Raw genomic sequence first — 55,819 nt, forward strand, 5'->3', positions numbered from 1 at the left:
TGCGCGGGCGCGGGCGCGGGCGCGGGCGCGGGCTCGCCGGGCAACCATCGCAGGGCTTCTTCGACGAAGGCCGCCGCGCCGACGGCCGTGCGCGTCAGGCCGGGCGCGCGCCCGATGCGCGCGGGGTCGAGATGCGCGACGCCCGCCGGAATCGTGACGGTGAAGCAGCTGCCAGCGCCTTGGACGCTTTCGACGCTGGCATGGCCGCCGTGCAGGCGCGCGAGCTCCTGCACCAGCGCCAGCCCGATGCCGGAGCCTTCGTGCGTGCGGCTGCGCGCGCCCTCGACGCGGTGGAAGCGTTCGAACATCCGCGGCAATGCGTCCTCCGGGATGCCCACGCCGGTGTCTCGCACGTTCAGCTCGAAGCCCGCATCCACGCGACGCAAGCGGATGGCCACCTCTCCTTCGAAAGTGAACTTGAACGCGTTCGACAGCAGATTCAGGACGATCTTTTCCCACAGGTCGCGGTCGACAAAGGCGGGCTCCTCGCACGCCGGGGAGTCGACGACGAAGCGCAGCCCCGCCTTGTCCATCGCCGAGCGGAACGTGCTTGCCAGTTCGGCCGTGAACGCCCCGAGGTCCGTGGCCACGTAGTTCGCCTGCGCGCGCCCGGCTTCGACGCGCGAAAAATCGAGCAGGCTGTTGACCAGTTTGTGCAGGCGCAAGGCGCTGCGCTGGACCATCTCGAGCCGCTCGCGGTGCACCTCGGGCAGCGGCCGAGTCGAGTCGGCCAGCGCATCGGCAACGGGCCCCATCAGCAGCGTGAGCGGCGTGCGGAACTCGTGGCTCACATTGCTGAAGAACGCGGTCTTGGCCCGGTCGAGCTCGGCGAGTTGTTCCGCTCGGCGGCGTTCGTCCTCCGACCGGCGCGCGTTGTCCACCGCGGCACCGATGCTCGATGCGACCATCTGGATGAAGTCGCGATAGTCGTCGTCGAGGGCGCGTCGCGCGCTGATGCCGCAGACAAGCCAGCTGCCGCGTCCTTCGCCTGCGGTCGCAAGCGGCACGGCCACGACTTCGCGCACAGGGTCGGGCCACGGGGCGGCGGCAGCGACAGCGTTGCCGATCGCGCGGGCCGGCAGCACGGTGAACGCCGTGCACTCGGCCAGATGTTCCTTCAGCGAGGGCGGCATCGGCTCGTCGAGTCCGCAGCATGCCATGGGCCTCGGCACGGAGTCGCCCTCGGCCGCGCACAGCAGCGCGAACGGCAGGTCGAGCGGATTGCCGCCCAGCACCTCGGCCGCCTTGCGAAAGGCCTCGCTCGTGGACTGCGCCTGGCTTGCAACGCGCCCGAGGTCGCGCAGCGTGCGCAGCCGCCGCTCGCCGATGACCCGCCCGGTCTTTTCGCTGACGATGCAGAAGACGCCACCGACGCGCCCGGACTCATCGCGCACCGGGTCGTAGGAGATGTCGAAATACGTTTCCTCCGCGTAGCCGTGGCGCTCCAGGAAGAAGGGAAACGCTTCGGCGCGGAATGCCTCGCCCGTGTTCAAGACGCCGTCGAACAGGTCCTTCAGGCCGACATCCCACAGCTCGCTCCACACATGGCTGATCGGAAGTCCCATCGCCGCGGGGTGCTTCGATCCGAGGACGGGTCGATAGGCGTCGTTGTACAGAAACGTGAGCTCGGGGCCCCAGAACATGCAGATCTGGGCCTTCGAAGGCAACATGATGCTCACCGCGCTGCGCAGGCTCTGAGGCCATTGTTCGATCGCGCCGAGCGGCGTGCCGGCCCAATCGTGCGCGCGCATGCGGGCCCCCATTTCACCGCCGCCTGCCATGAAGTTGTGAATCGAACTCATCGTTGAGCCTGCCGAGGCGTTGCGTGCACGCATTTTTAACACCGTTGCGGCGCGCGATGGGCGTGTGCAGCTCTGCAGTTGGGGGTGGGGCGCCCGAGCGAACCGTCGGCTGCGGCCTACAGCTCGTCAGAGCATGCTGACGCAAACTAGCCCGTCAAACTCATTGGCAAGGCAACTATGACCCAGACCCACATCGCCATCACCGAACAGCGCGACAGCGCGCGCGCCGGCATCGAGCTCGGAGCCGGCATCCGCACCGCCTTCGGCGGCGCGGCCGCGGACGCGATCGTCGTCTTCGCGTCCGCGCAGCACGACTATCCGGCGCTCCTCAAGGCGCTCGCCGAGGCCGCCGGCACGACCGTGATAGCCGGCGCGTCGTCGGCGGGCGAGTTCACGAACCAGTCGCGCGGAGAAGGCCAGGTCTCTGCGCTGGGCATCCGCTCGGCCAACATGAAGTTCGCCGTCGGACTTGGGCAGGGCGTGAGCAGCAACGCCAAGGATGCGGCGGGCCAGCTGCTGGAAGCTTTTCGCGGCATCGCGAAGCCGGCGCTGCCGCATCGCAGCGCGCTGGTCATGACCGACGCACTCGCCGGCCACACCGATACGCTGGTCGAGGAACTGACGCTGGCTACCGGGGGCAACTACCGTTTCTTCGGCGGCGGGGCGGGTGACGACGGGCGGTTCGACACGACGCATGTGTTCGCGGGCACGCAGGCCTACAACAACGCGGTTTCGGCGCTGGAGATTCTTTCGAGCAAGCCGGTGGGAGTCGGCGTCGCGCATGGCTGGGAGCCTGCGGGACCGGCGCTGCGCGTGACGGAATCGGAGGGCACGCGCGTCATCGGCATCAACGGGATGCCGGCGGTCGAGGTGTTGCGCGAGCACGCACAGCGAACCGGCCAGGCGTTCGACGAGCAGGACCCGATGCCGTTTTTCCTGCACAACGTGCTGGGCATCCGCGCCGACGAAGGCTACCGGCTGCGGGTGCCACTGGCGATCGGCGAAAGCGGCTCGGTCCTGTGCGCCGCGGCAGTGCCGGAGGGCGCGGTGATCCATGTGATGAAGACGACGGCCGATTCGGCCGTGCAAGCGGCGCGCACCGCCACGGCCGCGGCGCTGAAGGCGCTCGCCGGAGAAAAGCCGGCTGGAGCCTTCGTCTTCGACTGCGTCGCGACGCGGCTGCGCCTCGGCCGCGCGTTCGAGGACGAATTGCAGGCCTGCGCGCGCCTGCTGGCGCCCGCTGCATTCGTCGGCTGCAATACCTATGGCCAGATCGCGCGCGCCGAAGGCCAGTTCGGGGGCTTCCACAACTGCACCGCCGTGGTCTGTGTGCTTCCGGGGTAAGCATGACGGTGGGCCCCCTCCGGTCCCTGATCGACGCGCTCGGCGACGAGACGCGGCGGTATGAGGCGTCAAGCGAAATCGCCCGGGCCCTCGGCGCCGCCCATTTGCTCCTGTACGTAGTCGACAGGGAGCTCGGCCTGTTGTTGCCGGCAACCGGCATGCCCAAAACGCTGACCGCGGGGCCGCGCTGGCGCGAGTTCCTCGTCCGTTGCCGGGAGCCGGGCGAGTTCACTGCCACAGTGGACATCGACGGGCGCGAGTTCATCGCGCATGCCCGCGCCTCGGGGCACTGCGCTTTTGTGTTGGCGGCAGGAACGAAGATTGCCTTTCCGCACGAATTCGAGGCCGCCCTGCCGCTGCTTTGCGCGGTCTTGCGCGCGCAGCAGGCAAGGGCGATCGGGCTCGCGGAGGCGGCGGATGCGCGTGCCGCGGCCGCCAAGGCGCGCCACCTCGCCCAGGCGCTCGACGCCGCGCGTGGGGCGGCAGCCGAACTGAATCAGCAGCTGCGCTCCGAGCACCAGCGCAAGGACGAATTCCTGGCCATGCTGGCGCACGAACTGCGCAATCCGCTCGCGCCCATGACCAGCGCGATCGAGATCATGCGCAGGTCCCTCGAACGCGATCCCGCGCTCCTGGATCGGCAGTTGGCCGTGATGACGCGGCAGCTTCACCAGCTCACCCACCTTGTGGACGACCTGCTCGACGTATCCCGCGTGAGCCGAGGCTTGATCGAGCTGCGCCGCGAGGTTCTGCGCCTGGACGAATTGCTCGCCGCTTCGCTCGACGCGAGCCGGCCGCTCGTGGAAAGCCGCGGTCATTGCGTGCGCGTCGTCGACGCCCAGGTGCCGCTGCACGTGCACGGCGACCGTGTGCGCCTGACCCAGGTGTTCTCGAACCTGCTGAACAACGCGGCGAAGTACACGCCGCCCGGCGGCCGGATCGAGGTTCAGGTTCTGCAGGACGAGGCGCAGGCATGCGTTCGCATCAGCGACAACGGGGTGGGCATTCCGAAGGAGATGCTCGGCACCATCTTCGAGATGTTCACGCAGGTGCCCGGCTCACTGGACCGGGCCCCCGGCGGCTTGGGTATTGGCCTCACGCTGGTGCGGATGCTGATTGAATCGCACGGAGGTACAGTGCGCGCGGAAAGCGCGGGCCCGGGCCAGGGGAGCACGTTTCACGTCCTGCTGCCGCTGGTCGCGCCGCCTGTGCGCAGCGCCCCTGCGGGTACGCCAGGGACACCGGACCGGCTTCATGCGAGGGTGATGGTCGTCGATGACAACGTCGATGCCGCGCAGTCGCTGGCCGAGATCCTGCGACTCATGGGCGCAGAGGTGTCGGTGGCGCACGACGGTGCCCATGCGCTGGAACTCGCCCAGGCGTTAGGGCAGCCTGACATCGTGCTGCTTGACATCGGGCTGCCTGGCATGGACGGGTATGCCACGGCGCGCGAATGGCGCCGGCGCTTCGGCAACTCGTCGAACCTGCATGCGCTGACAGGCTACGGCAGCGCCGACGACAAGCGCCGCGCCGCGCAGGCGGGTTTCAACGGCCATCTGGTCAAGCCGGTTTCCTTCGAGCAACTGCAGGCGCTGCTGACCAACGCGCGCGTGGCCATGCCGGAGTGAGGGGGCAGTCCTAGGCCGCGAGTGAGTTTCGCTGCAGCCAGCCAGCGTTCGCGGAGAGCAACCCTCAGAAGTAATTTGACATAATATACATCGTATCAAATACGAACCGTCCCCAGGATGCCTCGTTACGCTGAGACCACACGAGACCGTCCCCGATGTACAAACGTGCCGCAAGAGCATGCAAGACAGTTTTGGGAGGCTCCATGCCAACGATCCGCCAACTCATCCTCGTGGGCGCCGCCGTGCTGGCCGGATGCGCAAGCCAGCCACCGTCCACGCCCGGCAAGTATCTCGTGTACCGCGATGCGAACGGCACGCCGATTCGTCAGTTCGACTATCCGAACAACGACTTCTGCGCCAAGGTCCAAAGCGCCGCCGGCCGCAGCGCGCGCTGCCAGCCCGATTCGATCGGCAGCGCAATGCAGGCCAAGGCCACGCTGATGTACAACCCGCCAGGCGTTCCCGTGCAGAGTCACTACGCAGACCTCGCGCGCTGCCAGGCGGACACCCGGACCATGGCGCCGGGCGTCCAGCTGATCAGCGCCTGCGCAGTGAAGTGACCCCGACGCGGCTGTAGGCCGCTACCGCTACCGCTACCACTTGCCCATCGGCTGAGGCTTGGCCTGTCTCGCCGCCGCCAGCATCCGCACGGAGTCGGGGCGCTCGCCCTGCCGCGCGAAGTCGAGCGCCGTGAGACCCTGCTGGTTTCGCATCTGCGTATCGGCGCCGGCATCGAGCAGCAGCCGCACGGCCTGCGGCGAGCCATAGCGGGCCGCCATCATGAGCGGCGTCGTGCCGTTGGGCGACTGCGCATCGATGAACGCATAGGCATCCAGCAGCATCTTCATGATCTTCAGATGCCCGCCCGTGGCGGCATAGTGCAACGGCGCCCAGCCGGGCTTGTTGACGTCCGCATCGCGCGCGATCAGCTTGCGCACGAGCTCGGTATCACCCTTGAGCGCCGCCATCATGAGCGGACTTTCGTCCTGCGGCGTGCGCCACTCGACGTTGGTTTTCGGCCAGTCGATCAGGACATCCGCGACCTGGACCGACTCGACCCTGAGCGCCGTGTAGAGCCCGTGCACGCCCTGAGGATCGAGCGTGTTCGCGTCGAAACCGCGCTTCAGCAGGCTCAGCACCTCGGCGGCATCGTCCCGGTGGATCGCCCGGAACCAGTCCTCATACGATCCGGCCCGCGCGGAACAAAGACAAAATGCCAGAAGGAGATACAGCAATCTCCTCATGCAGATTCTCATGAGGAAGCCACGCGAAAAAGCCGCTCGAAATTGGCGCTCGTGGCCTGCGCGACCGCCTCCACGGACATGCCGCGGACTTCCGCGATCTGCTTCGCCACGTACACAACCTTCGACGGATCGTTGGTCTTGCCGCGAAACGGCACGGGCGCGAGGTAGGGGCTGTCCGTCTCGATCAGCAAACGGTCGAGCGGCACGAAGCCCGCGACTTCGCGCAGGTCCGCCGCGTTCCTGAACGTGATGATTCCCGAAAACGAGATGCTGAAGCCCAGGTCCAGCGCGGCGCGCGCCACCTGCGCCGTCTCGGTGAAGCAGTGGAACACGCCGCCGGCCGATCCGGCAGAACCGTCTTCGCCCTCCTCCTTCAGGATCGCGATCGTATCGTCCGACGCGGCTCGCGTGTGGATCACGAGCGGCTTGCCGACCTGCCGCGCCGCCCGGATGTGCGTGCGAAAGCGCTCCCGTTGCCAGTCGAGGTCGGCGATGCTTCGCCCGCCCTTGCGCTCTTCCATCTGGTAGTAGTCGAGCCCGGTCTCGCCGATGGCCACGACCTTCGGCCGTCCGGACAGTTCAGCGAGCATCTCGAGCGTCGGCTCCAGGATGTCTTCGTTGTCGGGGTGCACGCCGACCGTGGCCCAGAAGTTCTCGTAGGTGGTCGCGAGCGCATGGACCTGCTCGAATTCCTCCAGCGTCGTGCAGATGCACAAAGCGCGGTCGACCCGCGCCTCGGCCATGGCCTGGCGGATTTCGGGGAGGCGGGACGCGAGCTCGGGAAAGCTCAGGTGGCAATGCGAATCGACGAACATGTGTGAAGGCAGACGACAAGAAGGCCGGCAAGACCGGCCTCGTAGGCAAATTCTAGGCTGGCTCTAGATCGTCTGGGTGGGCCGCTCGGATGCCAGATGGCCGCCCAGGATTTCCTCGATCTTGATCTTCAGCAGCTTGGATTTTTCGTCCGTCGGAAACCGGATGCCGACGCCCTGCGTGCGGTTGGCCGCGGCGCGAGGGGGCGTCACCCACGCCACCTTGCCCGCGACCGGGTAGCGCTGCGGGTCGTCCGGCAGGGACAGCAGCACGTACACGTCATCGCCCAGCTTGTAGTCGCGCGTCGAGGGAATGAACACGCCCCCGTCGGAGAACAAGGGGATGTACGCCGCATAAAGCGCCGCCTTCTCCTTGATGGCGAGCTGGATGACGCTCGGGCGTGGCGTGCTGGGGGCGGGTGCGTTCATGGCGGTCCACCCGAGTTTAGGGCGCAGCGGGCCCGGCTCACAAGTGCTTCCAGCATCAGCCCCGCATTGAACGGATGCTCCGCCGTCCGGGCGGCCTGGGCGAGCTCCTTCGACCAGTCCGTCATGGCATGCAACGGCACTTCGCGCGGAAGATCCGCCCGCTCGAAAAATCGCGGTGCCGCGCCGGAGCCGACGGCCAGCACGTCGTGGCACACCTTCTGCATCGCCTCCACGATCCCGGCGGGCGCCCAGTCCGCCAGCGCACCGGGCTCACCGCGTGCCAGCGCCCTGGGCAGCTGCGACCAGGCGAGCGCGTCGACTCCGGCCGCGTGCATCCGAAGCGCCTCGTTGGGGCGCCCGCCCGCCGCGCGCAGCAGCGCCGATGCGGCAGCCTCTCCAACACCTTGGCGCACGAGCCAGGGCCGGGCCTCCTGCGCATCGGGCCAATGCAGCGTGTGGCCCAGGCAGCGGCTGCGGATCGTGGGCAGCAGCTGATGCGCCGACTCGCTCGCGAGCACGAAGCGCACATCGCCGGGCGGCTCCTCCAGCGTCTTCAGAAGCGCGCTGGCCGTGACGTGATTCATGCGCTCGGCCGGATAGACGAGCACCGCCTTGCCGCGCCCGCGCCCGCTCGTGCGCTGCGCGAATTCGACCGTGTCGCGCATCGCCTCCACACGGATGTCCTTGCTGGGCTTGCGCTCCTTTTTGTCGATGGCCTCCTGCGCCTTCTGCGACAGCGGCCATCCCAGTTGCAGCATCACCGTCTCCGGCATCAGGACCGCGAGGTCGGTGTGCGCGTGGACCTCGATCGAATGGCAGCTCTCGCATTCGCCGCAGGCGCCCTCCTCCCGCAGCCGGTCGCACAACCAGGCCCGCACGAGCGCCAGCCCGAGCTCGTACTGGCCGAGCCCGGAAGGTCCCTGCAGCAGCCACGCATGGCCGCGCTGCGCCAGCAGCTCGCGCAGTTGCTTCGCGATCCAGGGCGCCATCAAGCGAGCCATCCTCTCTCGCGCACGGCGCCGACGACCGAGTTCCAGACCGCTTCACGCGGCCGATCCGCATCGATGCGCGCGAACCGGGCGGCATCCTCCTGCGCGCGTCGCGCATAGGCTTGCGCCACGCGGCGGAAGAATTCCACCGGCTCGGCCTCGAACTTGTCGGGTGCGCGCGCGCCGGCCAGCCGAGTGGCCGCCACTTCCGGCGCGAGCTCGAATAGCAGCGTGAGGTGCGGCTCGCGCAGCTCGCACGCGGGCGTGCGCTGTACCCAGCGCTCGAGCTGAGCGAGCACCGTCCAGTCGAAGCCGCGGCCGCCGCCTTGGTACGCGAAGGTCGCATCGGTGAACCGGTCGCACAGCACCACGTCGCCGCGGGCGAGAGCCGGCTCGATCACCTGCAGCAGGTGGTCGCGCCGGGCGGCGAACATCACGAGCGCTTCGGCCAGCGCGTCCATCGGCGCGCCGAGCGCGAGCACGCGCAACTGCTCCGCCACCGGCGTGCCGCCGGGCTCGCGCGTGACGACGAGCGCGCGCCCCGCCTGCCGGAATGCGGCCGCAAGCGCCTCGACGTGGGTGGACTTGCCGGCTCCGTCGATGCCTTCGAACGTGATGAAGAGTCCCGGCTTCATTGGCCGCGCTGGAATCGGTTGACCGCCTTGTTGTGCTCACCGAGTGTCGCACTGAAATGACTGCTGCCGTCGCCGCGCGAGACGAAGTAAAGGACGTTCCCCGCCGCGGGACGCACGGCGGCGAGCAGCGACGCCTTGCCCGGCATGGAAATCGGCGTCGGCGGCAGGCCGGAGCGCGTGTAGGTGTTCCAGGGCGTGTCGCGCAGCAGGTCCGTCTTGCGCAGGTTGCCGTCGAACGCGGGGCCCAGGCCGTAGATGACAGTGGGGTCCGTTTGCAGCGGCATGCCCATTCGCAGGCGGTTGTTGAAGACGGCCGAGATGAGCGCCCGGTCCTCGGCACGGCCGGTCTCCTTCTCGACGATGCTCGCGACGATGAGCGCTTCGTCGGCTGTCTTGGCGGCGCACGCGGCGCTGCGCTGCGCCCAGGCGGCGGCCAGGCGCTTGTCCATCGCGCGAAGGGCGCGCCGGTAGACGGCGAGGTCGCTCGACCCTTTCGAATACGTGTACGTATCGGGGAAGAATCGCCCTTCCGGATGCACGCCGGCGCGGCCGAGCTGCGTCATCAGCGCTTCGTCGGTGAGGTTCGCGGTCGTGGGCTTGAGCGAATCGGCCCTGGCGAGCGCCGCGCGCACCTGCCGGATGTTCCAGCCTTCGACGAGCGTCACCGCGCGCAGGCTTTCGTCGCCGCGCGCGAGCTTCGCGAGCAGCCGGTGCGGCGTGATGCCGGTCGTGAGTTCGTAGCTGCCCGCGCGAATCGCCTTGTCCTGGCCCGAAAGCCGGAACCACGCGTGCAGCAAGTCGGGATTGACGTCGACACCGGCATCGCGCACAGCGACCGCCACGGCGCGGGGCAGAGTCCCCGGCTCGATCGACAGGTCGAGCGAAGGCGCTCGCAGCGTGAGCGGGTGGTACACCCACCAGGCCGCCCAGCCCGCCGCGCCGAGCACGGTCATCCCCGCCAACAGACTGAGCCTCAACAGAAAACGCCGCACTCGCCGCTTAGCCCCCACGTCAGGTATGAGATCGATGCGCCGATGATAATTCAGCATGACCGCACTCCTCGACGGCGCGACCGAACTGCCCCACCTCGGCGTGATCCGGGCGCAGGGGGCCGACGCCGCCTCCTTCCTGCACAGCCAGCTCACGCAGGACTTCGCTGCCCTCGCCGGCGACCACGCGCGGCTCGCCGCGTTTTGCAACGCCAAGGGCCGCATGCTGGCGAGCTTCATCGCATTCCGGCGTTCCGACGACGAGCTCCTGCTCGTGTGCAGCCGCGACTTGCTCGCGCCCACGCTGAAGCGGCTGTCGATGTTCGTGCTGCGCGCGAAGGCGAAGCTCACGGACGCCACGGATGAATTCATGTTGCGCGGGATCGCGGGGCCATCCACCCAGGGCCTCTGCGGCATCGAAAGCACGCCTTGGACGATGCGCCGCTGCGGCGAGGCCGATGTCATCACGCTCTACCCGGCGGACGACCAGGCCCGGGTGCTCTGGGTGGCGCCGGCCGGCGCTGCCGAGCCCGGCTTCCCGGCCCTGCCGCTCGACCTGTGGCGCTGGAGCGAGGTACGCAGCGGCGTCGCAACGCTGCAAGCCGCGGTCGCCGAAGCTTTCGTGCCGCAGATGCTCAACTACGAATCGGTCGGCGGCGTCAACTTCAAGAAGGGGTGCTATCCGGGCCAGGAGGTCGTGGCACGCAGCCAGTTTCGCGGAACGCTGAAGCGCCGCGGCTACCTCGTTCATGCCCAGGCGCCGATGCACGCGGGGCAGGAGATATTCCACGAGTCGGATGCCCAGCAGCCGGCGGGCATCGTGGCGCAGGCCTCGCCCGCGCCCGAAGGCGGCAGCGACGCGATCGTGTCGATGCAGGTCGCCGCCGCGCAGGGTGGACGCCTCACGCTCGGAAGCGCCGACGGCCCGACGCTCGAGATGCTGCAGCTGCCCTATCTCTTGCTCGAAGACGTCTGAGCTGCCGCGGGTGCCGCCGGCCCGGTGAGGCCGAGCTCCGCGCGAAATTCGAGCGGCACGTGCACCTCCCATGCGTTGCGCTCGGCAGCCGTAGCGAGTTCGAAGCCTTTGCGATACGCCCCGAGCGCCTTCGCGTGGTCGTGCGACTCGTTGGCATAGAGCGTCCCGAGCTGGATCCATCCCAGGGCGCGCGTTTCGGGAAAGGCGCGCATCCGCAGCGCGAGCGCGTTCTCGGCGGTCGGCACGTCGTGCGCGCGCGAACCCAGGACGAACGCCGCATTCAGCATGTCGATGTCGTAGATGTCCTGCGCGATCGACTGGCGCGCGAGTTGCAGCGCCTCCGCGTCGTGGCCGGTGCGGCTCAGGAGCACGACTTCGAGCGATCGCACGGCCGGCGCGTTGGGCTGGATCGCCGCGGCGCGCGCGAGGTAGTCGCGCGCCTTCTGCGGCTCGCCGGCCGAAGCATAGCCCCGGGCGACGTTGCACAGGATCGCCACCACGTGCGGTCGCGATTCGAGCACGCTTTCCCAGATCCACGTCGCGTTTTGCCAGTCGCCCCATTTCGCGAGCTCGTCGGCGACCATGGGCGTGATCTTGCGGTAGTGCGGGTTGATGTCGATGCCTTCGCGGATGAGCTGCAGCAACGTGTGCCTGGCCGGCTGCCAGGCAGGATCGTTCGGGCTGCCGGAGGCCGTGACCATGAGCGCGATCTTGATGGCGCGCACGATCTTCTGTTCGCACTCCACGGCCTGCTCGGTGATGTACGCGGCCAGCGCGAGGCACGCGACCGCCGCGCCGATCGCCATGCTGTTGGCTCGCGCGGGCCATCGCATCGCTCTTGCGCCCAGCATCCCGCCCAGGCCGCAACGCGCTTCGCAGGCCGCGAGGATGCCGAGACCGATCGCGAAGAGCGCGCCCGTGGCGGCCATCCGCCAGGGAAACCCGACGTTGCTCACCACGAAGAACGCGAAGAGACTCGCGAGCGCGGCGACTCGCCAGGGTCGATCGGCGCGCTGCGCATCGTTCTCGGGCTTCCAGGTGTGCTCTGCGCAGCGCAGCAGCCACCAGCCCATGAATCCGAGGAATGCCCAGCCGACGAGGCCGTACTCGGCAATGAGCTGCAGGTATTCGTTGTGGGCGTAGTAGTCGGTTTCGAGCTGGCTGCCCTCGGCCTGGTAGAGCGGGATGTCGTTTTCCCAGGCGCCCGCGCCGACGCCGGTGACGGGCCGCGCCGCGATGAGACGCAGCGTCGCGCGCCACATGATCTGGCGGATGCCGAGCGAGACGTCGTCGGGCCGGATCGACTGGGTGCGGATGAAGCCGCGCTGGATCGCCGTCGTGCCGCGGCCTTCGGCGAGCAGCTTCGGGTCGCCGCTCGGGATCGAACCCAGCCCGGCGACGGTGGCGAACAGCACGCCCGCGGCCAGGATGCGCATGCCGCGGCTCCACTCGCGCATCGTGAACTCCTCGCGGCACCGCCACGCCGCGAGCGGCAGCACGACGAGCACCAGCAGCCACATCGCGAAGAGCGCCGCGCGCGTTCCCGTCATCAGGATCGCGACGATGACGAGCCCGGTGGTCGCGGCAAGGATCGCGATCGCGGCACTGCGCCGCGCACGCGCGAGCAGCACCGCCGAGAACGGCAGCGTGCTCACCGCGAATTCGGCGAAGAAGTTGCGGTTCACGAACGTGGAGGCCGGGTGCGGGCCCTGCGGGAAGAAGGTGAAGTCGCCCCAGAACTGCAGCGCCGCCCACAATGCCGCGACCACGGCACCGAGATGGATGCCCCAGAAGAGCACCGGCAACCGCTCGCGCGAGAAGGTGTTCAGGCCGAGCCAAACGATCAGGCTGAAAAGAAACCAGCGGATGGCCTCGACCGAAGCGAGATACGTGTGCGACCAGACCGTGCTGCCCAGCGCATAGGCCAGCAGCGCGAGCGGCAATGCGATCGCGCCGTGCCAGCGCAGCGGCTGCGCCTGACCGCGCAGCCGCCAGAAGAAGTGCAGCGCCGCCAGCAGCACGGCGAACGACACGATGATGGATTTCAGCGTGTCCTGCAGCAGTTCCTCCGTGGGCGCTCCCGCGGCCGGCGCGATGAACATCATGAGCGCGAGAATCCACACGGTCCAGTTGCCGGTCGTCGATTCCGCCGGCAATCGAAGTGCCGCCTGCTCCGCGGCAGCCACGAATGCGGCACCGGCCGGAGCGACCGCGGCCGCGGCCGCCGCGGGAGCGAGTGTTCTTTCCGGATTGCGGCGTTTGCGGGCCATCGGGTGCGCGGTCAATCCGCCAGCGGCAACGCCGCTGTCATTTCCTGGTGCGGAATCCCCGCTTCGACGAACGATTCACCGCGCGGCGCGAAGCCCAGGCGCGCATAGAACGGAATCGCCGTGCGCTGCGCATGCAGCACGAGTTCACGATCGCCGCGCCTGGCAGCCGCGTGCGCGAGCGCGCGCAGCACCTGTTCGCCGAAGCCCCAGCCTCTGAGCACCTTGTTCACCGCCATGCGGCCGACCTTCGCCGATCCATCGACCGCGGGCAGCAGCCGCCCGGTGGCAATCGCCTGCCCGAGCCGGTTGTACGCGACCGCATGCACCGACGCGAGGTCCGCTTCGTCCCATTCGAGTTCCGCGGGAATGCGCTGCTCGTCGATGAACACTTCCGTGCGAATGCGTCGAGCGTCCGAGCCGAGCTCGTCCCAGCCACCCAGGCGAACATCCACGAGCGGCTCGCCCGCCTCGTAGCCTGCGAGCATCTCGCGCAGCTTCGGCGGCACCGGGCGCGACGTCTGCGTCTTCGGATCGGCGAAGACGTAGAGCAGCTCGCACGTGATGAGAAGCTGCTCGCCGCGGAAGATCGCGCCCGTGAAGGCCATCGACGAATTGCCGACGCGGCTGCACTTCAGCGCGACGTCGAGCATCTCGTCCATGCGCGCCGACGCGTGGAATTCCACGCCCGCCTTCTTCAGGAAGATGTCGCCTTCCAGCAGCTCCATCGCCTCGTCGTACGGCATCGCGAGCGCGCGCCAGTAGTCTGCGACCGCCGTGTCGAAGTACATGAGGTAGTGCGCGTTGAACACGATCCTCTGCATGTCCACTTCCGCCCAGCGGACCCGAAGGCGGTGAAAGAACCTGAAATCGTCGCGTGTCATGACATGGTTGCCTTGCGCAGGGCCGCCGCCGCGTCGGCATGCGCCTGCCTCGCCTCGGGCAGCGCGCGGCCCATCTTGATGAATTCGTGCGTGACGCCGCGGTAGATTTCCAGGTCGACGGCCACGCCGGCTGCGCGCAGTTTATCCGCGTACGCGAGCGCATCGTCGAAGATCGGGTCGCACTCCGCCAGCCCGAACCAGGCCGGCGCCACGCCCTCGAGGTCGTCCGCGTTGAGCGGCGCGAAGCGCCAGTCCTCGCGGTCGGCATCGTCGACGTAGTTGGCGAAGAAGTATTCGATGTGCGCCTGCTCCAGCAGCAGACCTTCGTGATAGCGCTGATGCGAAGCCGACAGCGGCCAGCCCGCGCAGCCCGGGTAGAAGAGCAGTTGCAGCCTGGGCTCGAGCTTCGCGTCGCGCGCGAGGATGGCGCACACGGCCGCGATCGTGCCGCCCGCGCTGTCGCCGCCGAACGCGATGCGCTTGGTGTCGATCCGAAGCGTGGGCCCGTTCGCGAGCAGCCACCGCACCGCATCCCAAGCGTCGTTCGTGGCCGTGGGGAAGCGGTGTTCGGGCGCGAGACGATACCCCACCGAAACGACGGCGCAGCCCGAAAGCCGCGCGAGTTCGCGGCAGAGCACGTCGTGCGTCGCGACGCTGCCGATCGTGAAGCCGCCGCCGTGGAAATACACGAGGACCGCGAGTGCCGAAGCATCCGGCGCGTAGAGGCGCGCGGAGATTGCCGCGCCGTCGCGCGTCGGAATCGTCAGATCCTCGACGCGTTCGAGCGCCGCCTTCGGCACTTCGAGCACGCCGGCTCCGGCCTCGTATGCCGCGCGCGCCTGCACAGGCAAAAGCGTGTACAGAGGCGGATGCTTCAACCGGGCCATACGCTCGAGCACGGAGCGCATGGCGGGCGTCAGTTCGGGGTACTGCGCAAGGAACGAGTGCCGCGCAGACTCCTTGGGGATTCTCACGATGTCCCGGCTCGTCTAAAGTGGACTTCCTCCATCGTACAGCGGCGGCAGCATGTCACTCATCTACTACATCACGCAGGTCCAGTTCGATTTCGGCGCCATTCGCCTTCTGAAGCAGGAATGCGGCCGAGCGGGCATCACGAAGCCGCTGGTCGTGACCGACCCCGGCGTGAAGGCGGCCGGCGTGCTGCAACAGGCCCTGGATGCGCTGGGCGACATGCCGCATGCGGTGTTCGACCAGACGCCGTCGAATCCGACCGAGGCCGCCGTGCGCGCGGCGGTCGCGATCTACAAGTCCGAGCGCTGCGACGGACTCGTCGCGGTCGGCGGCGGCTCCGCGATCGACTGCGCGAAGGGCGTGGCGATCATGGCCACGCACGACGGACCGCTCACGCACTACGCAACCATCGAAGGCGGTTCGCCGCGCATCACCGAGCGCGCCGCGCCGCTCATCGCGGTACCGACGACGAGCGGGACGGGCAGCGAAGTCGCGCGCGGGGCGATCATCATCGTCGACGATCATCGCAAGCTCGGCTTTCACTCATGGCACCTCGTGCCGAAGACGGCGATCTGCGACCCCGAGCTCACGCTCGGCCTGCCGCCGAAGCTCACGGCCGCGACCGGCATGGATGCCATTGCGCATTGCATGGAGACTTTCATGTCGGCAGCGTTCAATCCGCCCGCCGACGGCATTGCGCTCGACGGGCTGGAGCGCGGCTGGGCGCACATCGAACGCGCCACGCGCGACGGCAGCGACCGCGAGGCGCGCTTCCACCTGATGAGCGCGTCGATGCAAGGCGCGATGGCGTTCCAGAAGGGACTGGGCTGCGTCCATTCGCTCAGCCACAGCCTGGGCGGCGTGGACCCGCGGCTGCATCACGGCACGCTCAACGCGATGTTCCTGCCGGCGGTGATCCGTTTCAATGCCGAGAACGAATCGGTGCGCAGGAACCGTCGCATCGAGAAGATGGCGCATGCGATGGGGCTCGGTGCGGGTGGCGACGTCGCGCAGGCGATCAAGGAGATGAACGCGCGGCTCGGCCTGCCCTCGGGGCTCGCGGAAATGGGCGTGCAGCGCGACTGGTATCCGCGGATCATCCAGGGGGCGCTGGCCGATCACTGCCACAAGACGAACCCGCGCGAGGCGAGTGTGGCGGACTACGAGGCGATGCTGGAAGCGTCGATGTGACCGGTCAAAGCGCGTGCACGAGTCCGGGATCGGGCTGCGCGAGCCACTGCGCGAATTCGTCGGCGAGCTCGCGGCTCGCGGACACCGCCGCAGTCCAGGCCGCCATGCGCGCGCGCAGGTCCGTGCCGTAGCGCGCGAAGTCCGTTCGATCCGGCAGTTTCCGGTTCGGCAGCCGCGCGACCCACTGCGGATCGGGCGCGAGCACGATCGTGCTGTCGAGAAAGGCGCTGGCCCGATGCCGCCACTTCAGTCCCTTGTCCAGCCAGCCGGGCACGACCGCCTTCTGGAAATGCGGATAGAGCACGATCGGCGCTTCGCTGGGCACGCGGTAGTCCAGATGCAGGTGATAGTCGGTGATGCCGCCGTCCCAGTACGCGCCCGGCGGCGCACCGGGAATGTCGTGCACGGCCTTCAGCACGAAGGGAATCGAGCAGCTCGCCTGCAGCGCGTGCCGGAAGTTTGCATCGGTGAGCGTGACGCGACGTGTGCGGTAGTCGGTCGTGCCGAAGGGAAGCATGTCCGCTGAATTCGAGAACACCACGCGTTCGAGCCACGCGCCCATCGCCTTGCGATGCAGCGTGTTGCTGAGAAATGCGCCGAGGTACCCGAGCGGCGTGCCGACCTTGTGCTCGCGCCCGAGCATGTGGCGCCCGCGCGAGGTGACGATATGCAGCCGATAGCGCGGATGCGCGAGCACCTCGTGCACCCGGCCGCCATAGAAGGATTGCAGGCTCTCGCCGAAGCGCTCCGACACGTGCTCGGCGGTCGGCGTGCGTCGCCCGGGCGGAAGCTCGTAGTCCTGCGAGATGTAGTCGGCTTCGAGCCGCTCGAAGGCGCGCACGCTGTCGTCCAGACATGCCGTCGCCATGCGCCACGCGCCGATGGAGGCGCCGACGAGGTGAACGGGCTGCTGCGATGTCGGCAGCCATTGGCCGAAGACAAACCGGTCGAGCGGCCCGAGGATGAGGCCCTTGGGCCCGCCGGCGGCGGCCGGCACGATACCGACGTCGCGCGCGCGCAGGCCGTGTTGTTCGATGTGCCTGCGCGCGGCGGGCCCGGCGTAGATCCTGAGGGCTTTCACGCAGGAAATTGTAGAGTGGGGTCGCCGGAAGGCACCCCGCCCTGCGGATTCACTTCCGGGGCTGCTGCAGCTTCGCGAACGCACCGGCCATCGCGCCTTGCAGATGTTCCTGCCGCGGTGCGCGCTGCCCCCGCGCCGCGCCTTCGAATCGATTGTCCGCGCCCTCGCGCGGCCGCGACTCGCCGAGCTTCATGGTGAGCCCGATCCGCTTGCGCGCCACGTCGATCTCCACCACCTTCACCTTCACGATCGCGCCGGTCTTCACGACTTCGCGCGCATCCTTCACGAAGCGGTCCGCCAGCTGGCTCACGTGCACGAGCCCATCCTGGTGCACGCCGATGTCCACGAACGCACCGAACGCCGCGACGTTGCTCACCGTGCCTTCGAGCACCATGCCCGGGCGCAGGTCGGCGATGTCTTCGACGCCGTCGTTGAAACGCGCCACCTGGAAATCGGGGCGCGGATCGCGGCCGGGCTTTTCCAGTTCGCCGAGGATGTCCTTCACGGTGATCACGCCGAACTTCTCGTTCGCGAACAACTCGGGTCTGAGCGTGCGCAGCATCTCGGCCCGGCCCATCAGCTCGGTGACGGGCCTCTTCACCTGCGAGAGGATCTTCTCCACGACCGGATACGTCTCCGGGTGCACGCCCGTCATGTCGAGCGGATTCTCGCCATCGCGGATGCGCAGGAACCCCGCGCTCTGCTCGAAGGTCTTGGGCCCGAGGCCGCTCACCTCCAGCAACTGCTGCCGGCTGCGGAACGCGCCGTGCGATTCGCGCCATCGCACGACGGCCTTCGCAACCGAGCCGCTCAGGCCCGACACGCGCGCGAGCAGCGGCACGCTCGCCGTGTTCAGGTCCACGCCGACCGAGTTCACGCAGTCCTCCACGACCGCATCGAGCGCCCGCGCGAGCTCGCTCTGGTTCACGTCGTGCTGGTACTGCCCGACGCCGATGGACTTCGGCTCGATCTTCACGAGTTCCGCAAGCGGGTCCTGCAGCCGCCGCGCGATGCTCGCCGCGCCGCGCAGGCTCACGTCCACGTCCGGCATTTCCTGCGCCGCGAACTCGCTCGCGGAATAGACCGAGGCGCCCGCCTCGCTCACCACCACGCGCTGCATGCCGTCCACGCGCTTCATGAGATCGGCGGCGAGCTTGTCCGTTTCGCGGCTCGCGGTGCCGTTGCCGATCGCAATCAGGTTCACGCCGTGCTTGCGCGCGATGAGCCCGAGCGTGTGCAGCGAGCCTTCCCAGTCGCGCCGCGGCTCGTGCGGATAGACGGTCGCCGTCTCCACGAGCTTGCCCGTCGCATCGACCACCGCCACCTTCACGCCCGTGCGGATGCCCGGGTCGAGCCCCATCACGACGCGAGGCCCCGCGGGCGCGGCGAGCAGCAGGTCGCGCAGGTTGTCCGCGAAGACCTTGATCGCGACCTTCTCCGCATCTTCGCGCAGCCGCGCGAAGAGATCGCGTTCGGTGGAAAGCGACAGCTTCACCTTCCACGTCCACGCCACGCATTTGCGAAGCAGGTCGTCGGCCGCGCGACCTTGATGGCTCCAGCCGAGATGCAGCGCGATGCGCCCTTCGGCCACCGACGGCTGGCCGGGCTCGGGCTCCACCGGCAGCACGAGCTTCGCGTCGAGCACTTCCTGTGCGCGACCGCGAAACACCGCGAGCGCGCGATGCGAAGGCACGCGGCCGACGGGTTCGTCGTAGTCGAAATAGTCGCGGAACTTCGCGACGTCCGGATGGTTCTCGTCCTTGGCCGGCGCAAGCCGGGAACGCAGCAGGCCTTCGGCCCACAGCCATTCGCGAAGCGACTGCACGAGCGCGGCGTCTTCGGCCCAGCGTTCGGAGAGGATGTCGCGCACGCCGTCGAGCACCGCGGGCACGGTCGTGAAGTCCTCGCCGCCCTCGCCTTTTTCCTGCTTCACGAAGGCAAGCGCCTCGACGCCCGGGTCCAGGCGCGGATCGGCGAAGAGCTTGTCGGCCAGCGGCTCGATGCCGGCTTCGCGCGCGATCTGCCCCTTGGTGCGGCGTTTCGGCTTGTACGGAAGGTAGATGTCTTCGAGCTCCTGCTTGGTCGGCGCGGCAACGACCGCGGCGCGCAATTCGGGCGTGAGCTTGCCTTGTTCCTCGATGCTCTTCAGCACCGCGGCTCGCCGGTCTTCGAGTTCGCGCAGGTAGCCCAGGCGCGACTCGAGCTCGCGCAACTGCGTATCGTCGAGACCGCCCGTGGCTTCCTTGCGATAGCGGGCGATGAAGGGCACGGTGGCGCCACCGTCGAGCAGCTCGACCGCGGCGTCGACCTGGCGGTCCTGCACGCGCAGCTCGGCAGCGATCTGCCGGTTGATGTTTTGCACTTTGAAAATCGATGCGGAATCTTTTCGAGCGCGCGAGTTTGCCACATGCGGGCGGACACGCGTTCGGCCTGCGCGCTGACAAGCTCCGGGCCGCTGCTGTTGAGAATGGAGGTCAGATCACACCCAAGGGAGAAAATCCATGCGAGCCAGAGTCATCGTGCTGGTGGTTGCCATCCTGCTGATTGCAGGCTTCGCGGCCTTCAACTGGGACGAGTTCACGCGCACCGCGCCGCTCAGCTTCGGCTTCGTCGTGGCCGATGCGTCGCTCGGCCTCATCATGCTGGGCATCGTCGCCGCCTTGCTCATCGTGTTCCTCGCGGCGAGCGCCATGCATCGCACGCAGACGCTCGTGGAAAGCCGCCACTACTACCGCGAGCTGGAAACGCAGCGCGACCTGGCCGAGCGGGCCGAGGCATCGCGCTTCAACGATCTGCGCCGCTACATGGATGCGCAGCTGCGCGAGCTGCACCAGCGCGACGCGATCGCGGCCACGGAGTTCGAAAAGGCGCTCGTGAGCGCGCAGCGCGACTTGCGCACCTACCTGGAGAACATCCACCGCATGACGATCATGCGCTTCGACGAGTTCGAGCGGCGCATGGACGCGCGCTTCGCCGCGGGCGCCGAGCCGTCGCTCGAAGCCCGCAGGCGCGTCGAGGACGCCCTCGAGCCGCCTCCGAGGGTGCGCCACCCGCTTTGAGGCGCGGGCGAATCATTGCCAGCAAGGCTGCAAGAAAGCCTGTAAGAACGGCTGGCGACGCGCGACGAAGGGAAGTAACCTCCTGTTCGAGGTGCTTCCATGACGCGATTCCTGCAATCTCTCGCGGTCGGCCTGGCCGCCGCAACGGCGGCTGCTTCTTCGGCCGCCGCCGCCTGCGCCGCGCAGTCCGGCGCCTCCATCACGCCGGTGATCGAGCTCTACACCTCCGAAGGCTGCAGCTCCTGTCCGCCCGCGGACAAGTGGCTGTCCACGCTGAAGCCCGCGGTCGCGCAGAGGCGCGTCGTTGCCGAGGCCTTCCACGTCGGCTACTGGGACTACATCGGCTGGGTGGACCGCTTCGCCGCGCCTGCGTACACCGCGCGCCAGCGCCAGCTCGCATCGGCCAACGGCCTTGCGAGCATCTACACGCCGCAGCTGGTGCGTAACGGCCGCGACTGGCGCGATTTCTCATCGGCCCTGGGCGGCGTGGCCGAGCCCGCGCGGGCTTCGGTCCGGATCGAGCGCACCGGCAACGATGCTTTCGAAGCGGCCGTGTCGCCCCTTGGCGGCGCATCGCCGTGGGCGGCCTACTGGACCGTGACCGAGAACGGGCATGCGAGCAAGGTGAAGGCCGGCGAAAACGCGGGCGAATTCCTGCAGCACGATTTCGTGGTGCGGCAATACGTGCCCGCGGGGAAGTACGAGGGTGCGCAGCGCCTGAAGCTCAACGCCGTTGCCGCCGAAGCGGGGCATGCCCGGCAGGTGAATCTGGTGGTCTTCGATCCTCGCGGCGGAACCACGCTTCAGGCCGTGAGCCTCGCCTGCTCGGGTTGAGTACGCGACACGGTCACCGCGGCCCTTTGGTGTGGCGCCTGAGCGTCGCCGGCGGCGTGGCCTGGGGTTTTCCCCTGGCTCGCGCGTAGGCCCTGAGCGCGTCCCATTCCGCCGACGTCATGCACGCGGCCACCTCGGCCGTAACGACGTCCAGCTCTTCGAGCTTCAGGACCGGGTCGTCGATGCACTCTTCCAGATGCCTTGCGATCACCTGCGGATTGCGAACCCGGTAGAGCACGTTGCGAGCGGCCGCGCGAAAGGCGTCGGGCCGGCGCGCGTTGAGGCGCTCGCCGAGCTTCACCTCCTCCAGCAGCACTCGCGCCATCTCCTCGACATCCAGCCACACGGATTCGCGGCGAGGCACCGGCCCCGCGAGCAGGGTCGCGCCCGAGCGCACGGCCTGCGTCCAGGCTTCGTCGTCTTCCAGCTGGGGACTCAAGGCGACGACGACGGCGTCGATCCGCTTTTCGTGAATTTGCCGCGCACGGTCCGCCGCCGCGGCCACGGCGGCCAGCACCTTCTGATGCGCGCGAACGACGGACGCTGAACGACGGAATCGAAGCGTTCCAGGCATGGCTTGGTGGTCTCCCTGCGATGGGCAACATGCTAGGGCCCGCGCGGTGCGATTCGCACCTATACGAAAGTCCCCTCCAGCACGTGAGCGTTGGTTGAGCCAGCTCAATGGAGCGGCGCCCGTGTCGCGAAGAATGGCGGCTGAAGGAGCCCACCATGAAGGACGACAGGCAACTCGAGGCGGACGTCGCCGCCGAGCTCGAATACGACCCGCAGGTGAATGCCGAAGCAATCGATGTGTCCGTGCGCAACGGCGTCGCGGCGCTGCAAGGCGTGGTCGGCACGTATTCCGAACGGCGCGCGGCCGAAGCGGCGGCGCTGCGCGTCGCGGGCCTGCGCGGTCTCGTGACGATGGTGGACGTGAAGCTGCAGCCCGTGCACCGCAGGAGCGACGCCGAGATCGCCGCCGCCGCCGAAGACCTCTTGCGCTGGCATTCGCTCGTCCCCGAGGACAAGGTCCACGCGGAAGTGGAAGACGGCTGGGTGACGCTCGAGGGCGAAGTCGACTACGAATACCAGCGCGTGAGCGCCGAGCAGTGCCTGAGGCACCTCGTGGGCGTGCGCCACCTCGACAACAAGATCACGCTCAGGCCGCGCGCGGATGCGGGCGACATCGGCGCGAAGATATCCGCGGCACTCGCGCGGCATGCGCGCCGCGAGGCGGACCGCATCGCTGTGGACGCGCAAGGCGGCACCATCACGCTGCGCGGCCGGGTGGGTTCGCTCGCCGAACGCGACGCGGTGATCGGCACGGCCTATGGCGCCCAGGGCGTGACCGAGGTGGTGTCCGAGCTCGAGGTGGCGGGCTGAGGGGCGCTCGCCTTTCGACCCGGTCAGTCGAAGAGCCCCGGATCGCTGCCGAAGCGCGCCCGCTCGATTTCGAGCATCCTGAGCTTGGTCGCGGTGCCGCCTTCGGCCGAGAAGCCGCCGGAGCGTCCGCCCGCGGCCAGCACGCGATGGCACGGCACGACGGGTGCGAACGGATTGAGCCCGAGTGCCTGCCCCACGGCGCGCGCGGCGCCGGGGTCGCCGATGCGTTGGGCGACTTCGCCGTAGGTGAGCGTGCGCCCGGGCGGAATCGCGCGCGTGACTTCATAGACGCGCCGGTGGAATTCCGGCACGGCGTCCATGGCGAGCGGCAGGTCCATCAGGTCGTCGGCCTCGCCTTGCAGCAGGCGCCGGATGCGTTCGATGGCCGCCTGGACGAATGCCGGAGGCGGCGTCTCTTGCGTTTCGAGGCGCGTCGCCATGCGCTTTCGCAAGTGCTCGGGCGAGTCGGCCGGCAGGTGCACGGCCACGAGCGTGTGCGAATCCCAGCCGATCGCGCATTCGCCGATCGCGGTTTCGAAGAGACAGAAGCCGAGCGCGGAGTTCATGCGGGATCGCGCGCGTTCCGATTCAGGCGCCATCCGCCCTTCGCAGCACATAGCCGATGCGCGGGAAGTGCACGTGCACGACGCCGGCACGCGCATCTTCTCGCCTCAGGCTGTAGTGCGTCCGCGTCGCCGCGATCAACTCGCCTTCGGTCGTCTCGGGCCCGAAGCTTTCCGCGGCGATCGTGACGCGCGTGCCGAGCGCGATGCCGTGGTCGTCCTGGAAGGCGCTGTCCACGAGCAGGTTGGCACCCGCGGGCTGCGGCTCGAGCGCGGCGGCGACGGCGATCGCATCGGCCGCATCGAGCGACGTCATCGGCCCGTGGCCGATCGCCGCCATGCGGCTGGCCCACTCACCGACCGAAGGCGTGGCGTTGAGGATGTCCGCGAGCACCGGCACCTGCGTGCGCGTGTACCAGATGCCGTGATACGCCGCGAAGTCCGCGACGCATGGCGCCGCGCCGAAGAGGAAGTCGTGTTCGTCGGCCATGTTCGCGATGCGCCGCAGGTAGGAGCGGTAGGCCGACGTGGCATCGCCCGGGCGCAGGCGAACCATGTTGGAGGACATCGCCTTGCGGTCTTCGGCGAAAGCCTTGCGCGCATCGGGCGGTGCGCCGGCGAAAGCATGCGCGGCACCTTCGGGCTTCAGGTTGTACGCCATCGCGGCCCAGAACAGCGTGGAATCGGCCCACTGCGCGAAGATGCGGCACACGCCCTTCAGATGCGGCGGATAGAGCGTGGGCTCGGGGCGCACGTGCTCCAGCACGTCGCAGATGAGTGCGGTGTCGCAGTAGATGTCGGCGCCGACCTGCAGGAAGGGCGTCCTGCGGTAGCCGCCCGTGAGCGGCAGCACGTCCGGCTTGGGCATGATCCGCGGCACCTCGACCGAGCGCCACGGCAGCTTCTTGTAGCCGAGGACGAGGCGAATCTTTTCCGAGAAGGGCGAGCTCGGGTAGTGGTGCAGGATGAGGTCGGCGGTCATGGTCTGTGTCGGGGGCGAAGGAATGGTATCCAAAAAGGGGGGCGCGAAGGAAGTTCGGCGCTCGCGTGGAACCGGACGCCGCGCGGCGTCACTCAGAAAGGCGCAACGACGAGGCCGCAGCGGCCGGTCGACCGCGCTTCATTTCATCCATCCAAGCCATTCAAACCCATGCCAATCGGTTCCTCCACCGCCACGACAACCTCTTCGGCCGCCGCCGCCTCATCTTCGCTCGCGCCCATTGCCGAGGGCCATCTGCCGATTGCGCCGGGCGGGGCGCAAGCCAACGAACCTCGTGCCCCGGCATCGGCGGTGCACGAAAGCCGCCCACGGTCCCCGACCCCGGTCGCGGCCGCAGCGCCGCGCGTGAATCCGCAGTCGAACAACGACGACGTGAGGGGGCCCCGCTATCCCATGCGTCCCGGGACGATCTTCGACGTCAGGTCGGCAGCTTCGCTCCAAGCCACCGCCGGCGGCGGGATCAAGATGGAAGAGTGGTACGAAGGGGACGAGGATCAGGGATACAGCGACTATGCCTACGTCTCGGTGATTGCAGCCGAACACATCCCCGAAATCGCAAACCTGCTGAATTGCGACAGTAACGCCGACGCCAGCGCAGTCGCCAAGGCGCTGTCGCAGACCTGTGGCACCGTGCCGCTTGTCAAAGACTGGCTTGGGAGTCACCGTATCCCGGTGCCTGCGTCGACCAGAGTGTGAGCATAGCTCCCCACTCTACAGAGGCATCGCGCGGGCGATGATCCTGTCGAACGGCACGTTCGCGCCCAGCGTGCCGAAGGCATGCCCCCAGTCACCGCCCAGACGCGAATCGCAGAAGGCGCCGAACACCTCTGCGGGCGCCGTCTGCGCGAGGAGCGCTGCCTGCACGGCCAGCGCGACGTCCTGCGCGAGACGGCGCGCCTCCATCTCGGTCGCCATGTCCTCGACGCGTGCTGGCAACGAAGCCGCGAGCCTGTCCAGCGCGGCATGCTGGCCGTGCGCGGGCTTCAGTTCCCGCGCCAGTGCCGCCGCCGCATCGGCCTTGCGGATCGCACGCAGCAAGTCCAGCGCCATGATGTTGCCCGCGCCTTCCCAGATGGAGTTGAGCGGCATCTCGCGATAGATGCGCGCCATCACGCCCTCGCCGCCCTCCTCCACATAGCCGTTGCCGCCCAGGCATTCCATCGCCTCCTGCGCGAAGTGCGATCCGCGCTTGCAGATCCAGAACTTCGCCACCGGCGTGATGAGGCGCGCCATCGCGGCTTCGTGCGCGTCGCCCATGCGATCGAACGCGCGCGCGAGGCGGATCGCGAGCGCGGTCGACGCCTCGGATTCCAGCGCGAGATCGGCCAGCACATTGCGCATCAGCGGCTGCTCGATCAGCTTCTTGCCGAAGGCCTTGCGCTGCGCCGCATGATGCAGCGCGATCGCGAGCGCCTGCCGCATGAGGCCGCTCGTGCCGAGCGCGCAGTCGAGCCGCGTCATCGTGCCCATCTCGAGGATCTGGGACACACCGCGCCCCTCTTCGCCCACGAGCCAGGCCTGGGCCTCGTGAAACTCGACTTCGGAGCTTGCATTGGCCTTGTTGCCGAGCTTGTCCTTCAGGCGCTGGATGCGGATGCGGTTCAGGGTGCCGTCGGGCAGCACGCGCGGCAGGAAGAGGCAGCTGAGACCCGTCGTCGTCTGCGCGAGCACGAGGAACGCATCGCACATCGGCGCCGACATGAACCACTTGTGGCCCGTGATGCGAAAGCGCACGCCCCAGTCGTCCTGCCCGTCGATTTCGCCGCGCGTCGTGTTCGCCCGCACGTCCGAGCCGCCCTGCTTCTCCGTCATGCCCATGCCCATCGTAAGGCCGGGCTTGTCCCACCAGGGCTTCAGGCCGCCGTCGTACTCGCGGCTCGCAAGCCGCGGGCCCCAGTCCGCATAGATCGCCGGGTTGCCGCGCAGCGCGGGCGTCACGGCGTACGTCATGGAGATCGGGCAGAGAACGGAGGGCTCGAGCTCGGTGAACAGCATGAAGCCCGCGGCTCGCAGCACGTGCGGGCTCGCGGCGCGGCCCTCGGCGAACGGGTCGGGCGACGGCGCGACCCAGGGCGTGCCGTGCAAGCCGGCCGTCACGGCGGCTTTCATGAGCGCATGGTAGCTCGGGTGGAACTCGACGAAGTCGATGCGGCGGCCGAAACGGTCGTGCGTCTTCAGCTGCGGCGTGTGCACGTTGGCAAGCCGCGCGTGCTGCTGCATCTGCGGCGTGCCGAGCAGCTCGCCCAGTTCGGCGAGCGGCGCGGTCCCGAGATCGGGCGCGTTGAACGCGAGCGCGTCGCGTAGCGCGCGGTTGTGCTCGAAGAGGTTGTAGTTCGCGAGCGGCTCGGGCTGGTTCACGACGTCGTGGGTGGACTCCATGCGTGCCTCCTCGATCGGGCGCCTCGCTCAGCCGAGTTTCACCACCTGCTTGCCGAAGTTCTTTCCTTTCAGCATGCCGAGAAACGCCTCGGGCGCCGCTTCCAGACCCACCGCCACCGACTCGCGCGGGCGGAACTTGCCGCTGCCCACGAGCATACCCAGCTCCTGCAGCGCCTGCGGCCACACATCCATGTGCTCGCTCACGATGAAGCCTTCCAGCTTCAGCCGGTTCGTGAGCATCAGTTGCGGATACGACAGCGGCGCGGGCTTGCCGTCGTAGCCCGCGATCATGCCGCACAGCGCGATGCGGCCGAACGCGTTCATGCGCATGAGCACGGCATCCATCACCATGCCGCCGACGTTCTCGAAGTAGCCGTCGATGCCGTCGGGGCACGCCTCCTTCAGCGCCTGCGACAGCGAACCCGCATCCTTGTATTGCTTGTAGTCGACGCACGCATCGAAGCCGAGTTCGTCTTTCACGTAGCCGCACTTCTCGGGACCGCCCGCGATGCCCACCGCGCGCAGCCCGCGCGATTTCGCGAGCGCGCCGAAGGCGCTGCCCACCGCGCCCGAGGCCGCGCTCACGACGACCGTGTTGCCGGGCTTCGCATCGATGATCTTCACGAGCCCGTACCACGCGGTCACGCCCGGCATGCCGACGGCGCCCAGGTAGTGCGAGATCGGGATGTGCGTGGTGTCGACCTTGCGCAGCATGCCGCCCTGCTGCGGATCGACGACGCTGTATTCCTGCCAGCCGCCCATGCCCACGACCTTGTCGCCCGCCTGGAAATTCGCGTTGCGGCTTTCCACCACCTCGCCCACCGTGCCGCCTTGCATCACCTGCCCGAGCGGCTGCGGCTGCGCGTAGCTCTTCGCGTCGTTCATGCGCCCGCGCATGTAGGGGTCGAGGCTCAGGAAGAGGTGCTTCACGAGCACCTGCCCGTCGCCCAGCGCCGGCGTCTCGCTCGCGACCAGCCTGAAATTGGACACGCTCGCTTCGCCTTGCGGGCGGGAGTCGAGAAGGATCTGCTTGTTGTTCGGCATGGTGTCTGCCCTCCTTGGAAGAATCAGTCGGTGGAGATGACGTTCAGCGGCTCGGTGCCTCTCGCGCTCACGGGCAGCCGCTTCACGTACTTGAAGGTGCCCGTGGCATGCGCGCAGACGTGAGCCTGGCGATCGTAGACCATCGCTTCCACGAAAGCCATGGTGGGCGTGCGATGCACGAGGCGGCCCTTGCCGCAGAGCCTGCCCCGCGCGGGGCGCATGAAGCTCGTCTTCATCTCGATGGTGACCACGCCCATCTCCCTTTCGGCGCTGCGCGCGGCCGCCGCCATCGTCACGTCCAGCAGGGTCATGAGCGCACCGCCGTGCGTGACGGAAAACGAATTCATGTGTTCGGGCTTCGGTTCGAAGTCGATCTGCGAGAGCCCGTTCTCGAACAGAACGAGCTCGAAGCCGAGGTGATGCACGAACGGGATGTCGACGCCGAATTGCATCGCGGCTCACCCACCCGTCACCACGCTCACGCCGCCATCCACCGCAAGCCACTGCCCCGTGATGTGCTTGCCCGCGTCCGATGCGTAGAGGAGCGCGATGCCCTTCAGATCCTCGTCGTCGCCGAGCCGCTGGAGCGGCGCGTGCGCGGCCATCGCGTCCTCGCCGAGCCGCTCGATGGTCGCCTTCGTCATCCGGCTCGGAAAAAAGCCCGGGCAGATCGCGTTCACGGTGATGCCGTGCCGCCCCCACTCGCAGGCGAGCGCCTGCGTGAAGGTGATCACCGCGCCTTTGGAGGTGTTGTAGGCGATGGTCTGCATCTGCGGCGGATTGCCGCCCAGGCCCGCGATGGAGGCGACGTTCACGATGCGGCCGCTCTTTCGCGCGATCATGCTGCGCTTCGCGACTTGCTGGCTCAGGATGAAATAGCCCCGCACGTTGAGGTTCATCACCTTGTCCCACGCCTCGACGGGGTGCTCTTCCGCCGGCGCGCCCCACGCCGCGCCCGCGTTGTTCACGAGGATGTCGATGTCGCCCAGGCGTTCGAGCGTCTCGTCCGCAAGCCGGCGGATGTCTTCCTCGCGCGAGCAGTCGGCGGCGATCCAGCGCGCATCGACGCCCGCGGCCTGCAGCTCGGCGGCGGCTTCCTCCAGCTCGCTTTCCTTGCGAGCGGAAAGCATCACCTTCGCGCCCGCCTCGCCCAGCGCATGCGCGATCTGCAGCCCGAGCCCGCGCGAGCCGCCGGTGACGAGCGCCGTGCGCCCGGTGAGGTCGAACAGCTGCTGGACGGTGCGGGTCATGGTGGTCCTTGTTTCCTGGGTGGGGATTGTGCGCCATCGGCGCTGTCCTCACGCATGCGCGAGCGAATCCAGATGAGCACGCAGCCGGCCGCGGTGACGAGCGTGCCCACGACGCCGAGCGACCAGCCCGCGATGAGGTGCTGTTCGTGCGTGGCGAAGCCGAGGATCACGAGGATGAGTCCGGCGTAGATGAGGCTCCAGATGAGCCGGTCCAGCCATGCGAGCGCGGCGGCCGTCATCTCAGAACGCCTCTTCGGGGGTGTCGGCACAGGTGGGATCGCGCGTTTGCACCACGCTCAGCCACGCGCCCGTCTTCGGCAGCTCGTAGTGGAAGAAGTAGCGCATGGCGCGCAACCGTCCCTCGTCCGCCACGCCCCGTGCGCGGGATGATGCGATCACGGTGGCCGCGACGTCGAGCCACATCCACGCGATCACCGTGTGGCCGAACGCCTGCATGTACGGCACGGCGTTCGCGAGTGCCTCGGCGGGGTTGCCCGTCGCCCACGCCGCCTTGGTCGCGGCGCCGAGCTTGTGCAGTGCCTCGCCCAGTGCGTTGGCGTATTGCGCGAGCGCCGGTTCGTGGATCGTGCGTTCGATGGTGGCGTTCACGCGGTCCGCAAGGAGTTTCAGCCCCTTGCCGCCTTCCATCGTGACCTTGCGCCCGAGCAGGTCCGCGGCCTGGATGCCGTGCGTGCCTTCGTGGATCATGTTGAGGCGGTTGTCGCGCCAGTACTGCTCCACGGGGAAGTCGCGCGTATAGCCGTAGCCACCGTGGATCTGGATCGCGAGCGAATTCGCTTCGAGGCAGAACTCCGAAGGCCAGCTCTTGGCCACGGGCGTGAGCACTTCGAGCAGGAGGCGTGCTTCGTCGGCCGATGCGGCGTCGCCCGTGTGCTGTTCGTCGACGAGTCTCGCGCAGTACAGAAGCAGCGCGAGCGCGCCTTCGCCATACGACTTCTGCGCGAGCAGCATGCGCTTCACGTCGGCGTGTTCGATGATGCGCACCTGCGGCCGAGCGGCATCCTTGCCCGCGGGGCCGACCGGCCGGCCTTGCGGACGGTTCTTCGCGTAGTCGAGCGAGGCGTAGTAGCCCGCGAGGCCGAGCGCCGTCGCCGCGAGCCCGATGCCGATGCGAGCCTCGTTCATCATGTGGAACATGCAGCGCAGGCCCTCGCCGGGCTTGCCGACGAGGTAGCCGATCGCGCCGGCCGCGCCTCGCACCGGGTACTTGCCTTCACCGAAATTCAGCAGCGTGTTGGTCGTGCCGCGCCAGCCGAGCTTGTGATTGAGGCCGGCGAGCGCGACGTCGTTGCGTTCCCCGAGCACCACGCTTGCTCCCTCTCCCTCCGGGAGAGGGTTGGGGTGAGGGCTCTCCACCTTCACGAGCCATTTCGGCACGATGAAGAGCGAAATCCCTCGCGTTCCCGGCACGGGCAACCCATCGGCCCCCGGAATCTTCGCGAGCACCAGGTGGACAATGTTTTCGGAGAGCTCGTGTTCGCCCGCCGAGATCCACATCTTGTTGCCCTTCAGGCGATAGCGTGGACCGAGCGGATCGGACTCGTAGTCGTCGCCGTCCGGCGTGGCGCGGGTCGCGACGTCGGAAAGCGAAGAGCCGGCCTGCGGCTCCGACAGGCACATCGTCCCGGAGAAGCGGCCGCTGAATTCGTTGAGCGCGAACACGCGCTTTTGCAGTTCGGTGCCATGCGCCATCAGCAGATTGGCGTTGCCGATCGTGAGCATGCCGCTGCCGATGCTCACCGAAGCCAGCGCGAAGAAGGTGCCGGCCGCGGCTTCGATCGTGTAGGGCAACTGCATCCCGCCGATCTCGTAGTCCTGCGCGGCACTGAGCAGGCCGGATGCGACATAGGCCTTCCACGCTTCCTTCGTCGCCGCCGGCAGGATCACGCGTTCGCCGTCGAAGCGCGGCTCCTCGGTGTCGACCAGGCGATTGAACGGCGCGTACTTCTCGCGCGCGATCCGCTCGCAGGTGTCGAGCACGGCGTCGAAGGTTTCGCGCGAGTGGTCGGCAAAGCGCGTTCGCGCGTTCAACGCATCCGCGCGCAGCCAGTCGTAGAGGAGAAAGTCGAGTGTGGGTCGAAGGCTCACGGCGGGCGTCTCATGCGAGAAAGCGGTGTGGGGGCCTTGCAGCATAAGGGCATGGCCCGCCGCAGGCCAGTCATGCGCGCGACGGCTGGGGCTCGGCGCACCGGCCGGGGCTCAGTGGTGATACCTCCCCTGCGGGAAATTCACGCGGTCTTGCTTCGCGACGTAGACGCAACGATGCTCCTGCGACTTGCTCCCTGCTCGCCGTCACCGCCCCCGAACGAACATCCGCGCCCGCTCGTCCTCGGGCTTCTTCCCCGTATGCACGAAAGCCGCCAGCTCGCGCGCAACCGCTTCGACGTCGAAGCCATGCGTGCGCATGCGAACGGGCACGTCGCTGCCCCGCACGACGCTGCGCACGTAGCCTTCGATGAAGGTCTGCTCCATCACCAGCGTGTCGCCCAGCTCGTGGAACGTGGCCATGCCGCGGATGTAGTCGGCCTTGTCCACGTCGGCGAACGAAAACGGCAAGAGCCCGCCTGCCAGCAGCGCGGTGTTCGCGGCGAGCCTCGACGTGCGCTTGTTGCCGTTCGCGAAGACCTGCACGTAGGGAATGCGCGTCATGAGATAGAGCGCCGCCTGCACCGGATGAAGCGCGCGTGCACGCTCGACGATGTCGCCCAGCGTGCGCGCCGCGAAGCCGGTCCCCGGTCTGAAGGGCGGAAGATAGGCCGAGGACCCGAGGTTCACTTCCTCGTACTCGCGCGGCTTGCCGCGCTGATGCTCGGGCAGGAAATGATCCGAATCGGCCACTTCGGCCAGGCCGTGATCGTGCGTCACGAGCGCATGCAACGCGCACACGTTGTCGACCGTGAGCTCGCGGTGCTTCCACATGTATTCGACGGCGGTCTTGTGATCCAGGACGAGCACCGCGTCAGCCGTCGGCTTGTCCTTGTTCCTGTGCCCGTACTGGATGAGCGCCTCCGTGTCCAGCGCCGAGTACGTGCTGCCTTCGAGCACCGAAGAGCCCCACGAGAAGTCCACGAGGAACGTGGTGAGGAAGCGCTTGTCCACCGGCGTCGCGATCGCCTGGATCGCCGCGCAGCGAAGCGCCTTGTCGAGCCCGATGTTCGGCTCGACGTCGAGCAGCGCTTCCTTGAACACCGCGACCGGACGCTGGCGAGCGGGAATCGCGAAATACGCGTCGATCTCCGCGCGGCTCAAAGGCGATGCGGACACGTAGCGCGTGAAGCGTCCCGCGCCGGCCACGCGCGCGGCGCCGCTTCTCACGAGCTCGGCCAATCGCCGGTTCACGGTCGAGCGGCTCAGATCGCCAAGCTCGCGAACCAGGTCCTCAGGCGCGAGGCCGGCCGGGCCCGCCTTCGCGAGAAGCTCGGTGACGCGTGCGTCCGCCGGACGAGAGGATGGTGGCACCTTGACAAGAAAGCGTGAATGGAACTCGTTGAATTATCAGGAAAAATTCGCTTCTTGTCAGAATTCGGCCGGGATTGGCCTTGCTTGTCAGGTCACGGGAGCTCAGAGGACTTCGAACACGCCCGCCGCCCCCATGCCGCCGCCGATGCACATCGTCACCACGACCTTCTTCGCGCCGCGGCGCTTGCCTTCGATCAGCGCGTGCCCGGTGAGGCGCTGGCCCGACACGCCGTAAGGGTGTCCCACCGCGATCGCCCCGCCGTTCACGTTCAGCCGGTCCGCCGGAATTCCCAACTTGTCGCGGCAGTAGAGCACCTGCACCGCGAACGCTTCGTTGAGTTCCCACAGGTCGATGTCGTTCACGGTGAGCCCCAGGCGCTTGAGCACCTTCGGCACCGCGAACACGGGGCCGATGCCCATTTCATCCGGCTCGCATCCCGCCACCGCGAAGCCGAGGAAGCGCCCGATCGGCTTCAGACCCTTGCGGCTCGCATAGTCCTCGCTCACCACCACGCAAGCGCCCGCGCCGTCGGAGAACTGGCTCGCATTGCCCGCCGTGATGACGCCGCCCGGGATCGCCGGCCGGATGTCGCGGATGCCTTCCTTCGTGGTGCCGGGACGCATGCCCTCGTCCTTCGACACCGTCACTTCCTTCGTGATCAGGCCCATGACCGCGTCGGCCACGCCGGCCTTCACGGTGATCGGCGCGATTTCGTCGACGAACTTGCCCGCCTCCTGCGCGGCGCAGGCCTTCTGCTGGCTCGCCGCGCCGTATTCGTCCTGCGCGTCCTTGCCGATGCCGTAGCGCTTCGCGACCTGCTCGGCGGTCTGCAGCATGGTCCAGTAGATCTCGGGCTTCTTCTGCGTGAGCGATGGATCCTCCAGCATGTGCTGGTTCATCTCCTGCTGCACGCACGAGATGCTTTCCACGCCGCCCGCCACGTAGACGTCGGCTTCGCCCGCGATGATCCGCTGCGACGCCATCGCGATCGTCTGCAGGCCCGAGGAGCAGAAGCGGTTGACGGTCACGCCCGACACCGTGATCGGGCAGTCGGCCATCAAGGCGATCTGCCGCGCGATGTTGGCGCCGGTCGCGCCTTCGGGGTTCGCGCAGCCCATGAGGACGTCTTCGACCTCGCCCGGGTCGACGCCCGCGCGCTGCAGCGCGTGCTTCACCGCGTGGCCGCCGAGCGTGGCGCCGTGCGTCATGTTGAAGGCGCCCTTCCAGCTCTTGGTGAGCGGCGTGCGGGCCGTGGAGACGATGAGGGCTTTGCTCATGATGGGTCCTTTGAATTCACTGACGAGTCAATTGAACGTTTTGCCTTCGGCCGCGAGCCGGGCGAGCAGCGGCGCGGGCTCCCAGAAGCTCGCGTCGTCGCGCGGATTCTTCTGGAAGCGCTTCATCGCCTGCACCACGTTGAAGAGGCCCACCTGGTCCGCATACAGCATCGGGCCGCCGCGATACATCGGGAATCCGTAGCCCGTGATGTAGACCATGTCGATGTCGCTCGCCTTCGAAGCGATGCCGTCTTCCAGGATGCGCGCGCCTTCGTTCACGAGCGCGAAGACGAGCCGCTGCACGATCTCCTCGTCCGCGATCTTGCGCGGCACGATGCCGAGGGACTTGCGGTGCTCGGCGATCATCTCTTCCACGAGCTTCGAGGCGATCGCGTCGCGCTTGCCTTCCTTGTAGTCGTACCAGCCCGCACCGGTCTTCTGCCCGAAGCGGCCCAGTTCGCACAGCTTGTCGGCCGTCTTGCTGTACAGCATGTTCGGCCGCTCCTGCGCGCGGCGCTTCCTGATCGCCCAGCCGATGTCGTTGCCCGCGAGGTCGCCCATGCGAAACGGCCCCATCGCGAAGCCGAACTTCTCGATCGCGCGGTCCACTTGCTGCGGCGTCGCGCCTTCGTCGAGCAGGAAGCCCGCCTGCCGGCTGTACTGCTCGATCATGCGGTTGCCGATGAAGCCGTCGCAGACGCCGGAGACCACCGCCGTCTTCCTGATCTTCTTCGCCACGTTCATCACGGTGGCCAGCACGTCCTTGCCGGTCTTCGCACCGCGCACGACCTCCAGCAGCTTCATGACGTTGGCCGGGCTGAAGAAGTGCAGGCCGACGACGTCCTCGGGCCGTTTCGTGAACGACGCGATCCTGTCCACGTCGAGCGTGGACGTGTTCGACGCGAGGATCGCGCCGGGCTTCATCAGGCCGTCCAGCGTCTCGAACACCTTCTGCTTCACGCCCATCTCCTCGAACACGGCCTCGATCACGAGATCGGCGTCCTTCAGGTCGTCGTAGGAGAGCGTGGTCTTCAGGAGCGACATGCGCTCTTCGTACTTGTCCTGCTTCAGCTTGCCCTTCTTGACCTGCGCCTCGTAGTTCTTGCGGATGATGGCGATGCCGCGGTCGAGTGCCTCCTGCTTCATCTCGAGGATCGTGACCGGGATGCCCGCGTTCAGGAAGTTCATCGAGATGCCGCCGCCCATCGTGCCCGCGCCGATCACGGCCACCTTCCCGATCGCGCGCTGCGGCGTGTCTTCGGGCACGTCGGCGATCTTGGAGGCCGCGCGCTCGGCCATGAAGAGGTGGCGCAGCGCGCGCGACTCCGGCGTGAGCATGAGGTTCATGAAGAGTTCGCGCTCGTAGGCCATGCCCTCGTCGAACTTCTTCTTCGTGGAAGCCTCCACCGCATCGACGCACTTGCCCGGCGCGGGCAGGTTCTTCGCCATGCCCTTCACCATGTTGCGCGCGAACTGGAAGTACGCGTCACCGAGTGGATGCCGGCTCGGCAGGTTGCGCACGAGCGGAAACGGCTGCGGCGTGTTCGCGACGGACCGTGCGAACGCGAGCGCCTCCTCGGCCAGCGACTCGGGCGACGCCGCCATCCTGTCGAAAAGCTTTTGCCCCGGCACCTGCGCGAGCAGTTCGCTCTTGACCGGCTCGCCGCTCACGATCATGTTGAGCGCGGGCTCGACGCCGAGCGCGCGCGGCAGGCGCTGCGTGCCGCCCGCTCCGGGGATGAGGCCGAGCTTCACTTCGGGCAGCGCGATGTTCGCCCCCGGCGCGGCGATGCGGAAGTGGCAGCCGAGCGCGAGCTCGAGTCCGCCGCCCATCGCGACCGAATGCACCGCAGCCACGACGGGCTTGGCGGAATTCTCCACCGCGAGGATCACCGAGAGCAGATTGGGCTCCGCGATCGCCTTCGGGGTGCCGAACTCCTTGATGTCCGCGCCGCCGGAGAACGCGCGGCCCGCGCCCGTGATGACGATCGCCTTCACGGCCGGGTCGTCGTTGGCCTGCGCGAGGCCCTGCGTGATCGCGACCCGCGTCGCGTAGCCGAGCCCGTTCACGGGCGGGTTCGTCATCGTGATCACCGCCACGTCGCCGTGGACCTTGTATTCAGCGGTCATGCTGGATTCCTTGAAAGAAGGACGAGAAAAGAACGAGCGTTCGATTTTGTGATTCTAGAGGGCCGATGTTGCACGCGAAATGCGGGTTTGTCGCGGGAGGGACAAGCCGGGGCGCAGCGCGCGGGCGTATCGCTCTGCGGATAATCGGGCACCCGCCGCGCGTCCTGGTCCAAGCCTCCACACGCATTCCGATCCCCATCGCTCGAACACCCATCGATGAAGCCATACGATTCCCTGATCATCGGCGGCGGCCCGGCCGGCGCGTCGTGCGCGATCTGGCTCCAGCAACTCGGCTTCAGGCCGTGCATCGTCGAGCGGCGGGCGCGGCTCGGGGGCCTGCAAAACGACAGCCCCTACGTCAACAACTGGATCGCGGGCGTCGCGGGGCGCACCGGCGTGCAGTTCGCGGCCGACATCGCGGCTCACGTCGAGAGCCTCGGGATCGACTTCGCGCTCGAAACCGAGGCCACGCGCATTCGCCGCTCGGGTGACAGCTTCGAAGTTCAGCGCGCGGGCGGCGAGCCGTTCGCGGCCCGCACCGTCGTGCTGGCGACCGGCGTGAAGGCGGTCGATGGCGGCCTGACCCCCGGTGCGAACGTGATCGTCGGACCCGGCCGCGCAGTCGTGGAGGCCGACTTCCGCGGCAAGCGAGTCGCGATTCTGGGCGGCGGCGACAACGCCTTCGAGAATCATGCCTTCATCCTCGGCCAGGGCGCTCGGGAGGTCCGCATCTTCGCGCGGAGCATCCGCGCGCGCGCGGCGCTGCGCGATGCAGTGGCCGCGGGGTCGGTCACCGTCGGACCCTATCGTGTGGAAGGGCGTGCGGTCGCCGTGAACGGCGAGCCGTTCGATTGCCTGGTCGTGCTCTACGGCTGGGCTCCGGTGATCCCGCCCGTCGAAGGCGATGCGCTCGAGCTCGACGCGCAAGGGTTCGTGAAGGTCGATGCGAACCAGGCCACGTCGCAGCCCGGCATCTACGCGGCCGGCGAAATCACGCGTCGTTCCCACCCCTGCTGCACGACTGCGATGGCCGAGGGCGTGGCCGCCGCGAAGGCGATCCAGGCAAGGCTCGAGCAAACCGTTTCTCCCCGTTCTTCGTGAGCTGAATACGCGCGCGCCCAGGCGGCGGGCTACACCTCCAGCCACTCCTTGCGCACGTACGCGTCCGCGCGAAGCTGCTGCGGCGTGCCCTGGAAAACGATGCTGCCGTGGCCCATCACGAGCGCGCGGTCCGAGATGGCGAGCGCGATGGTGAGCTTCTGCTCGATGAGAAGCACCGAGAGACCGCGCGCCTTCAGGGCCTGCAGGTATTCGGCCACGAGCTCCACGATCTTCGGCGCGAGCCCCTCGGTCGGCTCGTCGATGATGATGAGCTCCGGGTCGCCCATCAGCGTGCGGCAGAGCGTGAGCATCTGCTGCTCGCCGCCCGAGAGGACTCCCGCTTCGGTGTGCTGGCGCTCCTTCAGGCGCGGGAACATCGCGTACATGTCGTCGAAGCTCCAGCGCCCCTTCTGCCTCGCGCTCTTCTGCCCGAGCATCAGGTTCTGGTGCACGGTGAGCTTCGGAAAGATGTCGCGGTTTTCCGGCACGTAGCCGAGTCCCATGTGCGCGATCTCGTAGGGCTTGTGGCCCACGAGCCGCCGCCCCCGGAAGTCGACGGCGCCCGTGCATTCGACCATGCCCATGACGGCCTTGGCGGTCGTGGAGCGGCCCGAGCCGTTGCGCCCGAGCAGCGCCACGATCTCGCCCGCGTTCACCTCGAACTCCACGCCGTGCAGGACGTGGCTCTTGCCGTAGAAGGCGTGCAGGTTGTGAACCGTGAGCATGTCAGTGCGCTCCTTCCTGCTCGGCCGCGATCGCGGAGCCCAGGTACGCCTCCTGCACCTTCTGGTTGGCGCGCACCTTCTCCGGTGTGTCGTACGCGATGATCTCGCCGTACACGACCACCGCGATCTTGTCCGCGAGCCCGAACACCACGCCCATGTCGTGCTCCACCGTGAGCAGCGTCTTGCCCACGGTCACTTCCTTGATGAGGTCGATGAAGCGCCGCGTCTCCGCGCGGCTCATCCCCGCCGTCGGTTCGTCCAGCAGGATCACGCCCGCGCCGCCCGCGATCGTGATGCCGACTTCGAGCGCGCGCTGCTCCGCGTAAGTGAGGTTCATCGCGAGCACGTCGCGCTTCCTGTCCATGCGGATCATCTGCAGCAGTTGCTCCGCACGCTCGTTCGCGTCGTGCAGGTTCGCAAGGAAGTGCCAGAAGCTGTACTTGTAGCCGAGGCTCCAGAGCACACCGCAGCGCAGGTTCTCGAACACCGACAGCTTGGGGAAGATGTTGGTGATCTGGAAGCTGCGCGACAGGCCGAGCCGGTTGATCTCGAACGGGCGTTTGCCGTCGATGCGCCCGCCGTTCAGCAGCACCTCGCCGCTCGTGGGCGCGAAGCGGCCCGAGATGAGATTGAAAAGCGTCGACTTGCCCGCGCCGTTGGGCCCGATCACCGCCACGCGCTCGCCCTGCTCCACCGCAAGCGTCGCGCCGCGGATGATCTCGGTCTTGCCGAAGGACTTGCGCAGATTTCTCAGTTCGAGTGCCGCGCTCACAGGCTTTCCCTTCGCTTGAGTTCCTTTTCGATGTCGGCCTGGATGCCGCCCCACTGCCGCGCGAAGTGGCGGCGCGTGAGCTCGAAGAGCGCGACGCCGGTGAGCGTGACGAACACCGCGCCGAACCATGCGTCGGCACCCTTCGCGTTCAGCATCGCGCCCATGAACTTCATCCGCGGCCCGAGCGCCGCATTCAGCTGCAGGTGGTACACCATCTCGATCATGCAGGCCGCGCCGAGCAGCACCACCGCAGCGGTGGCGAAGAGCGCGAGATAGCTCACCCACAGCTCGCGCAGCCGCCCGAACGAGGCGACGCGCAGGTTCATCATGATGAGGCTCGCGAAGCCGCCGGGCGCATACATCACCATGAAAAGGAAGATGAGGCCGAGGTACAGCAGCCACGCCTTGGTGAGTTCCGACAGCAGCACGAACGCGAGCACCAGCAGCACGCCGCCGATCACCGGGCCGAAGAAGAACGTCGCGCCCCCGAGGAAGGTGAAGAGCAGGTAGGCGCCCGAACGCGCGCCGCTCACCACTTCGGACGTGACGATCTCGAAGTTGAGCGCGGCGAGGCCGCCCGAGATGCCCGCGAAGAAAGCGGCGATGATGAACGCGAAGTAGCGCACCTTCTGCGTGTCGTAGCCCACGAATTCCACGCGTTCCGGGTTGTCGCGCACGGCGTTGAGCATCCGCCCGAGCGGCGTGCGCGTGAAGGCGAACATGAGCGCCGTGCACACGAACGTGTAGAGCGCGATCAGGTAGTAGAGCTGGATCTGCGGACCGAAGGTGATGCCGAACGGCCGCGAGCCCGTCACGCGGTTGCCGCTGATGCCGCCCTCGCCGCCGAAGAACTCGGGAAACATGAGCGACATCGCGAACACGAGCTCGCCGATGCCGAGCGTGATCATCGCGAACGGCGTGGCGGCCTTCTTCGTCGTGACGTAGCCGAAGACCACCGCGAAGACCATGCCCGCGAGGCCGCCCACGAGCGGCAGCAGGCTCACGGGCAGGTGCAGCTTGCCCTGGGTCACCAGGTTCAGCGCGTGGATCGCGAAGAAGGCGCCGAGCCCCGAATACACCGCATGACCGAAGCTGAGCATGCCGCCCTGGCCGAGCAGCATGTTGTAGGAAAGGCAGACGATGATCGCCACGCCCATCTGCGAGAGCATTGTGTGCGAGAGGCTGCTCGTGAAGACCATCGGCGCCGCGATCAGGATCGCGGCGAAGAGGCCCCAGACGAGCCAGCGCCCCACGTTGATGGGCTTGAATTCGTAGTAGGCACCGCTTCGCGTCGCAGCTGGGATGCGCCCGCTGCGCGCCCCGGGCAGCGCCATGGGCACGCCGACGCGGCGGTTCTCGCGTTCGGCTTCGGAGCCGGGTTCCAGGTCGGAAAGCGTCGTCGTCATCTCAACCCTCGCGCGTGCCCATGAGGCCCTTCGGCCGGAAGATCAGCATGAGCACGAGGAACATGTAGGGCAGGATCGGCGCGATCTGGCTCACCTTCAGTTTCCACACGGCGTAGCCGAACGTCTCCGGCGACACCTGCAGGCCGATCGCCTGCGCAGCGTTCATGAGCGCGACGTCCACGCCCACCGCGAAGGTCTGGATGATCCCGATCGCGAGCGACGCGATGAACGCGCCGGCGAGCGAGCCCATTCCGCCCACGACCACCACCACGAAGATGACGGGGCCCACCGCGGCCGCCATGCCGGGCTCCGTCACGAATGCGTTGCCGCCGATCACGCCCGCGAGTCCCGCGAGCGCGCAGCCACCGCCGAAGACGCCCATGAAGACGAGCGGCACGTTGTGGCCGAGGGCTTCCACCGTTTCGGGATGCGTGAGCGCCGCCTGGATCACGAGGCCGACGCGCGTGCGCGTGAGCAGCAGCCAGATCGCCACCAGCATCAGCATCGCCACCAGCATCATGAACGCGCGGTAGGCGGGAAACGCCGTGCCGTACACGTGAAAGAGCGCGCCCGACAACGCGGCGGGCACGCGGTAGTCCGCCGAGCTCGTGCCCCACACGAGCTGCACCATCTCGAGCACGATGAAGGACAGCCCGAAGGTGATGAGCAGTTCGGGCACGTGGCCGAACTTGTGCACGCGCCTCAGGCAGAACTTCTCGAAGAGCGCGCCGAGCACGCCCACCACCACCGGCGCCACGACCAGCGCCGGCCAGTAGCCCACGAGCTGCGAGGTGGTGAAGGCGAAGTAGGCGCCGAGCATGTAGAAGCTCGCGTGCGCGAAGTTCAGCACGCCCATCATGCTGAAGATGAGGGTGAGCCCCGAACTCAGCATGAACAGCAGCAGCCCGTAGCTGATGCCGTTCAGGAGCGAAATGGTGAAGAATTCCATGCGTCGTCTTCCACGGCTTGCCCCGACTTGTCGGTCCCGAAAAAAAGCCCGTTCACCCCCGGCGAACGGGCTTCGTCCTGCGCCGGGCCGTACGGGCTTCGTCCCGCACGCGCCCGAACGGTTCCCTTCGCGCGCCTCAGCCCGCCGCCGCCGGCCGCTTCATCTGGCAGCTGGTGGGCGTGCTCGACACGTACGGGTCCATCTGCTTCACCGGCACGAAGGTGTAGCCGGTCTTCTCGACGCTGTACTCGCCCTTCTTCGCCTTTTGCCACTTGGTGATGAACATCGTCTGCTGCAGCTGGTGATCCGAGGCGCGCATCTTCACTTCGCCCGCGAAGCTCTTGACCGAAAGGTCCTCCATCGCGCGCGCCACCTTCACGGGGTCGGTCGACTTCGCCTTGGCCATCGCCGCGGCGAGAAGCTGGATGCCGTTGTAGGTGGCGTAGGTGTAGTAGTCGTCGTCGAACTTCTTGAAGAAGTCCTGAGCGATCTGCCCGAGTTCCCCGGTGTGGTTCGCGTGCCCGTAGGCCACCACGTACACCTCGCTGTCGCCGCCCGCCGCGAGCGCGGTGGGCGTGCCCGTCACGCCCGCGTAGTACGTGTACATCGGGATCTTCAGGCCGGCGTCGTTCATCGCCTTCACGAGCAGCGTGAGGTCCTGGCCCCAGTTGCCGGTGAGCACCGTGTCCGCCCCCGAGGCCTTGATCTTCGCCACGTAAGGCGCGAAGTCCTTCACCTGCCCGATCGGGTGCAGCTCGTCGCCCACGATCTGGATGTCGGGGCGCTTTCTTTTGATCGCGTCCTTGAAGTACTTGGAGACCTGCTGCCCGTGCGAATAGTTCTGGCCGATGATGTAGACCTTCTTCACCTTCGGCTGGTCCTTCATGAAGGACGTGAGGGCCTCCATCTTCATGGACGTGTCGGCGTCCAGGCGGAAGTGCCAGAAGCTGCAGCCGGGCGCGCCTTCCTTCTCCGGCGCGTTGGTGAGCGCCGGGTCCACGGCGGCGTAGTTGATGTAGACGAGCTCGCGGCCGGGGTTGCGCTCGTTGTACTTGTTCACCGCATCGAGAATGGCCCACGCCGCGCCCGAGCCGTTGCCCTGCGTGATGTAGCGAAAGCCCTGGTCGGCGGCGGCCTTCAGGGTGTTCAGGCTTTCCTGCGGCGAGCCCTTGTTGTCGAAGCCCACGACCTCGAACTTCACGCCCGCCGGGTTCTTGCCCGAGAAGCGGTCCGCGATGAACTGCCAGCTCTTCAGCTGGTTTTGCCCCACGTTCGCGAACGGACCCGAGAGCGGGTCCATGAACGCGATGCGAACGGTCTCGCCCTTCTGGGCGTAGGCGGTGCCGGCAACGGCGAGGACGGCGGCTGCCGCGAGTGCTTGGAATGCGATCTTCATGGACGGTCTCCTTGTGCTTTCGACGCAGCGAGCAGGGTACAAGCGATTGTGCAGCGCAGCGGTCAGGGATTGCACCTAACCGGCCGCGGCGCCGATCACCTGCGCGACGCAAGGCAGGGCCTCGCGGCAAAGCTCGCGGCAAGGCTCGAAGGTCAGGCGGCGGGCAGCCGATAGTCCTTCAGCTGTTCCCGCAGGCGCGTCTTCAGCATCTTGCCCGTCGCCCCGAGCGGGATCGCGTCCACGAACACCACGTCGTCCGGGATCTGCCACTTGGCGATCTTGCCTTCGTAAAACCGCAACAACTCCTCCTTCGTGACTTCGGCGCCCGGGCGCTTCACGACCACGACGATCGGCCGCTCGTCCCACTTCGGGTGGCGCATGCCCACGCACGCGGCCATCTGGATCGCCGGATGGCCCATCGCGATGTTCTCGATGTCGATCGAGCTGATCCACTCGCCGCCGGACTTGATCACGTCCTTGCTGCGGTCGGTGATCTGCATGTAGCCGTCGGGGTCGATGGTCGCGACGTCGCCGGTGGGGAACCACCCGTTCACGAGCGGGTCTCCGCCCTCGCCCTTGAAGTATTCGCGCACGATCCACGGCCCCTTCACGTACAGGTCGCCGTAGGCCTTGCCGTCCCACGGCTGCTCCCGGCCCTCGCCGTCCACGATCTTCAGGTCCACCCCGTAGACGGCGCGGCCCTGCTTCAGGCGGATCTTCATGCGCTCCTCGGGCGAGAGCGCGAGGTGCTTGTTCTTCAGCGTGCAGAGGGTGCCGAGCGGGCTCATCTCCGTCATGCCCCACGCGTGCAGCACCTCGACGCCGTAGTCGTCCTGGAACGCGTTGATCATCGCGGGCGGGCAGGCCGAGCCGCCGATCACCGTGCGCTTCAGCGTCGAGAATCGCAGGTTCCCCGGCTTCATGTGGCCGAGCAGCATCTGCCACACCGTCGGCACGCCCGCGGCGAACGTGACCTTCTCGCTTTCCAGCAGTTCGTAGACCGACTTGCCGTCGAGCGACGCGCCGGGGAACACGAGCTTGCAGCCCGTGAGCGCGGCCGAATACGGAATGCCCCACGCGTTCACGTGGAACATGGGCACGACCGGCAGCACCGAATCGCGCGCGGAGAGGCACATCACGTCCGGCAGCGCGGCGCCGTAGGCGTGCAGCAGCGTGGAGCGGTGGCTGTAGAGCGCGGCTTTCGGGTGTCCCGTGGTGCCGCTCGTGTAGCACATGCTCGACGCCGTGTTCTCGTCGAAGTCGGGCCACGCGTATTCGGTGGGCTGGCCGCCCATCCACTGCTCGTAGCTCACGAGGTTGGGAATGCCCGTGTCCGCGGGGAGCCGGTCGGCGTCGCAGAGCGCGACGTACTGCTTGATGGTCGTGCACTTCGCGTGGACCGCCTGCACGAGCGGCAGGAAGGTCATGTCGAAGCAGAGCACCTGGTCTTCCGCGTGGTTCGCGATCCAGGCGATCTGGTCGGGGTGCAGCCGGGGGTTGATCGTGTGCAGCACGCGCCCGGAGCCGCTCACGCCGAAGTAGAGCTCCAGGTGGCGGTAGCCGTTCCACGCGAGCGTCGCGACGCGGTCGGAGAAGAGGAGCTTCATCTGGTCGAGCGCGTGCGCGACCTGCCGGGCGCGGCGCGCGACGTCGCGCCAGGTGTAGCGGTGGATGTCGCCCTCGACCCGGCGCGAGACGATCTCGCCGTCGCCGTGATGGCGTTCGGCGTGCACGATCAGCGACGAGATCAGCAGGGGTTGGCTTTGCATCAAGCCGAGCATGGGAGAACTCCTCGATTCATGGGCGTGGTCCTCGATCGTAGTTCGCAGGCGATGGTTCGAAAAGGGGGATTGCGAAGGTGGCATGCCCGCACTGTGCATGCGCGGATGGCCCCGCTCAACACCTGTCGCCCGGGCGACGAGCCGTGTCCGCCTTGCGACACGCTTTGCATCCGGCCGCAAAGGCGACCAGATTCGCGGGCAGAAGCGCAATCGATGAAGGAGACAGACATGATGGCCGATTGCTACTACCGCGCGACCGCGAAGGCCCGCCTGCCAGGTACGACCGAGCAGATTCAGGCGCGTTCGCTGTACCTCTACGACGTCCTGATGCTGTGCCTGCGCGGCGCGTGGGAAAAGGAGCTGCGTCAGTTCATGCCGCCCGTGTCGCTGTGCGCGAGCGTCAGTTCGCTGCTCGAAATGGGGCTCATCGAAGAGAGCAACCCCTCTTGAGGAGGAGATTCGGAGCCGGCCGGGCGCAGCCGCAAGAGGCGCCGGCCGGAGCGGGGATCGCCGCGAGGCGCCCCACCCTGCCTCCTTGCCTTCTTGCCTTCTTGCCTCTTTGTCTTTTGCGCCGCGCGCCTCAGCGCTCCATCACGTAGGTCCCGGGCGCGGCCGCAAGCGGCTTGTACTTCCGCGATCCGAGCCGCCCGGGCGCCGGCACGAGCGCCAGCGAATGCCGCTGTATCCATTCACGCCAGTGCGGCCACCAGCTGCCTTCCTCGCGCCTCGCGCCCGCCTGCCAGGCGTCGGCATCGGCGCGGGCCGCCCGGCCCGAGAAGAACCACGACCCGGAACCTCCCGGGGGGTTGATCAGGCACTGCAGGTGACCCGCGTTGGCCAGGACGAACTCGGTCTTCGGCCCGAACATGCGCGCCGTCCTGTAGCACCCGCGCCACGGCGTGATGTGATCCGAGCTGCCGGCCACCACATAGGCGCCGATCTTCACCTTCGACAGGTCGATCGCTTCGCCCGCGACGGCAAGCGTGCCGGGGTTGGCGTACGGGTTGTGCTCGATGAGCCCGAGCAAGTCGCAGTGGAAGCGGCCCGGCAGGTTCGTCGTGTCGCTGTTCCAGGCGAGGATGTCGTGCGCGGGCGGGTCGTTGCCCATCAGGTAGTTGTTCACCCAGTAGTTCCAGATCAGATCGTTCGGCCTCAGCCACGCGAAGAGGGCGGCCATCTCCGGCCCGCGCACGAGGCCGCGGCGGCGCGACCGCGCCTGCGCGGCGCGGATCGCCGCCGGCGTGTTGAACATGCCGAGCGCACCGCCTTCGAGCGCGTCGCGCGTGTCGAGGATGCAGACCGCCCACGTGACGTTCGCCACCTTGTGCAGGCCCTTGGCCGCGAGCCAGCCGAGGTAGGCCGCGAGCGTCATGCCGCCGGAACACGACCCCCACATGTTCACGTCCCGGCTGCCCGTGATGCGGCGCGTGGCTTCCACCGCGGCGTCGATGGCCGCCACGTAGTCGTCCAGGCCCCAGCGCCCGTGCTGTACCTGCGGATTGCGCCAGCTGATCACGAAGAACTGGACTCCACTGTCCACCGCCCACTTCGCGAGACTCTTCTGCGGCGTGAGGTCGATGCAATAGAACTTGTTCACCTGCGGCGGCGCCATGAGAAGCGGCCGCGCATGCACGCGCGGCGTGGAGGGCGCGTACTGGATGAGCTCGAACATCTCCGTGCGCAGCACGACCTGGCCCGGCGTCGTGGCGATGTTCACGCCCACCTCGAACGGCGCGCGGTCCACCTGCGACGGCAGGCCGTCGTTGTGGCGCAGATCGTGGACGAGGTGCTTCATGCCTCGCACGAGGCTCAGCCCGCCGGTGTCGAACGCCCGGCGGATGGCGCCCGGGTTGCCGGCGAGCCAGTTCGACGGCGCGACGGCGTCGGCCCAGAGTCCCGCGAAGAATTGCGCGCGGCTCTTGTTGCGCGGGTCGATGCCGCTTTCCTCGATCGCGGCGGCAAGGCTCTTGCGCGTGGCGAGATGAGCCTGCAGGAGCCGCCGGAAGTACGGGTGGCTGCGCCATGCGGCGTCGGTGAAGCGGCGGTCCTTCGGGTCCGGCGCGAGGTCGGACTTGCCGGCGGCCACTTGCTGCAGCTCGCGCAGGCACTCGGCGAGCCGCTGTCCGCTCGACTTCGGCGAAGCGGCGATGGCCCGCGCCATCGCCACGGCCGCATCGAGCGTGTCGCGCCGCCTCGCGCCGAGCAGCGGGTTGTAGGCGAGCGTGTTCTCCACCGCGGCGCCGACGAGCTCGGTCATCTCGAGGGCGGCACGCTTCACGCGCGCCGGAAGCGGATGTTTCGCGTCACCCATGGCGTCACTCCGTGAGGTAGGCGAGCTGGACGGCGACGAGGGCCGGCCTGGATTCCCCTTCGATCTCGATCGTGTGCTCGGTCGTGAGCAGGTGGCGCCCCTCGCCCTTTTCCTCGAGCGCGAGCAGCTTGATGTGGTTGCGCACGCGCTTGCCCGCGCGCACCGGAGCGAGGAAGCGAACCTTCTCCAGGCCGTAGTTCACAACCTGCCGCACCGCGAGCTTCCACGCGATCATCTCGAAGAACGTCGGCGCCACCAGCGAGAGCGTGAGAAAGCCGTGCGCGACGGTCGATCCGAACGGGCTCTCGCGACGGGCGCGGTCGCGGTCGCAGTGGATCCACTGGCCGTCGCCCGTGCAGCGAGCGAATTCGTCGATGCGCGGCTGATCGATCGTGATCCAGGCGGAGGTGCCGAGACTGGCGCCGATCCGGCCGGCCAGCGAGGAAGGGGTCAGAAGCTCCATGATGCATCCGGTTGATTGAGGAACTCGTCGATCGCCCGCGCGCTTTCCTCGGCGCGGGTGAGCAAGAAGAGGTGGCCGCAGTCCACGACGCGCAGCTCGCTCCTCGGGATGAGCGCACCCAGCAGATGGGCGTTGGCGAGCGGCACGAGCGGATCGTCGCGGCCGTGCATCACGAGCGTCGGCTGCTCGAGGCGATGCAGCCAGTACGCGCTGGTCCAGCCCCAGACGGCGATGAGCTGCAGGTAGTAGCCGAGGCGCGACTGCCATCGCACGTGGCGCAGCACGTGCGCCACGAGGTCGGGGCGGCTGCGGAAATCGCCGCCGTAGAGGTCGCCCGCGACTTCCCGGGCATAGGCCTCGTCCATGTAGCGCCGCGGTGTCAGCATCTTGCGCAGCACCCTCGGATGGGCCGGCAGCATCGCCGCGCCCGCGGATGTGGCGCAAAGCACGAGGCGGCGGCAGCGCGGTGCGTGGCTGCGCGCGAACTGCTGCGCCGCCGCGCCGCCCCAGGAGACGCCCAGCGCGTCGCAGTCCGCGTGGCCCAGCCGGTCGAGCACGCGCGCCGCGAGGCGCGCGACGGTCGAAAGACGATAGGGAAAGCGCGGCAGAAGGGAGTGGCCCACGCCGGGGACGTCGAACGTTACGATCTCGCGGCCGGCCAGGCGCTGCGCGAACGGCGCCAGCATCTCGATGTTGGCGCCGATGCCGTTGAAAAGCAGGAGCGGGCGGCCGCCGCCGCGTTGCCGCCCGACGCGCAGCACCTGCCCGTCCACGTCCATCATCTGCGTTTCGAAATCTGAACTGCTGAGCGGCACTCCTGGATTCCCTATTTGTTGAAGCGGCCGTCGGGCGTGATGATGGTGAGTTCGACGAAGTGCGATGCCTGGTGGTTGTCCTTGCTGAAGCCCACGTCGAATCCGCCCAGGTCGACGTTCCTCATGCCCTCGGCGGCGACGACGAGCCCCGCGCGCGTGGGGTTCTTGCCGGCGCGGCGGATCGCCTCGCCGAGCGTCTTGGCGTTGATGTAGCTTTCGAAGCTCACGAAGGAATACTGCTTCTGCCCGATCTCGTTCATCGCCGAGCGGTATTCGTTCGCGAGCGGGTTCGCGAGGCTCCAGGGGAAGGGCACCACCGAGGCCACCACGACACCGGCGCCGTCCGTGCCGAGGGCCTTGATGCTCGCCTGCGCGCCCATCACCGACAGCGTGTAGAACTGCATGCCCCGGCGCGCCTTGTTGTAGGTCTTGATGAATTCGAAGGTGGGCTTGCCGGCCGTGATCATGATGACCGCCTCCGGCGTGGTCCTGTTCAGCGCCGCGACGGCCGCCCGCGCGTCCGACGCATCGGTCTGGATCGAGGCGGACGAATGAATCGTGAGACCGCGCTTCGCCATGGCCGCCTGCACGTTCGCGAGGCCCTCCTTGCCGAAGGCGTTGGCCTGCCACACGACCGACAGCCGCCGAATGCCCACCGTGCTCAGGTGCTGCACCAGCTTTTCGATCTCGTCCTTGTAGCCGGCACGGATGTTGAAGACGCCCGGCAGCGCGGGCTCGCGCATCATCTGCGCGCCGGTGAAGGGCGAAAAGAGCGGCACGCCGGTCTTCTCCACCATCGGCAGGATCGCGGCGCTGTTGGGTGTGCCCATGATGTTGAAGAGGCAGAACACCTGGTCCTCGCCCAGCATCTGCTCGACGTTCTTCACGGTGTTGTCGGCCTTGTAGCCGTCGTCGAGCGTCACGACCCTGATCCTGCGGCCGTTGATGCCGCCCTTCGCGTTGACGGAATCGAAGTACGCCCGCGCCCCGTTGGCGATATCCTGGCCGAGCTCGCCGAGCGGGCCGGTGAGGCCGAGGGACTGGCCCACGACGATTTCCTTGTCGCCCACGCCTGATTCGAGGGTGCGCGCCCCGGCCGAACCGAGTGCGAGCGCCAGGCCCGGGGCCAGAACGAGCGCCGCGAAGGCGCGGTGAATGCGCGAGAGAGTCATGCTTGTCTCCTGGAGTTGTGCGTCCCAGTCTCGTTGTCGCCATTGACAACCGCAAACCTTGTCGCTAAACAGACATGAGCTGTCGCGCAGACGACAGTCGCAGCCGGCGTGCCGACGAAATCTGTCGGGAGCCGGACGCACGAGGAGAAGTCATGGCTTTGCTTTCCACGCCGTTTCCGGGCATGTCGATGCTGTTTCGCGATCCCACCCGGCCGGCGGTGCAGTTCCTCGCGATGCAGCCCTGGTTCTCGCAGCTGTCACCGGAACTTCAGCAGACCGTCGCCGATGCGGTCTTCACCATTCCCGGCACCAAAGGCGACGTGCTGCTGCGTGCCGGGGAGGAAGTCGACGGCTGGTATGCCGTGCTCACCGGGCTCGTGAAGCTGCAAAGCCAGTTTGGCCATCGCCGCCAGGGCTTTCTGGGCATCCCCGGCGGCGAGTGGTTCGGCGAAGGCTCGGCGATGAAGAAGGAGCCGCGCCGCTACGACGCGATCGCGCTGCGCGACACCGAGCTCATGTGCCTGCCGCGCGCGCTGTTCGACGAGCTGCGCGAAACGAGCATCCCCTTCAACCACACGCTCACCGACTGCCTGAACATGCGCCTCGGCCAGGCGATGGCCATCATCGAGACGATGCGCCTGCGCACGCCCGACCAGCGCGTGGCGATGTACCTCGGCCGCACGCTCTGGCACGGCTCGCGCAGGATGAGCCTGTCGCAGGAGGAGCTCGGCATCATCGCCGGTCTCTCGCGCCAGACGGTCAACGGCGTGCTCAAGGACTTCGAGACGAAAGGCCTCGTGTCGCTCGAGTTCGGGCGCATCGACATCCGCGACGAAGCGGGACTCGCCCAACTCGTCTGGGGGACGCCGAACCCACCCGGCAAGCCCTGAACCCGCACGCCGCCACGGCCATCCCGAAGCGCGGACAATCGGGTGGATGATGCAAGCGCCCCAAGCCGCTCCCGAGGCGGTCGCCGCGACCGGCGAGCCGACGCTCCCGTGGCGCCACAGCCTGGCCGGGCTGGGCCCTGCCTTCTACACGGAGCTCGAGCCCACGCCCCTGCCCTCGCCTTACCTCGTGTCGGCCAACCGGCCGCTCGCGCGCGCGCTCGGGCTCGACCCGCAATGGATCGCGTCGCCGCAAGGCGTGAATGCCTTCACCGGCAACTCGCGCCTGCTCGGCACGCGGCCGCTTGCGAGCGTCTACAGCGGCCACCAGTTCGGCGTGTGGGCCGGCCAGCTCGGCGACGGCCGCGCGATCCTGCTCGGCGAACTCGATTCGGCCGAAGGGCCGCAGGAACTGCAGCTGAAAGGCAGCGGCCTCACGCCCTATTCGCGCATGGGCGACGGGCGCGCGGTGCTGCGCTCGAGCATCCGCGAATACCTCTGCTCCGAGGCGATGCATGCGCTCGGCATCCCGACCACGCGATCGCTCGTCGTGACAGGCTCCGACCAGTCGGTGCGGCGCGAGGAAATCGAATCCGCGGCGGTCGTGACGCGCGTGGCCCCGAGCTTCATCCGCTTCGGCCACTTCGAGCACTTCTTCGCGGCCGGCCGGCATGTGGAACTGCGCAAGCTCGCCGACTACGTGGTCGACCGGTTCTACCCCGAGTGCCGCGGCACGGAGCCATTCGCGGGCAACGCCTATGCGGCACTGCTCGCGCGGGTCGGCGAGCGCACGGCGGCGCTCGTCGCGCAGTGGCAGGCCGTGGGGTTTTGCCACGGCGTGATGAACACGGACAACATGAGCATCCTGGGCCTCACGATCGACTACGGCCCCTTCCAGTTCCTCGACGGCTTCGATCCCGCCCACATCTGCAATCACAGCGACGAGACCGGCCGCTACGCGTTCAACCGCCAGCCGAACGTGGCCTTCTGGAATCTCTTCTGTCTCGCACAGGCGCTCATGCCCCTCATCGAGGACCAGGACCTCGCGCTCGCCGCGCTCGAGCCCTACAAGACGATCTTTCCGCGCGAGCTCGAACGCCGCATGCGCGACAAGCTCGGCATTTCCGGGATTGGCGAAGGCGAAGCCCCGGCTGACCGCGAGCTGATCGAAACGATCCTGCAGCTGATGGCCAAGGAGCGCGTCGACTACCCGATCTTCTGGCGCAGGCTGTCGCGATTCGTCGCGGGCGAGCCGGCCGAGACGGTGCGCGATCTTTTCCTCGAGCGTGAAAGTTTCGACGCGTGGCTCCGACAATACGAGGCGCGGCTGCCCGCCGACCGGGGCGCCGCGGCGTCCGCGATGCTCGCCACCAATCCGAAATACGTGCTGCGCAACCACCTCGCCGAACTCGCGATCCGGCAGGCGAAACTCGAGGACTTTTCCGGAGTCGAAACCCTGCTCGGCCTTGTGCAGTCGCCGTTCGAAGAACACCCCGCGCACGAGGACATGGCCGGCTTTCCGCCCGACTGGGCACACCACATCGAAATCAGCTGCTCGTCATGAACAACGACTTTCCCGTGAAAAAGAGCGAGGCCGAATGGAAGGCCGTGCTCGCCGAAAAGGGCGCCGAGCGCGGCGCCTTCGAAGTCACTCGCCACGCCGCGACCGAACGCCCCTTCACCGGCAAGTACGAAGCGTTCTGGCAGGACGGCAGCTACCACTGCATCTGCTGCGGCGCGAAGCTCTTCGACTCCGCGACCAAGTTCGACGCGGGCTGCGGCTGGCCGAGCTTCGACCGGGCGGTGCCCGGCGCGATCAAGGAAATCCGCGACACGAGCCACGGCATGATCCGCACCGAGACGGTCTGCGCGAATTGCGGCGCGCATCTGGGCCACCTGTTCGACGACGGCCCCACGCCTTCGGGCCTGCGCTACTGCATGAATTCCGCCTCGCTCGAATTCGATCCGAAATCCTGAATGAAACTGCTCTTCGACTTCCTGCCCGGCGTCGTCTTTCTGGCCGCGCTCTTTCTCTTCGACATCTACGTGGCCACTGCGGCCATCATGGCGGCCATGATGCTGCAAGTCGCGGTGCTCCTCGCGCTCAGGAAGAAAGTGAGCGGCATGCTCTGGTTCACGCTGGGCATCGTCCTCATCTTCGGCGGCGCCACGCTGCTGCTGCGCGACGCGACCTTCATCAAGTGGAAGCCGACGGTGATCTACTGGATGTTCTGCGTGATGCTGCTGGCCGGCCCCGCGCTCGGCAAGAACTTCATCCGCACGCTGCTTGCCGAACACATGACGCTGCCCGAGCCGGTGTGGAGCTCGCTGAACCTCGCGTGGGCCGTGTTCCTGGCGCTCCTGGGTGTGCTCAACCTCTTCGTTGCCTACAACTTCTCCGAACACGTCTGGGGACTTTTCAAGGTGTTCGGGATGACGGCGCTCATCGTGCTCTTTTCGGTCGGGCAGGCGGTGTACGTGAGCCGGTTCGAGCAGGGCGCGGAAAAGTCCGAGCCATGAGGTCGCGGCCTTGAAAACGGGCATCACGGCCGCCGCGCTCGATGCGCGCCTGCGGGAACTCCTTTGCCCGAGCGCGCTCGAAGTGCTGGATGAAAGCTGGCAGCACGCGGGCCACGCGGGTGCGGACGGCACGGGCTTCGGCACGCACTTCCGGGTGCGGATCGCCTCCCCTCTCTTCGAGGGAAAGCCCCGGGTCGTTCGTCACCGGCTTGTGTATGATGCGCTGCAGGAATTCATCGACCGCGGGCTGCACGCCCTCGCGATCGAGACACTCTGAAACCCATTCAGGCCCTTTGCGTTCCTTCCTCCGGAAATTCCCATGAAGAAAGCCCTCCTCGCCGCCGCGGCGGCGGCCGCCCTCGGCATCGCGTTGCCCGCCTTCGCGCAGAACGTCGCCATCGTCAACGGCAAGCCCGTGCCCAAGACACGGGTGGACATGCTCGCGACCCAGCTCGCCAAGGCCGGCCGGCCCGTCTCGCCCGAAATGCAGGGCCAGCTCAAGGATGAAGTGATCGCGCGCGAGATCTTCATGCAGGAAGCGCAAAAGCGCGGCCTCGACGCGAGCGACGACTACAAGGCGCAGATGGAGCTCGCGCGCCAGACGATCCTCATTCGCGAACTCTTCGCCGACTACCAGAAGGCCAACCCGGTGACCGACGCGGACGTGAAGGCCGAGTACGACAGGTTCGTCGCGGCCAATTCGGGCAAGGAGTATCGCGCGCGCCACATCCTCGTGGAAAACGAGGACCAGGCGAAGAAGATCATCGCCGACATCAAGAAGGGCGCGAAGTTCGAGGACATCGCGAAGAAGCAGTCGAAGGACCCGGGGTCCGGCGCGAATGGCGGCGATCTCGACTGGGCGAGCGCCAGCAGCTACGTGCCCGAGTTCTCGCAGGCGATGGTGAAGCTCGGCAAGGGCCAGATGACGCAGGAGCCGGTGAAGAGCCAGTTCGGCTGGCACATCATCCGCGTGGACGACGTGCGCGATGCGCAGCTGCCCAAGCTCGATCAGGTGAAGCCGCAGATCGCGCAGAAGCTGCAGCAGGAAAAGCTCGCGAAGTTCCAGCAGGAGCTGCGCGAGAAGGCGAAGATCGAGTGATTGCGATCGCGTGACGTCCCACGTCGCATGCCCCTCACCCCGGCCTTCTCGCCGAAGGGGAGAGGGAGAACAGCCGTCCCGGACCTACTTCAACGCCGTCATCACGCCGATCATCACCGGCTGGTGAAGCATGTACCAGGTGAGGCTCCACGTGCCGAGCCACGATAGCGGCCCGGTCCACGCCGGCAGCCGCGCGCGCAACCATTGCGCGCGATGCGAGAGCAGCCACTGCCCCGCCACCACGCCCCACCACATCACGCCCAGCCACGGAAAAAGCGGCACGTAGTCTTCGGTGACTGGAAGCTGCCCGACCCAGCCGATCCAGCTGAAGGCTCGCCCATCGAGAAAAGCGAGCGCGGGAAATTGCGGATGCAGCCAGGCGGCGACGAACTTGCTCGCGACCGCGACCGCGCCCGCAAGCCACAGCCACCGCCCCCACCCCGCCGTCAGCCGGACCACGATCAGCATCGCCGCGATCCCGTGCAGCACGCCGAAAAAAATGAAGCTGCGCGGGAACATCCAGAGCGACCCGGCCGTGACGAGCAGCGCGCAGCCGGCGACCTGCGCCCAGCGCTTCCAGAATCGCCGCCAGCTCTGCCCCTGCTGGACCGCGACGGCCTGGCCGAGCCCCGCGCAGAAGAGAAAGAGGCTCACGATCAGCGCACGCTGAACCGTCCACAGCGGGTCGCGATAGAAATCCTGGTGTATCCAGCCGAAGTGGTTGAGATCGAACGAGAAGTGATACGCGGTCATCCAGACGATGGCCACGCCGCGCAGGGCGTCGATCGAGTCGTAGCGCGCGCCGCCCCCGCGCGTCCCGACGCCGGCCGCCATGGCCGTGGACCGCGTCACGGGACGCGGCCCTACTCTGGATTGGCGCGCTGAGAGAACATCTCCAGCTCCGCCAGCAACGCCTTGTAGCGCAGCGGCTTTTCCACGTAGCCGTCGCAGCCGGCCGCGAGGAAACGCTCCTTGTCGCCTTTCATCGCGAGCGCGGTCAACGCGATGACCGGAATCGTCCGCGTCTGCGCGTCGGCCTTCAGGATTCGCGTCGCCGCCTCGCCGTCCATGTCGGGCAGCAGCATGTCCATGAGGATCAGGTCGGGTCCCTCGGAGCGCGCGATCGCGATGCCCGAATCGGCCGTCTCCGCTTTCAGCACCGTATGCCCCGCCGACTCCAGCACGATCGCGCAGAGGGTCATGTTGGTCGGCGAATCCTCGATCACCAGAACGCGCATGAGAGCGGCCTCTTGGGGTTGGTGTCCTTCATCGTGCGAGCTGATGAGTCTGGAAGGGTGAGCGCATCGATGCTAACGCAGTTTTCAGCCAACCCACCTGCGCGCGTTGTGCCAGATCCGCATCCAGGGGCTCGGCTCGCTCCTGTCGAGCGGCGTCCACGACATCTGCACATTTCGAAACACACGCTCGGGGTGGGGCATGAGCGCCGTGAAGCGTCCGTCGGGCGTCGTCACGGCCGTGAGGCCGCCTGCGCTGCCGTTCGGATTGAACGGGTAGCGCTCGGTGGCTTGCCCGTGGTTGTCGACGAAGCGCATCGCGGGGATCACGCGGGCCGCGTCGCCGCGATGGGTGAAGTTCGCATAGCCCTCGCCGTGCGCCACCGCGATCGGCACGCACCAGCCTTCCATGCCGGCGAAAAAGAGGCTGGGCGAAGGCAGCACCTCGACCATCGACAGGCGCGCTTCGAAGCGTTCGCTGCGATTGGTGGTGAACCGCGGCCAGGCTTCGGCGCCGGGGATGATGCCGGCGAGCTCCGCGAACATCTGGCAGCCGTTGCACACGCCCAGGCCGAACGTGCCCGATCGCGCGAAGAACGACTGGAACTGCTGCGAGACGACGGGGTTGAAAGTGATGCTGCGCGCCCAGCCGACGCCCGCGCCGAGCGTGTCGCCGTAGCTGAAGCCGCCGCAGGCGACGATGCCCTGGAAGTCGGCGAGCGAGACGCGCCTCGCTTGCAGATCGGTCATGTGGACGTCGTACGCGTCGAAGCCGGCTTCGGTGAAGCACCAGGCCATTTCGACGTGCGAGTTGACGCCTTGCTCGCGCAGGATGGCGACCTTCGGGCGCGAGAGCTGGAGCGCGGGCCCCCTCGCCCCAACCCGACCCCTCGCATCGCTCTCCCCCGAGGGGAGAGGAAGCAGCGAGCCGCTCCCTCTCCCGCTTGCGGGAGAGGGCTGGGGTGAGGGCTGGGGCAGATGCACATGCAACCCCGGATCCTCCGTCTCCCCCGCCGCCGCATGCTCGCTATCCGCGCATTCGGGGTTGTCGCGTTCCCGGCAGATCTTCCAGCTCACGCTGTCCCACACCTGGTGCAGGTCCGCGAGCTTCGCGGCGAAGACCGGTTTCGTGTCGCGCCACACCTGCACTTCGCCATTGCGGGCCGTCTTTCCGATGGCATGGCTGTGCTTCGAAAGACCGTGCTCGCGCAGAACCTGCATCACGGCGTCGCGCTCGTCCGTGCGCACCTGCAGCACCACGCCGAGTTCCTCGCTGAAGAGCGCCTTCAGCGTGAGCTCCTCGCGCCGCGCACTCACCTGGCCGGCCCAGTTCTTCGCGTCGCCGTATTCGGCGCGGCTGTCGCCGATGCCGTCGCCTTCGGTCACCAGCATGTCGACGTTGAGCGCGATGCCCACGTGCCCCGCGAAGGCCATCTCGCACGCCGCGGCGAAGAGGCCGCCATCGCTGCGGTCGTGGTAGGCGAGGATGCGGCCTTGCGAGCGCAGCGCGTTCACTGCGTTCACGAGGTTCACGAGATCGCGCG

Annotated in this window: 54 protein-coding genes (1 of these 54 cut by a window edge); 17 read left to right on the plus strand and 37 right to left on the minus strand. The window is 67.7% G+C overall.

Features of this window, described 5'->3' with window-relative positions:
- Positions 1-1,802, minus strand: a 1,802-nt coding sequence (locus VHA82_RS07300) for an ATP-binding protein (protein ID WP_325541977.1), incomplete at its 3' end; no start/stop codon positions are given.
- Between the two features lie 177 nt (positions 1,803-1,979).
- On the opposite strand from VHA82_RS07300, the gene VHA82_RS07305 reads away from it, so the two are divergent.
- The 3 genes from VHA82_RS07305 (at position 1,980) to VHA82_RS07315 (ending at position 5,334) form a co-directional block, all read left to right on the plus strand.
- Positions 1,980-3,146 carry an FIST signal transduction protein gene (locus VHA82_RS07305; RefSeq protein ID WP_325541979.1) on the plus strand — a complete coding sequence of 389 codons (1,167 nt, stop codon included), beginning with the start codon at positions 1,980-1,982 and terminating at the stop codon, positions 3,144-3,146.
- Between the two features lie 2 nt (positions 3,147-3,148).
- Entirely contained in the window at positions 3,149-4,774 is a 1,626-nt protein-coding gene (locus VHA82_RS07310; RefSeq protein WP_325541981.1) for a hybrid sensor histidine kinase/response regulator, read from the plus strand.
- 203 nt (positions 4,775-4,977) lie between these two features.
- Positions 4,978-5,334: a hypothetical protein gene (locus tag VHA82_RS07315; protein WP_325541983.1), complete on the plus strand. Its 357-nt coding sequence runs from the start codon at positions 4,978-4,980 to the stop codon at positions 5,332-5,334.
- A gap of 33 nt (positions 5,335-5,367) precedes the next feature.
- Here VHA82_RS07315 and VHA82_RS07320 read toward each other — a convergent pair whose 3' ends face one another.
- The 6 genes from VHA82_RS07320 to mltG form a co-directional block, all read right to left on the minus strand.
- Positions 5,368-6,030, minus strand: a complete 663-nt coding sequence (locus VHA82_RS07320) for an ankyrin repeat domain-containing protein (protein ID WP_325541985.1) — start codon at positions 6,028-6,030, stop codon at positions 5,368-5,370.
- A complete protein-coding gene (locus tag VHA82_RS07325) occupies positions 6,027-6,833 on the minus strand; it encodes a TatD family hydrolase (RefSeq protein WP_325541988.1) in 807 nt (268 codons plus the stop codon). Before VHA82_RS07325 ends, VHA82_RS07320 begins: the two co-directional genes overlap by 4 nt.
- 63 nt (positions 6,834-6,896) lie before the next feature.
- Positions 6,897-7,259 carry a PilZ domain-containing protein gene (locus tag VHA82_RS07330; protein WP_325541990.1) on the minus strand — a complete coding sequence of 121 codons (363 nt, stop codon included), beginning with the start codon at positions 7,257-7,259 and terminating at the stop codon, positions 6,897-6,899.
- Complete coding sequence (locus VHA82_RS07335; protein ID WP_325541992.1) at positions 7,256-8,248, minus strand: DNA polymerase III subunit delta'; 993 nt, start codon at positions 8,246-8,248, stop codon at positions 7,256-7,258. Before VHA82_RS07335 ends, VHA82_RS07330 begins: the two co-directional genes overlap by 4 nt.
- Positions 8,248-8,883: a dTMP kinase gene (gene tmk / locus VHA82_RS07340; protein ID WP_325541994.1), complete on the minus strand. Its 636-nt coding sequence runs from the start codon at positions 8,881-8,883 to the stop codon at positions 8,248-8,250. The genes VHA82_RS07335 and tmk overlap by 1 nt, the downstream gene beginning before the upstream one ends.
- Complete coding sequence (mltG, locus tag VHA82_RS07345; RefSeq protein ID WP_325542205.1) at positions 8,880-9,836, minus strand: endolytic transglycosylase MltG; 957 nt, start codon at positions 9,834-9,836, stop codon at positions 8,880-8,882. The genes tmk and mltG overlap by 4 nt, the downstream gene beginning before the upstream one ends.
- 94 nt (positions 9,837-9,930) lie before the next feature.
- Between mltG and VHA82_RS07350 the strand changes: the two genes are divergently transcribed.
- Complete coding sequence (locus tag VHA82_RS07350; RefSeq protein ID WP_325541996.1) at positions 9,931-10,848, plus strand: folate-binding protein; 918 nt, start codon at positions 9,931-9,933, stop codon at positions 10,846-10,848.
- On the opposite strand, the gene VHA82_RS07355 is transcribed toward VHA82_RS07350, so the two are convergent.
- From VHA82_RS07355 to VHA82_RS07365, 3 genes are read right to left on the minus strand one after another with little or no spacing between them, the layout of a single operon-like run.
- Positions 10,824-13,118 carry an O-antigen ligase family protein gene (locus tag VHA82_RS07355; protein ID WP_325541998.1) on the minus strand — a complete coding sequence of 765 codons (2,295 nt, stop codon included), beginning with the start codon at positions 13,116-13,118 and terminating at the stop codon, positions 10,824-10,826. The two genes, VHA82_RS07350 and VHA82_RS07355, sit on opposite strands and share 25 nt — an antisense overlap.
- An 11-nt stretch (positions 13,119-13,129) precedes the next feature.
- Positions 13,130-13,999 (minus strand): YbgC/FadM family acyl-CoA thioesterase, encoded by an 870-nt coding sequence (locus tag VHA82_RS07360; protein ID WP_325542000.1) that lies wholly within the window; start codon positions 13,997-13,999, stop codon positions 13,130-13,132.
- Entirely contained in the window at positions 13,996-14,907 is a 912-nt protein-coding gene (locus tag VHA82_RS07365) for an alpha/beta hydrolase (protein ID WP_325542207.1), read from the minus strand. Before VHA82_RS07365 ends, VHA82_RS07360 begins: the two co-directional genes overlap by 4 nt.
- A gap of 118 nt (positions 14,908-15,025) precedes the next feature.
- Here VHA82_RS07365 and VHA82_RS07370 point away from each other — a divergent pair, with 118 nt between their 5' ends.
- Positions 15,026-16,162, plus strand: a complete 1,137-nt coding sequence (locus VHA82_RS07370; protein WP_325542002.1) for an iron-containing alcohol dehydrogenase — start codon at positions 15,026-15,028, stop codon at positions 16,160-16,162.
- 4 nt (positions 16,163-16,166) lie between these two features.
- Here the strand turns inward: VHA82_RS07370 and VHA82_RS07375 are convergent, their stop codons facing one another.
- Both VHA82_RS07375 and VHA82_RS07380 read right to left on the minus strand, forming a co-directional pair.
- Positions 16,167-17,243, minus strand: a complete 1,077-nt coding sequence (locus VHA82_RS07375; RefSeq protein WP_325542004.1) for a patatin-like phospholipase family protein — start codon at positions 17,241-17,243, stop codon at positions 16,167-16,169.
- A gap of 49 nt (positions 17,244-17,292) precedes the next feature.
- Positions 17,293-19,605, minus strand: a complete 2,313-nt coding sequence (locus VHA82_RS07380; RefSeq protein ID WP_325542006.1) for a Tex family protein — start codon at positions 19,603-19,605, stop codon at positions 17,293-17,295.
- A gap of 139 nt (positions 19,606-19,744) precedes the next feature.
- Between VHA82_RS07380 and VHA82_RS07385 the strand changes: the two genes are divergently transcribed.
- On the plus strand, positions 19,745-20,302 hold the full coding sequence (locus VHA82_RS07385; protein WP_325542008.1) for a hypothetical protein: 558 nt from the start codon (positions 19,745-19,747) through the stop codon (positions 20,300-20,302).
- Positions 20,303-20,401: 99 nt separating this feature from the next.
- Positions 20,402-21,136 (plus strand): DUF1223 domain-containing protein, encoded by a 735-nt coding sequence (locus VHA82_RS07390; protein WP_325542010.1) that lies wholly within the window; start codon positions 20,402-20,404, stop codon positions 21,134-21,136.
- Positions 21,137-21,149: 13 nt separating this feature from the next.
- Here VHA82_RS07390 and VHA82_RS07395 read toward each other — a convergent pair whose 3' ends face one another.
- Entirely contained in the window at positions 21,150-21,710 is a 561-nt protein-coding gene (locus tag VHA82_RS07395; RefSeq protein WP_325542012.1) for a hypothetical protein, read from the minus strand.
- A 155-nt stretch (positions 21,711-21,865) separates the two neighbouring features.
- On the opposite strand from VHA82_RS07395, the gene VHA82_RS07400 reads away from it, so the two are divergent.
- Positions 21,866-22,519 (plus strand): BON domain-containing protein, encoded by a 654-nt coding sequence (locus tag VHA82_RS07400; RefSeq protein WP_325542014.1) that lies wholly within the window; start codon positions 21,866-21,868, stop codon positions 22,517-22,519.
- Positions 22,520-22,542: 23 nt separating this feature from the next.
- Here VHA82_RS07400 and VHA82_RS07405 read toward each other — a convergent pair whose 3' ends face one another.
- Both VHA82_RS07405 and VHA82_RS07410 read right to left on the minus strand, forming a co-directional pair.
- A complete protein-coding gene (locus tag VHA82_RS07405) occupies positions 22,543-23,085 on the minus strand; it encodes an MGMT family protein (RefSeq protein WP_325542016.1) in 543 nt (180 codons plus the stop codon).
- Positions 23,086-23,107: 22 nt separating this feature from the next.
- Complete coding sequence (locus VHA82_RS07410) at positions 23,108-24,064, minus strand: glutathione S-transferase family protein (protein ID WP_325542018.1); 957 nt, start codon at positions 24,062-24,064, stop codon at positions 23,108-23,110.
- A 168-nt stretch (positions 24,065-24,232) separates the two neighbouring features.
- On the opposite strand from VHA82_RS07410, the gene VHA82_RS07415 reads away from it, so the two are divergent.
- A complete protein-coding gene (locus VHA82_RS07415) occupies positions 24,233-24,778 on the plus strand; it encodes a hypothetical protein (protein WP_325542020.1) in 546 nt (181 codons plus the stop codon).
- Positions 24,779-24,793: 15 nt separating this feature from the next.
- On the opposite strand, the gene VHA82_RS07420 is transcribed toward VHA82_RS07415, so the two are convergent.
- The 9 genes from VHA82_RS07420 to VHA82_RS07460 all read right to left on the minus strand — a co-directional run bounded on the left by VHA82_RS07420 (position 24,794) and on the right by VHA82_RS07460 (position 35,643).
- Positions 24,794-26,461, minus strand: coding sequence for an isovaleryl-CoA dehydrogenase (locus VHA82_RS07420; RefSeq protein WP_325542022.1), 1,668 nt, complete (start codon positions 26,459-26,461; stop codon positions 24,794-24,796).
- A gap of 27 nt (positions 26,462-26,488) precedes the next feature.
- Positions 26,489-27,505, minus strand: a complete 1,017-nt coding sequence (locus VHA82_RS07425; protein ID WP_325542024.1) for an NADP-dependent oxidoreductase — start codon at positions 27,503-27,505, stop codon at positions 26,489-26,491.
- Between the two features lie 23 nt (positions 27,506-27,528).
- Positions 27,529-27,957, minus strand: coding sequence for a PaaI family thioesterase (locus VHA82_RS07430; RefSeq protein WP_325542026.1), 429 nt, complete (start codon positions 27,955-27,957; stop codon positions 27,529-27,531).
- Positions 27,958-27,963: 6 nt separating this feature from the next.
- Positions 27,964-28,755, minus strand: coding sequence for an SDR family oxidoreductase (locus VHA82_RS07435; RefSeq protein WP_325542028.1), 792 nt, complete (start codon positions 28,753-28,755; stop codon positions 27,964-27,966).
- Positions 28,752-28,994 (minus strand): hypothetical protein, encoded by a 243-nt coding sequence (locus VHA82_RS07440; protein ID WP_325542030.1) that lies wholly within the window; start codon positions 28,992-28,994, stop codon positions 28,752-28,754. Before VHA82_RS07440 ends, VHA82_RS07435 begins: the two co-directional genes overlap by 4 nt.
- Before the next feature lies 1 nt (position 28,995).
- The gene (locus VHA82_RS07445; RefSeq protein ID WP_325542032.1) at positions 28,996-30,864 is read right to left on the minus strand and encodes an acyl-CoA dehydrogenase; all 1,869 of its coding nucleotides are present in this window, start codon (positions 30,862-30,864) and stop codon (positions 28,996-28,998) included.
- Between the two features lie 204 nt (positions 30,865-31,068).
- Positions 31,069-32,235, minus strand: a complete 1,167-nt coding sequence (locus tag VHA82_RS07450) for a Fic family protein (protein ID WP_325542034.1) — start codon at positions 32,233-32,235, stop codon at positions 31,069-31,071.
- A gap of 102 nt (positions 32,236-32,337) precedes the next feature.
- A complete protein-coding gene (locus tag VHA82_RS07455) occupies positions 32,338-33,513 on the minus strand; it encodes an acetyl-CoA C-acyltransferase (protein ID WP_325542036.1) in 1,176 nt (391 codons plus the stop codon).
- Between the two features lie 27 nt (positions 33,514-33,540).
- Positions 33,541-35,643, minus strand: coding sequence for a 3-hydroxyacyl-CoA dehydrogenase NAD-binding domain-containing protein (locus tag VHA82_RS07460; RefSeq protein ID WP_325542038.1), 2,103 nt, complete (start codon positions 35,641-35,643; stop codon positions 33,541-33,543).
- Between the two features lie 216 nt (positions 35,644-35,859).
- Here VHA82_RS07460 and VHA82_RS07465 point away from each other — a divergent pair, with 216 nt between their 5' ends.
- Positions 35,860-36,744, plus strand: a complete 885-nt coding sequence (locus VHA82_RS07465; protein ID WP_325542040.1) for an NAD(P)/FAD-dependent oxidoreductase — start codon at positions 35,860-35,862, stop codon at positions 36,742-36,744.
- 29 nt (positions 36,745-36,773) lie between these two features.
- On the opposite strand, the gene VHA82_RS07470 is transcribed toward VHA82_RS07465, so the two are convergent.
- The 6 genes from VHA82_RS07470 to VHA82_RS07495 form a co-directional block, all read right to left on the minus strand.
- Positions 36,774-37,469 (minus strand): ABC transporter ATP-binding protein, encoded by a 696-nt coding sequence (locus VHA82_RS07470; protein ID WP_325542042.1) that lies wholly within the window; start codon positions 37,467-37,469, stop codon positions 36,774-36,776.
- A gap of 1 nt (position 37,470) precedes the next feature.
- Positions 37,471-38,241 carry an ABC transporter ATP-binding protein gene (locus VHA82_RS07475; RefSeq protein WP_325542044.1) on the minus strand — a complete coding sequence of 257 codons (771 nt, stop codon included), beginning with the start codon at positions 38,239-38,241 and terminating at the stop codon, positions 37,471-37,473.
- Positions 38,238-39,575 (minus strand): branched-chain amino acid ABC transporter permease, encoded by a 1,338-nt coding sequence (locus tag VHA82_RS07480; protein ID WP_325542208.1) that lies wholly within the window; start codon positions 39,573-39,575, stop codon positions 38,238-38,240. Before VHA82_RS07480 ends, VHA82_RS07475 begins: the two co-directional genes overlap by 4 nt.
- A 73-nt stretch (positions 39,576-39,648) precedes the next feature.
- Positions 39,649-40,596: a branched-chain amino acid ABC transporter permease gene (locus VHA82_RS07485; RefSeq protein ID WP_325542046.1), complete on the minus strand. Its 948-nt coding sequence runs from the start codon at positions 40,594-40,596 to the stop codon at positions 39,649-39,651.
- Between the two features lie 136 nt (positions 40,597-40,732).
- Complete coding sequence (locus tag VHA82_RS07490) at positions 40,733-41,992, minus strand: branched-chain amino acid ABC transporter substrate-binding protein (RefSeq protein ID WP_325542048.1); 1,260 nt, start codon at positions 41,990-41,992, stop codon at positions 40,733-40,735.
- A 152-nt stretch (positions 41,993-42,144) separates the two neighbouring features.
- Entirely contained in the window at positions 42,145-43,773 is a 1,629-nt protein-coding gene (locus VHA82_RS07495; RefSeq protein ID WP_325542050.1) for a 3-(methylthio)propionyl-CoA ligase, read from the minus strand.
- A gap of 213 nt (positions 43,774-43,986) precedes the next feature.
- Between VHA82_RS07495 and VHA82_RS07500 the strand changes: the two genes are divergently transcribed.
- A complete protein-coding gene (locus VHA82_RS07500; RefSeq protein WP_325542052.1) occupies positions 43,987-44,223 on the plus strand; it encodes a hypothetical protein in 237 nt (78 codons plus the stop codon).
- 130 nt (positions 44,224-44,353) lie between these two features.
- On the opposite strand, the gene VHA82_RS07505 is transcribed toward VHA82_RS07500, so the two are convergent.
- Genes VHA82_RS07505 through VHA82_RS07520 form a run of 4 tightly spaced genes read right to left on the minus strand, consistent with a single transcriptional unit; the run spans position 44,354 to position 48,534 of the window.
- Positions 44,354-46,084: an alpha/beta fold hydrolase gene (locus VHA82_RS07505; RefSeq protein ID WP_325542054.1), complete on the minus strand. Its 1,731-nt coding sequence runs from the start codon at positions 46,082-46,084 to the stop codon at positions 44,354-44,356.
- Between the two features lie 4 nt (positions 46,085-46,088).
- Positions 46,089-46,547 carry a MaoC family dehydratase gene (locus VHA82_RS07510; protein WP_325542056.1) on the minus strand — a complete coding sequence of 153 codons (459 nt, stop codon included), beginning with the start codon at positions 46,545-46,547 and terminating at the stop codon, positions 46,089-46,091.
- Positions 46,535-47,362 (minus strand): poly(3-hydroxyalkanoate) depolymerase, encoded by an 828-nt coding sequence (gene phaZ, locus VHA82_RS07515; protein WP_325542058.1) that lies wholly within the window; start codon positions 47,360-47,362, stop codon positions 46,535-46,537. The genes VHA82_RS07510 and phaZ overlap by 13 nt, the downstream gene beginning before the upstream one ends.
- Positions 47,363-47,373: 11 nt before the next feature.
- Entirely contained in the window at positions 47,374-48,534 is a 1,161-nt protein-coding gene (locus VHA82_RS07520) for an ABC transporter substrate-binding protein (protein ID WP_325542060.1), read from the minus strand.
- A gap of 152 nt (positions 48,535-48,686) precedes the next feature.
- Between VHA82_RS07520 and VHA82_RS07525 the strand changes: the two genes are divergently transcribed.
- The 6 genes from VHA82_RS07525 to VHA82_RS07550 are packed head-to-tail and all read left to right on the plus strand — an operon-like array spanning position 48,687 to position 53,040.
- Positions 48,687-49,424, plus strand: coding sequence for a Crp/Fnr family transcriptional regulator (locus VHA82_RS07525; RefSeq protein ID WP_325542062.1), 738 nt, complete (start codon positions 48,687-48,689; stop codon positions 49,422-49,424).
- A 49-nt stretch (positions 49,425-49,473) separates the two neighbouring features.
- The gene (locus tag VHA82_RS07530) at positions 49,474-50,985 is read left to right on the plus strand and encodes a protein adenylyltransferase SelO (protein WP_325542065.1); all 1,512 of its coding nucleotides are present in this window, start codon (positions 49,474-49,476) and stop codon (positions 50,983-50,985) included.
- Positions 50,982-51,398 carry a peptide-methionine (R)-S-oxide reductase MsrB gene (msrB, locus tag VHA82_RS07535; RefSeq protein ID WP_325542067.1) on the plus strand — a complete coding sequence of 139 codons (417 nt, stop codon included), beginning with the start codon at positions 50,982-50,984 and terminating at the stop codon, positions 51,396-51,398. Before VHA82_RS07530 ends, msrB begins: the two co-directional genes overlap by 4 nt.
- Positions 51,399-51,941, plus strand: a complete 543-nt coding sequence (locus tag VHA82_RS07540) for a septation protein A (RefSeq protein WP_325542069.1) — start codon at positions 51,399-51,401, stop codon at positions 51,939-51,941.
- A gap of 10 nt (positions 51,942-51,951) precedes the next feature.
- The gene (locus tag VHA82_RS07545; RefSeq protein ID WP_325542071.1) at positions 51,952-52,218 is read left to right on the plus strand and encodes a BolA family protein; all 267 of its coding nucleotides are present in this window, start codon (positions 51,952-51,954) and stop codon (positions 52,216-52,218) included.
- Between the two features lie 42 nt (positions 52,219-52,260).
- Positions 52,261-53,040: a peptidylprolyl isomerase gene (locus VHA82_RS07550; protein WP_325542073.1), complete on the plus strand. Its 780-nt coding sequence runs from the start codon at positions 52,261-52,263 to the stop codon at positions 53,038-53,040.
- A gap of 84 nt (positions 53,041-53,124) precedes the next feature.
- On the opposite strand, the gene VHA82_RS07555 is transcribed toward VHA82_RS07550, so the two are convergent.
- The 3 genes from VHA82_RS07555 to purL form a co-directional block, all read right to left on the minus strand.
- Positions 53,125-53,874: a heparan-alpha-glucosaminide N-acetyltransferase gene (locus VHA82_RS07555; protein ID WP_325542210.1), complete on the minus strand. Its 750-nt coding sequence runs from the start codon at positions 53,872-53,874 to the stop codon at positions 53,125-53,127.
- Between the two features lie 29 nt (positions 53,875-53,903).
- Positions 53,904-54,278 carry a response regulator gene (locus VHA82_RS07560; protein ID WP_325542075.1) on the minus strand — a complete coding sequence of 125 codons (375 nt, stop codon included), beginning with the start codon at positions 54,276-54,278 and terminating at the stop codon, positions 53,904-53,906.
- Positions 54,279-54,362: 84 nt separating this feature from the next.
- Positions 54,363-55,819 carry the 3' portion of a phosphoribosylformylglycinamidine synthase gene (gene purL / locus VHA82_RS07565; protein WP_325542077.1) on the minus strand. 2,665 nt of this gene lie beyond the right edge of the window, so only the last 1,457 of its 4,122 coding nucleotides appear in the window; its start codon lies off the right edge, out of view; it ends in the stop codon at positions 54,363-54,365.

This window comes from Ramlibacter sp. (assembly GCF_035548915.1).
GTDB lineage: Bacteria > Pseudomonadota > Gammaproteobacteria > Burkholderiales > Burkholderiaceae_C > Ramlibacter.

Coding starts and splice junctions, on each gene's coding strand:
- VHA82_RS07305 (WP_325541979.1), top strand. CDS start 1,980: ATGACCCAGACCCACATCGCCATCACCGAACAGCGCGACAGCGCGCGC.
- VHA82_RS07310 (WP_325541981.1), top strand. CDS start 3,149: ATGACGGTGGGCCCCCTCCGGTCCCTGATCGACGCGCTCGGCGACGAG.
- VHA82_RS07315 (WP_325541983.1), top strand. CDS start 4,978: ATGCCAACGATCCGCCAACTCATCCTCGTGGGCGCCGCCGTGCTGGCC.
- VHA82_RS07320 (WP_325541985.1), bottom strand. CDS start 6,030: ATGAGAATCTGCATGAGGAGATTGCTGTATCTCCTTCTGGCATTTTGT.
- VHA82_RS07325 (WP_325541988.1), bottom strand. CDS start 6,833: ATGTTCGTCGATTCGCATTGCCACCTGAGCTTTCCCGAGCTCGCGTCC.
- VHA82_RS07330 (WP_325541990.1), bottom strand. CDS start 7,259: ATGAACGCACCCGCCCCCAGCACGCCACGCCCGAGCGTCATCCAGCTC.
- VHA82_RS07335 (WP_325541992.1), bottom strand. CDS start 8,248: ATGGCGCCCTGGATCGCGAAGCAACTGCGCGAGCTGCTGGCGCAGCGC.
- tmk (WP_325541994.1), bottom strand. CDS start 8,883: ATGAAGCCGGGACTCTTCATCACGTTCGAAGGCATCGACGGAGCCGGC.
- mltG (WP_325542205.1), bottom strand. CDS start 9,836: ATGACCGTGCTCGGCGCGGCGGGCTGGGCGGCCTGGTGGGTGTACCAC.
- VHA82_RS07350 (WP_325541996.1), top strand. CDS start 9,931: ATGACCGCACTCCTCGACGGCGCGACCGAACTGCCCCACCTCGGCGTG.
- VHA82_RS07355 (WP_325541998.1), bottom strand. CDS start 13,118: ATGGCCCGCAAACGCCGCAATCCGGAAAGAACACTCGCTCCCGCGGCG.
- VHA82_RS07360 (WP_325542000.1), bottom strand. CDS start 13,999: ATGACACGCGACGATTTCAGGTTCTTTCACCGCCTTCGGGTCCGCTGG.
- VHA82_RS07365 (WP_325542207.1), bottom strand. CDS start 14,907: ATGCGCTCCGTGCTCGAGCGTATGGCCCGGTTGAAGCATCCGCCTCTG.
- VHA82_RS07370 (WP_325542002.1), top strand. CDS start 15,026: ATGTCACTCATCTACTACATCACGCAGGTCCAGTTCGATTTCGGCGCC.
- VHA82_RS07385 (WP_325542008.1), top strand. CDS start 19,745: ATGCGAGCCAGAGTCATCGTGCTGGTGGTTGCCATCCTGCTGATTGCA.
- VHA82_RS07390 (WP_325542010.1), top strand. CDS start 20,402: ATGACGCGATTCCTGCAATCTCTCGCGGTCGGCCTGGCCGCCGCAACG.
- VHA82_RS07395 (WP_325542012.1), bottom strand. CDS start 21,710: ATGCCTGGAACGCTTCGATTCCGTCGTTCAGCGTCCGTCGTTCGCGCG.
- VHA82_RS07400 (WP_325542014.1), top strand. CDS start 21,866: ATGAAGGACGACAGGCAACTCGAGGCGGACGTCGCCGCCGAGCTCGAA.
- VHA82_RS07405 (WP_325542016.1), bottom strand. CDS start 23,085: ATGAACTCCGCGCTCGGCTTCTGTCTCTTCGAAACCGCGATCGGCGAA.
- VHA82_RS07410 (WP_325542018.1), bottom strand. CDS start 24,064: ATGACCGCCGACCTCATCCTGCACCACTACCCGAGCTCGCCCTTCTCG.
- VHA82_RS07415 (WP_325542020.1), top strand. CDS start 24,233: ATGCCAATCGGTTCCTCCACCGCCACGACAACCTCTTCGGCCGCCGCC.
- VHA82_RS07420 (WP_325542022.1), bottom strand. CDS start 26,461: ATGGAGTCCACCCACGACGTCGTGAACCAGCCCGAGCCGCTCGCGAAC.
- VHA82_RS07425 (WP_325542024.1), bottom strand. CDS start 27,505: ATGCCGAACAACAAGCAGATCCTTCTCGACTCCCGCCCGCAAGGCGAA.
- VHA82_RS07430 (WP_325542026.1), bottom strand. CDS start 27,957: ATGCAATTCGGCGTCGACATCCCGTTCGTGCATCACCTCGGCTTCGAG.
- VHA82_RS07435 (WP_325542028.1), bottom strand. CDS start 28,755: ATGACCCGCACCGTCCAGCAGCTGTTCGACCTCACCGGGCGCACGGCG.
- VHA82_RS07440 (WP_325542030.1), bottom strand. CDS start 28,994: ATGACGGCCGCCGCGCTCGCATGGCTGGACCGGCTCATCTGGAGCCTC.
- VHA82_RS07455 (WP_325542036.1), bottom strand. CDS start 33,513: ATGAGCAAAGCCCTCATCGTCTCCACGGCCCGCACGCCGCTCACCAAG.
- VHA82_RS07460 (WP_325542038.1), bottom strand. CDS start 35,643: ATGACCGCTGAATACAAGGTCCACGGCGACGTGGCGGTGATCACGATG.
- VHA82_RS07465 (WP_325542040.1), top strand. CDS start 35,860: ATGAAGCCATACGATTCCCTGATCATCGGCGGCGGCCCGGCCGGCGCG.
- VHA82_RS07470 (WP_325542042.1), bottom strand. CDS start 37,469: ATGCTCACGGTTCACAACCTGCACGCCTTCTACGGCAAGAGCCACGTC.
- VHA82_RS07480 (WP_325542208.1), bottom strand. CDS start 39,575: ATGGCGCTGCCCGGGGCGCGCAGCGGGCGCATCCCAGCTGCGACGCGA.
- VHA82_RS07485 (WP_325542046.1), bottom strand. CDS start 40,596: ATGGAATTCTTCACCATTTCGCTCCTGAACGGCATCAGCTACGGGCTG.
- VHA82_RS07490 (WP_325542048.1), bottom strand. CDS start 41,992: ATGAAGATCGCATTCCAAGCACTCGCGGCAGCCGCCGTCCTCGCCGTT.
- VHA82_RS07495 (WP_325542050.1), bottom strand. CDS start 43,773: ATGCTCGGCTTGATGCAAAGCCAACCCCTGCTGATCTCGTCGCTGATC.
- VHA82_RS07500 (WP_325542052.1), top strand. CDS start 43,987: ATGAAGGAGACAGACATGATGGCCGATTGCTACTACCGCGCGACCGCG.
- VHA82_RS07505 (WP_325542054.1), bottom strand. CDS start 46,084: ATGGGTGACGCGAAACATCCGCTTCCGGCGCGCGTGAAGCGTGCCGCC.
- VHA82_RS07510 (WP_325542056.1), bottom strand. CDS start 46,547: ATGGAGCTTCTGACCCCTTCCTCGCTGGCCGGCCGGATCGGCGCCAGT.
- VHA82_RS07520 (WP_325542060.1), bottom strand. CDS start 48,534: ATGACTCTCTCGCGCATTCACCGCGCCTTCGCGGCGCTCGTTCTGGCC.
- VHA82_RS07525 (WP_325542062.1), top strand. CDS start 48,687: ATGGCTTTGCTTTCCACGCCGTTTCCGGGCATGTCGATGCTGTTTCGC.
- VHA82_RS07530 (WP_325542065.1), top strand. CDS start 49,474: ATGCAAGCGCCCCAAGCCGCTCCCGAGGCGGTCGCCGCGACCGGCGAG.
- msrB (WP_325542067.1), top strand. CDS start 50,982: ATGAACAACGACTTTCCCGTGAAAAAGAGCGAGGCCGAATGGAAGGCC.
- VHA82_RS07540 (WP_325542069.1), top strand. CDS start 51,399: ATGAAACTGCTCTTCGACTTCCTGCCCGGCGTCGTCTTTCTGGCCGCG.
- VHA82_RS07550 (WP_325542073.1), top strand. CDS start 52,261: ATGAAGAAAGCCCTCCTCGCCGCCGCGGCGGCGGCCGCCCTCGGCATC.
- VHA82_RS07555 (WP_325542210.1), bottom strand. CDS start 53,874: ATGGCGGCCGGCGTCGGGACGCGCGGGGGCGGCGCGCGCTACGACTCG.
- VHA82_RS07560 (WP_325542075.1), bottom strand. CDS start 54,278: ATGCGCGTTCTGGTGATCGAGGATTCGCCGACCAACATGACCCTCTGC.